We start from the raw sequence: 57,671 nt of genomic DNA on the forward strand, positions 1-57,671 counted from the left end.
TACCGGACCTTCAGAACAAACGCACTTATGACCACTTTGAGTCTGCGTTACACAACATAAGCAAGCTCCAAAGCCACATGCCATCTTATTCTCCAGCGAGGCCTCGCATTCGATATCATTATTCTGAGCAAATCGGGCAACAGCCTGCATCATAGGTGTTGGCCCACAGGTGTATATCTTATCAATATGTTCCTGTAATTTAGAGTGTTGTGTAACAAAACCCTTTTCACCAGCACTGCCATCTTCGGTAGTAATAAAAACTTCTCCAAATTGCTTAAAATCATCTATTTGCATCAAACCATCAGCAGATCTGGCACCTAGCAAGAACATAGGATTACAACCTTGTTGTTTTAATAGAGATCCCATATATAATAACGGAGCAATACCAACTCCACCTCCCACCAATAATAGACGCGATTGAGCACTTTGTGGCATTGTAAAAGAATTTCCTAATGGAAGAAGCATGTTTACTACATCTCCGGTCTTATATTCAGACATTTTCCGGGTTCCTTCGCCTACCTTCTGAACCAATAACCACAATTCGTTCTTCTGTTGATCGACGAAATTAACGGAAATAGGACGTCTAAGGAACACTCCGGGAGCATTATCTACCCGTACCTGAACAAACTGACCAGGTAACATCTCTGGAAGTTGCTCTTTATGTGTAAATTTCAATAAAAAATGGTTGCTTCCCAACGGTATATTCGCGGAAACAACCATATCTAGCGAGCATTTTTTCATATGTAATAATTTGACTGCAAAATTACGCAGTTATCTCTTAACTTACAAGAGATGTCAATAACTTCTACGACTTGTCCTGAAGCGAATTTGGGAGAAACTCTTCAAAAGTCATATCTGAGTAGTATACGGTTATCTTTTTAACAGTTTTCTCTTTCACTACAGTACATTTTTCCATCACTTTTTCTGATTCTTCCTGTTTCGCTTCTTTTTCCTGCACGTTTTTTTCAACAGTTTTTTGCTCATAAATAGCAGTATTACTGGATATTTCAGGCTTAATATCAAATAATGAACCCTGTCTAGAAGGCAATTCTTCGCGATACATTGCTCCCACCCCTAAAATAAGCCAATCTGGATTGATTGCAGGAAAGGCATTCAGAATTTTCTGAGCGACTTCTAAACTTGGTTTATTACGCCCATTCAAGATATGAGAGACAACCGATGGTTGCGTTCCAATCATAATTGCAAATCGAGTAGGAGATATTTGTTCCGTCTCCATCAATTTTGAAATGCGATCTTTCATAAGACAACAACATTAAGATTTACTACTAATAAAAGGGCTAAATGCGACATCTGATCTTTGATAATTGTAAAAACAAGCCTCTAATACTCGTTTTTGAACACTACAAATGTAAACAATAATATTCACAAATGCAATGCTATACAAATGTATAACGCTACCTTTTGTAAATACATTTGTAAATTACCCGAACAAAACAGAGTAAATATAAAACGACTAATAAATCAGCTGTTTAGGAAGGCATTAATTATATTTGAATATTAATTATATTGTTTATATAATTAGTCTTATATTGCTTATTATTATGATATTAGTGATATGAAAATGAACTTTATCAGTAACTTAAGCATTAAATAGGACAAATACTCCATTCTTATTAATTAAAAAATAGAGTAAATACATATAATATATTAGTATATAGTTTATTATAGTTCTTAAAATCATACTTGTTAATTGATTGTACATATCGTATTTTACAAATGGAAATACTCATTAAAATACCCAGATCAAGTATATCTTAATTCAGCTTGAATTGTTGCTTTACAATTGTATTGTGCATCTTTGTTTTCAAATGTAAAATACAAACGTGAAAATCAGCCATCAGTACATAAAAAATGAAGTCGCAAATTTTCTTGAAAATGATGAAAAATATTCTTCCATGACAGTTTTACTCATTTCGTTTAGATGGTCTAACTATTATGATTTCCCAATAACGCATCTATTATACTATATAACAATGTATTAGCTCTGTAATAAACACTTTTAAACCAATTGAGAGTGCAATATTTGCTCACTCATCAGGAATTTGTATTGTTTTATGCAACTCTGACGTAATTATGTCACATTCCAATTTGCATAGGAGATTATAAAACTCTACTTTTGCACTCTAAATTGATTTTATTGTGAGACGTACTAAAAAACCACTTCCCATTCTTGAAAATGTAACTATCTTGGATGTGGCCGCTGAAGGAAAAGCGATCGCCAAGAATAATGACATGGTCATCTTTGTCCCTTATGTTGCCCCCAGCGATATTGTGGATATTCAGTTAACCCGTAAAAAGAACAGCTACGCAGAAGGAAAAGCTGTAAATTTCCACTCCTACTCAACAGAAAGAGTAGAACCCGTATGCGAACATTTTGGAGTGTGTGGTGGTTGCAAATGGCAGCATCTGAATTATCAGGCCCAGCTGAAGTACAAACAACAACAAGTCACCGACAACCTTACCAGAATTGGTAAAATTGAATTACCTGATATTTCTCCAATTCTAGGATCAAAAGATATAACGCATTACCGAAATAAGCTGGAATTCACTTTTTCGAATAAACGCTGGATGACAGACGAAGAAATCAAATCCAACGCCCAGTTCGAAGATATGAATGCTTTGGGATTTCATATTCCAACTTATTTCGATAAAGTATTAGACATAAAAAAATGTTGGCTGCAAGACGATATTGCAAATCAAATTCGATTGGCGGTTAGAAGCTATGCCATAGAGCATCATCTTGCTTTTTTCGACCTGAGAAACCAGGCTGGTTTCCTTAGAAACATGATAATTCGCACCAGCACAACGGGAGAATTGATGCTCATAATGGTCTTCTTTAAAGAGGAGAAAGAAAAACGAGAAAATCTATTGGATCATCTCCTGTCATTGTTTCCCAACATCACATCTCTGGTTTATATCATTAATGAAAAAGTTAACGATACCATCACCGATCAGGATGTTATTTTATACCACGGTAGAGATCACATTTTCGAGCAAATGGAAGATTTGAAGTTCAAGATTGGAGCTAAATCGTTCTACCAGACTAATTCGAAACAGGCTTACGAGTTATACAAGATAGTCAGAGACTTTGCACAGCTGTCAGGAAATGAACTGGTGTATGACCTTTACACCGGAACCGGAACTATAGCCAATTTTGTATCTCACCAAGCAAAAAAAGTTGTTGGTATTGAATATGTACCAGAAGCTATCGAAGATGCCAAAGTAAATTCAGAGCTGAATAGCGTACAGAATACTTTGTTTTACGCCGGAGATATGAAAGACATCCTGAATAATGATTTTATCAATGAACATGGACATCCGGATGTAATTATTACAGATCCTCCACGCGCAGGAATGCACACCAATGTCGTTGATGCCATTATTTTTGCAGCTCCGAAGAGAATTGTATATGTCAGTTGCAATCCGGCTACTCAGGCGAGAGACTTAAGTCTGCTGGATGAACAATATAAGGTAACACGTGTGCAACCTGTAGATATGTTTCCGCATACTCATCATGTGGAAAATGTGGTTCTTTTAGAAAAGCGATAAAGACTGGATTCGGAAAATCAAAGCCCGATTATCCTGAAATGTACACTGGCTCAGAACACAATATATTGAAATAATTAGCATTTTTGAGATTAATCTCTGGCGAATTTCAAGGATTTTATCACCTGACTTAACTTACATACATATCACATAATATCAGCTTGTTACACTTGCGAACAAACTGACATTTTATTATGTGCGTACAAATTCGCAAAGTGAATAATCTGATTTAGAGCTTTGATTCGTTTAGGATAGAGTCTATAAGCAAGAATATTATTATAGGCTCTCAAAAACAATATTTACATCACTCGTTTTCGATTATCGAAACGATCAAATTATATTATCATGCATTTAGATTTGTTAGAAATAATAAGCGCTTTCGTTGTACTGTTTGCGATCATAGATGCACTTGGTTCGATTCCTATTGTACTGAGCATCAAACAAAAACAACGCATAAATCCTCTTACTGTGGTGGGAGCATCGTTTGGGGTGATGCTTGGCTTTTTATATGCCGGAGATATTGTGCTAAGCATGTTTGGTGTTGATATCAAGTCATTTGCAGTTGCAGGTTCTTTCGTTTTGTTTTTTATGGCGATGGAAATGACTTTAGGCGTTGAGATATTCAAAATGGATGGACCCGAGAAAGTTGCATCTATTGTGCCCCTTGCTTTCCCGTTAATTGCAGGTCCCGGGTCATTCACCTCCCTACTCTCACTTAGAGCTGAATATCAAACCATTAATATCATAATCGCACTTTCACTTAACATGATATTTGTATATTTGGTACTTGTGCTCACAGATAAGATAGAAAAATTTATCGGGAAAGGAGGAATCTATATTCTTCGAAAGTTTTTTGGCATCATTTTGTTGGCCATTGCGGTTAAACTATTTGCAACCAATATCGCCACTTTCTTTAATCATTAGATTATGGCACAAACTGGCTTTTCTTTCGGCCGCTTACTCAGAAGTTTTGGCTATGCAGCTAAAGGAATAGTAGCCTCATACTCAAAGAACCATGTCAATATCAAAATACACACTTTTGTTGCATTGACTGTAATCTTGCTGGGTATATTATTGACCATAAGTTCGATGGAATGGGCAATTTTGATCTTGTGCTGTGGAGTTGTGATTGCGGCTGAAATGTTCAATACCGCGATTGAAGCATTGGTAGATATGGTTTCTCCCAAATGGGATTCTAAGGCAGGACTTGTAAAAGATATTTCTGCGGGAGCAGTGTTGATATTAGCGATCACTTCTGTAGTAATCGGATTGATAATCTTTCTCCCTAAAATTATTGCTCTGTTGAATTAATTGATATTATCAAGCATTTGCTGAATTTCTGCATCTGTATCAAATAATTGTTGTTTACAGCGTTCAATGATCAACGATGCTTTTTTTACCAATGGTGACAATTCTTCTAAAGAGATGTCCTCTGATTCAAGTTTAGCCAATATTTCTTCAAGTTCTTTCAAAGAATCTGTATAGGATATTTTTTTTGCTGTAGCCATGTGTCGTAGAGATTATTGAATCAAAATTAGGGTTTGCTTTGAAAACAGAAAAACCGGCATTATAAACTGCAGGCTTTTCTGTTATATTATTTGAATACAATTACTTATCTGTTTTCGTATTGTTTGGCATAATACTTCTGATATTCACCACTTGTGATATTCTCCATCCAACTCTCATTTGCTAAATACCAGTCCACAGTTTTTTCAAGACCTTCTTCAAATTGCAGAGAAGGATGCCATCCGAGTTCTCTTTGCAGCTTAGACGAATCGATTGCATAACGTAAATCATGCCCTGCCCGGTCTGTAACAAAAGTAATCAGTTTAGCCGATTCTCCTTCCGGACGCCCCAGCTTTTTATCCATAATTTTACACAACAAATGAATTAAATCAATATTGGTCCATTCATTTATGCCTCCGATATTGTACGTCTCGCCGACCTTACCTTTATGGAAAATGGTATCAATCGCTGAGGCATGATCTTCTACAAATAACCAGTCTCTAATATTTTCACCTTTGCCATAAATTGGAATTGGCTTATTGTGTTTGATGTTGTTAATAGAAAGCGGAATTAGCTTTTCAGGGAACTGATGAGAGCCATAATTATTTGAACAATTTGAAACTACAACCGGAAGACCATACGTATGATGATAAGCCCGAACTAAATGATCAGAACTTGCTTTAGATGAGGAATATGGACTTCTTGGATCATACGAAGTAGTCTCTGCGAACATTCCTGTTTTTCCAAGAGAACCATATACTTCGTCTGTTGAAATGTGGTAAAAAAGACGACCTCCCATTTTTCCTTTCCATGATTCTTTTGCGGCGTGAATCAAGTTCACTGTTCCCAAAATATTTGTTCGGATAAAAGAAAACGGATCTGTAATTGATCTATCCACATGAGACTCAGCAGCAAGATGAATAACTCCTTGAAAATCATATTTATTAAACAAAGCCTGAATAGCTTCTGTATCTGTAATATCTGCTTTAACAAACGTATAATTAGGTCGTTGAGCGACATCTGTCAAATTCTCAAGATTCCCTGCATAAGTTAAAGCATCCAGATTAACAATATGATATTCAGGATATTTATTAACAAACAACCTTACAACATGAGATCCAATAAAGCCGGCACCGCCGGTAATTAAAATAGTTTTCATCTATCAAATTTATTAAAACAAGCCATATTTGTATTCCGCAAATAACCTGCTTACTGATTCATTACAAAAAACAACTGCAAAGATATAAAGATTGTATTAAAATGACTATTCCTGAATAATACACACCAATTATTGTTGTTCATTTAATAACCAAACAAAGATTGCGTTTTAGAGCCTCAGAAATTGGATTTTTGTTTGTAGTCACAAAAAAAGTAATTACTTTTGCATTTATATGAATAAGTGAGATTTGGTTCTAAATTCCAGATTTCACAAGCTCCTAAATACTCTAAATCTTACACAGCGTATGGACTTAATGGATGACAACAATGCTCAACTTCCGGTAAATGAAGTTAGCAAAGCCGAATCAATTGCTTTACAAGAAACCGAAAGTGGAATTGTAGATCAGGAACAAGAGAATGTTGACACAACAAACAACTTTACTGAAGCTTATGTTGCTCTTTCTCAAACGGAATTAGTAGAAAAGCTCAAAGAAGTTATGAATAAGTCTGTTGCTGAAATAGAAAAAGAAGAGATTGATGCAATCAGGCAATTATTCTACAAGAAGAATAAAGCCGAGATAGAAAATCAGAAAAAAGCTTTTATAGAGAATGGTGGTGAAGAATCGGCCTTCGAACCGGAGACAGATAACAACGAGATTGTTCTGAAAGAATTGCTTCAAAAATACAGAGAAGAAAAAGCCTCCCATTATGATGCAGTCGAAAAAGAAAGAGAAGAAAATCTTTCTAAGAAAGTGGCTATTCTTGACCAACTAAAAACGATTGCAGAATCAGGAGATTTGGGAGAATCTCTGTCTGTATTTCGGAAACTTCAGCAAGAATGGAAAGCAATAGGCCAGGTGCCACAAGCCAAAGTCAATGAATTGTGGAAAACCTACAATTTATACATGGAGCGTTTCTATGATTTGATAAAGATCAACAATGAAATGCGCGACTATGATTTCAAAAAGAATCTGGAACAGAAAACCGTGCTTTGTGATACGGCAGAAAAGCTTACTGAAGAAAAAGATGTGGTTGCTGCATCACGTTTGCTTCAAAAACTCCACGAAGAATGGAGAGAAATTGGCCCTGTTGCCCGCGAACTCAGAGAAGATTTGTGGAATCGTTTTAAGAATGCCTCCACTGTCATCAATAAGAAACATCAGGAATTTTTTGCTTCTCTGAAAGCGCAGGAAGAAGTAAATCTAACTGCAAAAACAGCTTTATGTGAACAAGTGGAAGCTATTGACCTTACCACATTAAAGACATATAAAGACTGGGAAGCAAAAACTACTGAAATAGTTGGACTTCAGCAGCAATGGAAAACCATTGGATTTGCACCAAGAAAAGAAAACATCAAAATATACGAACGCTTCCGTTCTGCTTGCGATCAATTTTTCCGCTCCAAGAGCGAATTTATGAAAGCGACCAAAGCAGAACTTGACACGAACTATGAAAAAAAGAAAGCGTTGTGTGAAAAAGCTGAGTCGCTGAAAGACAGTACAGACTGGAAAGCAACTACACAAATAATGGTTGACATTCAAAAAGAATGGAAAACCGTAGGGCCTGTACAAAAGAAATATTCTGACATGCTTTGGAAGCGTTTTGTTTCTGCCTGTGATTATTTCTTTGAACAGAAAGAAAAAGTATTTTCTTCCAAAAAATCAGAAGAACATACAAACCTTGCACTCAAGAAGGATTTAATCGATAGCATTGCTAATTTTGTCAAAGGGGAAGATATTCAGGAATCATTAAATGAGTTGAAAGCCCTTATTGCAAAATGGAGTACAATCGGACACGTTCCGTTCAAGGAGAAAGACAAGATTTTCAAAGCATTCAAAGATGCAGTGAACAAGCAAATGGATGCATTAAATATTGATGCAATAAACAGAAAATTAATATCTTTCAAGGATAATATCGAAAAAATTGCAGACGGAGAACATCCGAATCAGCTATATCGTGAACGTGAAAAATTATTGCGGATTTACGATAGTTTGAAAGCTGAAATTTCCACCTATGAAAACAATATGGGTTTCATTTCTGCCAAATCAAAAAAATCTGATCTTATAGTTCAGGAACTTGAACACAAAATCGAGCGACTGAAAGAAGAACGCAATTTAATTGAAAAGAAAATCAAACTGATAGACGAGAGTCTGTAATTAGAATCATTCATATTTTATATTTATCAAAAAAGCTAATTAGGGTTATTGCAAGTATTTGGGATATTTTCGATAGCCAAATAGCATGTATTGCTTAATTTATTTACATTAATTACTTCTTAAAATGGATTTTAGAGACGAAAGAAGGCAACGTCCCGAATATAACTCGGGAGATAATGCCAGCCGTGATGGTAACAAAAGAGAAGGACATTCGCGTCCACGTATTTCAAGAAACCCGGGTACCGGACCTGTATCATCTTCGAACTTTGACAGGCCCCGTTATGACAGACCCAGAGAAAACGACAATCAACAACAACGCCCGTACAACCGCAATTACAACAATCAGGAAGGTGGCTATCAACAGCGTCCTTCTTATAACCGTGACAATAATGGCGGTGGTGGTTACAACCGTAACTACAACCGACCAAACTCTGACCGTCCTTACAACAGAGATTATAACAACAACAATAATAATCGTTCTTATAATCAGAATAGCGACGGACAACAACAATCATACAATCGCTACAACAGAGACGGAAATTCATACCAACCTCGTCAACAGCAGTATAGAGATGGCAACGACCAACAACGCAGACCATCGTACAGAGAAGGAGGAGATAATTACCAACGGAACAACTACAGAGATGGAGGTCAACGTCCCTACTCCAATCGTCCCTTTAACAACCGTGGAGGTGGATACGGACAACGCCCGGGTGGATACAACAATCCCCGTCAAGGTAGTTTTTCTCATGGCAAAATGTATGAACAACCAGCTGTTGATCCGAACGAACCAATCCGCTTAAACAAATATCTTGCTAATGCAGGTATTTGCTCGCGTCGCGAAGCTGACGAATACATACAAGCCGGCGTTGTAAGCGTTAACGGTAAAGTTGTTCAGGAACTTGGAGTCAAAGTTCTGCCAACAGACAAAATCATGTTTCATGAACAGCCGGTGCAAACAGAACGTAAGATCTACATCCTGCTCAATAAGCCAAAAGATTTTGTAACAACTGTAGACGATCCAAAAGAACGTAATACAGTTCTTGATTTGGTGAGAAATGCATGCAAAGAAAGAATTTATCCGGTTGGCCGTTTGGACAGAAGTACAACGGGAGTTTTACTCCTTACCAATGACGGAGATTTAGCATCAAAGCTTACTCATCCGAAATATAATAAAAAGAAAATCTATCACGTATACCTTGATAAGCCACTGACAAAGGCTGACATGGAGCAAATTGTAAGTGGAATTGAGCTGGAAGACGGAGAAATCCACGCTGATGAAGTTCATTATGTTGCAGATGACGACAGACAACAAGTTGGAATAGAAATTCACTCCGGAAGAAACCGAATTGTTCGTCGTATATTCGATCATTTAGGTTACAGAGTAAAACGTCTGGATCGTGTATTCTTTGCAGGTTTGACAAAGAAAAACCTTCCCCGTGGCAAATGGCGCTTCCTCAGTCAGAGTGAGGTCAATATGCTGAAAATGGGTGCATTTGAATAAATAACAAACTTTTGAAAGATGAGAGCAAAAGTGAAATTTTTATCAATCCTTGCGTTATTTTCTTTCTTGTCATGTTCAACATTGAATCAGGTAAACCTGTATACAATAGATGACGACAAAAAACTTGGGAATCAAATGTTTGAGCAAATTCAAACAGATACCAAGGAATATCCTTTGATGGATGAAACTAAATACGCAAAAGCCTATGCTCAGGTACGCCAGATTATGAATACAATTCTTCAATCGGGGCAGGTTGAGCATGCAAAGGACTTTGAATGGAGCGTTAAATTAATTGATGCCGACGTGCTTAATGCTTTTGCTTGTCCCGGAGGAAAGATGTATGTATACAGGGGATTAATCCAATATTTGGATAATGAAGCTGAACTGGCCGGAGTAATGGCTCATGAGATTGGGCACGTTTCCGGACGACATTCTACCCGCCAAATGACTAAACAGTATGGAGTGGCTACATTAACGAGCATGATTTTAGGAAAGAATGCAAGTCAATTAGCAACAACAACAGCTCAAATTGCGGGTAGCATTGGAGGTTTAGCCTTCAGCAGAAGTGATGAATCTGAAGCTGATGCTTTTGCTGTAAGAGTTTTGACAGCAACTGATTATAATCCACTGGGCGTTGCAGGGTTCTTCAAAAAAATGGAAGCTGAAGGGAAGAGCAATAATACCCCAGCTATTTTAAGCACTCACCCTTCATCACCCGACAGGATCAGCAAGATTACTGCTGTATGGCAATCGTTGGGATCGAAAAAGGGAAATGATTATGCTGAGCGGTACAAGGTTCTCAAAAAGAATGTTGCAATAAAATAAGAAACGAAGCCGTCAGTAAAATGACGGCTTTTTTAATTTCTATTCCTAATCATTCAATGTTATTAGTTACACGTTTACAACACATTAAAGAGTGGCTAATTGAACTGGTTCCGAATAACAAGACTGCACTTACTTCTATATTTGAATCTCTTCAATATAGAAATTACAGGCTATACTTTAACGGACAGATCATTTCTCTGATAGGGACCTCAATGCAACAGGTCGCTATGAGCTGGCTCGTGTATCGTTTAACCGGTTCAATTATGCTTTTAGGAACGGTTGCATTCTTAACTCAAATACCAAGCCTGTTTGTGTCTCCTCTGATGGGAGTAGTCAACGACCGTTTTGACAGGAAAAAGCTACTGATACTAACGCAAGTATTATCAATGATTCAGGCTCTTATAATGGCCGCTTTAGTATTGACAAACAACGTCAGAATTATTCACATCCTCATACTTAGCGTTTTTCTTGGCCTGATAAATTCATTAGATGCTCCGGTTCGACAAGCTTTTTATACCAAACTGGTGCCCGCAAAAGTTCTGGGGAATGCTATCGCACTCAATTCTGCAACATTCAACTGTACTAAGCTTATTGGGCCAACTATTGGGGGAATTCTTATTGCTTTGGTGGGAGAAGGAATCTGCTTCCTGATTAACGGGATCAGTTTTATTGGTGTGATAATTGCCCTCATGCATATTCAGACCAAACATCGCCAGACTTCTGTTGCTGACGGAAATATCTGGAATGAATTAAAAGAGGGATTTAATTACAGCATTGGCTTCCTTCCTATACGTAGCATATTGATTTTCATTGTCGTATTAGCTTTACTCTCCTTCCCTTTTCCTATGATGCTGCCAGCATTCGTAAAATCAGAGTTACACGGACAAAGTGATTTGTATGGATATTTTATCGCGGCTACAGGGATCGGATCTCTTATTTCAACGCTATACCTTGCTGCAAGAAAAAGCGTTTTAGGTTTAGCTAAAATTGTCATGTTTGCCTGCGGGATTCAGGGCATTTCATTAATTGCGTTTTCATTAACACATACAGTTTGGCTCTCTTTGATTATTTGCTTTTTCATCGGCTTTTCCTATATCGCATGTTTGGCATCTTGTAACACATTGATTCAAAGTCTTACAGATGAAGACAAACGAGGCAGGGTAATGAGTTACTATACCATGGCATTTCTCGGGTTTACACCCATTGGATGTTTGTTACAAGGATACGCAGCAGAAAGAGCCGGACTTTCTACTATCTATCTGATTTGTGGAATCTTAGTCTTTCTTACGGCTGTAGTTTTCGGCTATTATCGCCCGGCTATCCGTAAAGCTTCGCGGCCAATATATGTAAAAAAAGGGATCATCACAGAAATTGCTTACGGTCTGCAATCTTCTAAAAATTAACAATATACAGCATGAATATACTACATTATCCTTCTTCGATATTAGAAGATGCCGTAAATGAATTTGCAAAATTGCCCGGTGTTGGAAGAAAAACAGCACTCCGTTTGGTACTGCATCTTCTCCGTCAGGATAAGGAAGATGTGGAGAATTTCGGTAATGTACTTATCCGGCTTAAGAATGAGATATTGTATTGTAAGATGTGCCACAATATCTCTGATTCGGAAGTATGCCTGATATGCGGCGATGAAACCCGTGATAGTCAGACTATTTGTGTTGTTGAAAACATAAAAGATGTAATGTCGGTAGAGAACACTCAACAATACAAAGGATTGTATCATGTTCTTGGAGGCATCATCTCGCCTATGGATGGAATAGGCCCCGGAGATTTAGAAATAGAGAGCTTGATTAGCAGAGTTAAGTCAGAACCAGTAAAAGAAATTATTCTGGCCCTAAGCCCAACAATGGAAGGAGACACAACCAACTATTACATATACAGAAAATTAAGCGAATGTAATGTGGTAATATCGACTTTAGCGAGAGGAGTTTCTATAGGGAATGAGCTGGAATATGCAGACGAAATTACGCTAGGGCGCTCGATTTTAAACCGAACGCCATTTGCGCAATAACTATTTGTTTCGTAGATCTTTATTAATACTGTCAATATAATCGAGTAACTCTTCACGTCCTTTGCCGTTAGATGACGACGTGATAAATACCGGAGGTAACTCATCCCATACTTCCTGTAACTTCGTTTTATAAGCGCTTATATTTTCATTCAATTTGCTACCTGATAGTTTATCTGCTTTTGTAAACACAATAGAAAAAGGCACCCCACTCTCACCCAACCAGTTGATAAATTCCAAATCGATTTGTTGAGCCTCATGACGGCAGTCAATCAAAACAAACAGATTAGTGAGCTGTTGACGTAATAAGATATAACTCTCGATCATCTTGCGCAGCTTGTCTCTTTGCCCCTTTCCAGCCTGCGCGAACCCGTATCCCGGCAAATCAACAAGGTGCCATTCGCTGTTGATTATAAAATGGTTAATCAAAAGCGTTTTACCGGGCTTGCTGGATGTCATAGCCAAACTTTTCCTGTTAGTAAGCGTGTTTATAAGCGATGATTTACCAACATTAGAACGGCCTATAAAAGCGTATTCCGGGAGTTTAGTATCCGGACATTTACTTACATCGACGTTACTTATCACAAAATCAGCAGAAGATATATTCACTTTTTGCTATTTTAATTTTACAACTAATTATACATGAAATCTCTCTGGGAATTTACCCTGTTTATCTTTGTAAAATGACATTATCTCCATCATATCACTATCTACATCACCTGTAGGAATAAACAGTTTACCAAAACCCATTTCCTTTTTATTATAGTCTATAAATGCCAACACTATTGGCACTTGTGCTTTTAATGCTATAAAATAAAAGCCTTTTTTCCATTCCGTGTTCAATTGTCTGGTACCTTCCGGAGTAATAACCAATCGGAAGATATCATGTTGGCTGAATATTTCGGCTAAAGAATCTGTCAAGGACATATTCTGCGAACGATCTACCGCAATTCCACCCAGAGTTCTCATTATATTTCCCAACGGAAAAGCAAACCACTCTTTCTTCATCAGGAAATGTGCTCTCAAATGCAATACATGACGAAAAATATTACCCCAGAAAAAATCCCAATTACTGGTATGTGGAGCAATACAAATAACACATTTTGCAGGTAAATCAATATCATTCACCAACTTCCATCCTTTGTATTTTAAAATACTCTCACTGATAAATTTCATTTTGACCTAATATAAAATGGCTACAAAGATAGTTAAAACATACCGCATTCACGAATTGACTCAGCTCGGTCAAATAAACGAAAATAATTATCTTTGTAGAGCTCAAACTGAATATGTAACCATGATAAAAAAGATTCTTCGCTACATCGGCATCGCTCTGCTGGCGGGCTTTTTGCTCAGCATTGTGTCTGTTGTAATATTGCGTTTTGTACCTGTTGCCATCACCCCTTTGATGGTCATCCGAAGTGTTGAACAAATATTTGATGGCAAACCTGTTAAGATGGATAAAAAATGGGTTCCAATCGATAAAATATCGCATAATATGATACAGGCTGTTGTCGCTTCAGAAGATAATCTCTTTATGGAACACTTCGGCTTCGACGAAAAAGCTATTGAAAACGCTCTCAAACACAATGCTAAAGGCAAAAAAATCAGAGGCGGCAGCACTATTTCTCAGCAAACAGCCAAAAATGTATTCCTCTTTCCAGATAGAACCTACGTTCGCAAAGCGTTTGAAGCCTACTTTACGCTGTTAATTGAGGCCATATGGTCTAAAGAGCGAATTATGGAAGTATATTTGAATGTAATTGAGACCGGGGACGGTATTTATGGGGTCGAAGCGGCTGCTGAGAATTATTTCCATTGTCATGCCTCAGAATTAAAGCGCTCTCAGGCTGTATTAATAGCTGTTTCATTGCCTAATCCACGTAAATTCGATCCGGCACACCCTTCTCCATATTTATTGAAGCGACAGGCCAAAATAATGCGCCTGATGAAGAAAATAGAGCAGGTTGAATTCGAAAAATAATATCAAAATGAACAACACCATAACGCCACTTGACTGGAATATAATTGAATACAACAAAGCCTGGCAAAAACAAGAAGCACTGTTTCAGCAGACTATTCAACAGAAGCTACAAAATGCAACGACTTCGAATTACCTTATCTTGTGCGAACACCCTCATGTTTTCACGCTCGGCAAAAACGGATCAGCCAACAACCTATTGATTGGCAACTTACAACTACGTTCCGTGCATGCTCAATATGTTGAGACTAACCGGGGAGGAGACATTACCTATCATGGCCCCGGACAAATAGTGGGGTATCCTATCTTTGATCTTACAAATTTTGATATGGGCCTTAAACAGTACATCTTCAACATGGAAGAAGCTGTCATTTCTACTTTGAAGCGAATTGGAATACAATCTGAAAGACTTGAAGGCGCAACAGGAGTGTGGCTAGATACGGCTTACCCGGATAAATGTCGTAAAATTTGTGCTATTGGTGTAAGAAGCAGTCATTTTGTAACCATGCACGGATTTGCGTTGAATGTAAACACTGATCTGAACTATTTCTCATACATCAATCCCTGTGGTTTTGTTGACAAAGGCGTGACATCCATCCAAAAAGAACTTGGATCACCTTATTCTTTGGAAGAGATAAAACAATTATTACGGGAAGAATTTAACCAAAGCTTTCTTGGCGAAAACGTGGAAATTTAGACTGCCATTTCAGGACACAGTCTCACTAAAGTTATGACCAGCTTAACCCGCATATTATCTTCTTTTACAATGTTTTGTTTGGCATTGATGACATATGCACAAGCTGGCGGGGTTGTATATTCATTTCTGAATTTACCGGCTTCTTCCCGACTTGCAGCCATGGGTGGAAGTAATGTATCCATCAGGGATAACGATATCAACTTAAGCTTTTCCAACCCGGCATTACTAACGCAAGAAACTGACAAATGCATTGGATTAAACTATACAGCCTATCCAGCTGGAATCCACATTGGATCTGCAATTTACGGCATTGCTTTGAATGACAACAGCTATATTGCTGCCGGAATACAATTTGTAAATTACGGACAGTTTCAGGAGGTCACAGAAGAGAATATGCAACTTGGCACTTTTTCCGCAAGTGATTACGCACTCAATTTGATGTATGCCCAAAAACTAACTGAAAAGTGGACTTTGGGGGCTATTGTGAAACCTATATACTCGTCATACGAAAGCTATTCCAGCTTTGGCATTGCCACTGACATCGGAATTAATTACAATAATGAAGAAAGTCTTTGGAGTGGAGGTCTTGTCATTAAAAACATAGGTACTGAATTGAAAAGCTATTATTCTTCGGATGGTGCGCAACACACAGAACGTTTACCTTTCGAGATTATGATGGGAGCCTCAAAACGTTTTGCACATGCACCTTTAAGAGTCTCAATAACAGCCACCAATCTTGAAAAATGGGATCTTTCTTATTCAAAACTGAACACATCGCTCTATGCTGTTGAAAATGCAAAAAGCAACTTTACTGGTATGCTTTTAAGGCATTTGATATTAGGCGTTGATTTCCTGCCATCTAACAATTTTTATCTTACAGTCTCCTATAATTTTCGCAGAGCGGCAGAGATGTCCATCAATAATGTTCGATCAATGTCGGGCTTTGCTGGTGGATTTGGCATGAAAATATCGAAATTTCAAGCTGGTTTTAGCGTTGCTCAATATCAAATCGGAGCTTTATCTTATAATTTTTCACTTACCACTTCACTCAATCAATTCGGTTTATAACGATCACAAACACAAATAATATGTCTGATAACATAAAAATAAACATTGCCATCGACGGACATTCTTCGTGCGGTAAAAGTACCATTGCCAAAGGGTTAGCAAAGAAAATCGGTTATACTTACATTGATAGCGGAGCGATGTACAGAGCTGTCGCACTTTATTGCCTACAAAACGGACTAATAAAAGATGGTGTAGTAGATGAACCAGCCCTAAAATCGAGCATAAAAACACTTATAATTGAGTTTAGACCCAATTCTATGGGAGGTGCAGACACCTACATGAATAACGTTAATGTAGAAAATGAGATCCGTTCTTTAGAAGCCGCAAGTGCTGCAAGTAAAGTCAGCACCATAAAATTCGTGCGCCAAACAATGGTATATTTACAACAGCAAATGGGCAAAAACAAAGGAGTTGTGATGGATGGCCGCGATATTGGTACTGTAGTATTCCCCGATGCAGAATTAAAAATATTCGTTACCGCGAAACCGGAAATAAGAGCAGAAAGACGTTATAAAGAGCTATTAAACAAAGGCCTGGATGTTGATTATGATGATGTGCTTGCCAATGTAATAGAACGGGACGAAAGAGACTCAAATCGAACGGAAAGCCCTTTACGTCAGGCTGAAGATTCGGTGGTACTTGACAATAGCGACCTTACCCCCGATCAACAATTTGAGTGGGCCGTATCTGCGTGCAAAACAGCTATTGAAAAGGTAAAAGCAAGTCGTTAATTGTAATATTTTGCATACAAAACATTAAATTTATCCGACTTTGTGAAATGCTCTAACCAACGGTTTGCCGATTTAGTCAATTCCGGCGTTCGTTTGTTAAGACCCCACCCTTGCAACTGAGGGAACCCGATTTCAACATTCGTATCAATACCCGGGAAGCGTTTCACAAAGTAATTTGCAATCTTTTCATCACAAACTCCATAGCGAATACTACCTTTGGCAATCAGAAGAATAAGTTCCTCTGCGTCATGCACTTTAAGCTCACTCACGTAAATAGTGTCACTAATTTCTTCTGCCAAATGTTGTATTCGCTGTGCATAAGAAGAACCACGTACAATACAAAGTTGTTTTTTACCCAAATCCAACTGGTTCTTTACATAAATAGTATCTTCATCTCCCGAGGATTTTCGCTGCACCAGTACCGATTTAGACAATAAAATGGGCGTAGAAATCGAGATATGTTGCAACACATCCGTTGTCCTCGGAATATTCTGCGCGATCAAATCCACTTTCCCTTTTTCCATCAATAGAATGGCTTCAGCAACATCCGGCACACGTACCCACTTAATTTTAACCTTCAAACAACTATCAACAAACATTTTGGCCAATTCATACTGAAAGCCGGCCATGGTGTCGCCTCGCATCATGCAATCAATCTGATTCATCCGAACTGCAATGCGTATTTCCCCACTTTTTTGTATCTTCTCAATATCACGAGGACCGGAAGGCAAAAGAGCCCAAAGAAGTATCACATTTATAAACAACAAGATAAATAAAATTACCCCAATTATTTTAGTACGTTTTTGCATGAGCATGAATTTTATTTGTTAATAGGAGCACCCTTAAAATAATGCTGTCTGCCCTGTCACTTCGTCTATTAAAGGAGGTTCTTCATCATCGTTTCCCGCAGCATTTTCCGGCAATACTGATTCTGCCTGCATTAAACGAGCAGGCGATGCTTGGGGTTCTTCACTTTCATCTGCCATCGCATCTTGTGAACCTATATCTTCGGTACCATTTTCTTCCCATTCACTTTCGTCGGTCTCAACCGGTTCGGGATAACGGGTCGGCTCCAACTCATTAACGGATGCAATTTCCCAGGTACAAATGCGTTTTCCTTTGGCTTTACAACTTTTGATGCCGATAAATTCGTCCACATCAAGAGTGATAGGGTCTCTTTCAGCGTCTTTACCTCCGAATATAATCTCGAACCGGGGATAAACTTCACTGGAGATATGCAACATGGTGGAAGCCGGGTTATCTCCCAGAAAATTCACTCTCTTTTGAGACGGCTCAAGGGTAAAGCGCTTCAGGTAAGGGAAATTTTGCTCTGCATCAAACAAAGCAACCGACCATATTTTATCAGCATCATACTTTTCAATAATCTTTGTATCAGCATCATAGTGATTTGTCAGGTCAAAATTTGTCGTATAATAATCTCCTGTCTTGGTAATCACCAAAATCTGATCATCGCTTTGAAACTCGCCAAGGAATTCACCTCTGTTGTCGTAATTGAGGCGCAAAACATCCCTATCAAACCAAACATTACGGCCTCCCAGCGTTGAACCTCCTTTATGCTTCAGGGTAATCCTCAGAATATCATTCTTGGTCAGGATATTACCCATAGACTGACGCCCTTTTATAGCAATATCGCTAAAGTCTTTTTCAAACAAAAGGTTTTTCAACCGAGGTTTCGGTTTCAGTGCAATACGTATTACTTCTGCTTCGCCATTGGGATTCACACTGAAATACACCACTTTTGAATTAGGTTTTCCCTGCGTCAGATCATACTCTTTATCCCTGGTAGTACCGGTAACGGCAAAGCGCTTCATGTAAAATGCACCTGTTCTACCGTCACGATAAACTGCATTGTAAATGGTACGTGTATCATTTCTCTTAAAGATAGCCAGATGAAGAATATTTTTACCAACAAACAGTTTGTCTGCCACTTTCACCACCTTATATTTTCCATCTTTAAAGAAGATAATAACATCGTCAATATCAGAACAATTACTTACAAACTCATCCTTTTTCAGACTTGTTCCGATAAAGCCCTCCTCATAGTTCACATACAGTTTTTCGTTGGCTTCTACTACTTTAGCGGCTTCAATTGTTTCAAAGCTTCTGATTTCACTGCAACGAGGGTATTTAGCACCATATTTTTCTTTTAACCGGACAAACCAGTCAATTGTAAAGTCAACGATATGCGCCAAATGAAAGTCAATTTCTTCAACTTGTTTCTTTATTGCAGCAATCTCTTCTTCCGCCTTTTCAGAACTGAATTTAAGGAAGCGCCTAGTTTTAATCTCGAACAAACGCAACATATCGTCACGTGTCACCTCGCGCAAAAACAACTCTTTGAATGGCTCTATCCTTTTGTCAATATGAGCAATAGCTTCATCTATCGACTTACTGTCTTCAAATTCTTTATCCTTATATATGCGTTGTTCAATGAATATTTTTTCCAGAGAGGCAAAATGAAGTGCCTCTAGTAATTCAGCACGTTGTATCTGCAATTCCAGTTGAAGCAATGACAATGTATGATCCGCGCTTGTCCGCAGCAATTCACTCACGGTAATAAATCGCGGTTTGTTGTCTTCGATCACGCAACAGTTGGGAGAAATACTCTTTTCACAATCCGTAAACGCATAAAGCGCATCAATGGTTTTATCCGACGAAACTCCGGCCTGTAAGTGAATCACAATCTCCACATGTTGAGCTGTATTGTCATCTACCTTACGAACCTTGATCTTCCCTTTGTCATTGGCCTTCAATATTGACTCTATCAGTTTGCTGGTATTTGTTCCAAAAGGAATTTCATTGATAACAAGAGTCTTATTATCAAGTTTACTGATTTTCGCCCGTACTTTTATCGCACCACCACGCTCTCCGTCGTTGTAGCGTGACACGTCCACATAGCCTCCGGTCTGAAAATCAGGATATAATGTAAACGGCTCATTTTTCAGGTATGCAACTGAAGCATCGAGCAGTTCATTAAAATTGTGTGGTAAAATTTTGGAATTCAAACCCACGGCGATACCTTCAACGCCCTGAGCCAGTAGTAATGGGAATTTTACAGGCAGAGCGATAGGTTCCTTATTACGACCGTCATAAGAAAGTTTCCATTGGGTTGTCTTGGGATTAAATACAACGTCGAGGGCAAATTTTGATAAGCGGGCTTCAATGTAACGGGGAGCTGCAGCACCGTCGCCGGTAAGAATATTCCCCCAGTTACCCTGACAATCAACGAGTAGGTCTTTCTGCCCCAACTGTACCAAAGCATCACCGATAGAAGCATCACCGTGAGGGTGAAATTGCATGGTATGACCTACAATGTTAGCCACCTTATTATAACGACCGTCATCTATCCGCTTCATAGAGTGAAGAATACGGCGTTGCACAGGTTTTAATCCATCATAAATATGAGGTACTGCACGCTCAAGAATTACGTACGAAGCATAGTCGAGAAACCAGTTTTGATACATTCCCGACAGATGATGCTTCACCTGTTCATTATGTACGTCGGGGATATGATAATCGGAATGCTTTGATTGTTCAGAAACTTCTTCTACTGCATCATCCTTTCCATCCAGCTCCATATCCTCGTTGATATTCTCTTCGTTGATGTCCATTATGTTTATCTGTATTTTATCCTTACACTTTAATTGCCAAACACTTAAACCAAAACTTTTAATACTTTCGGTACAATTTCCACCTCCAGATGTTCTCCCATCATGCCCGGTTCTCCATCATAGTGCACATAATCTTCTTTTGGACGTTCAACCAACAGCTTTTTGCACTTAAAAACCTCTACATACCGGGTTTTATCCAGCTGCTTGGTAAATAATCGCAAACTGATTTTTGGCGCAACATATATAGGAAATTCCGACATCACCACAACGTCCATAAAGCCGTCTGTTACTGATGCTTTCGGGGCAATCGAGGCATTATTACCCCATTGCGATGCATTTGCAAAAGTCACCAAAAAAGCGGTTCTCTCAATGGGAGGATTATTGTCAAAAGTAAGCTTATAAGTCTGTGATTTATAGTCGAAATATTGAAAAATTACTTCACCCATGTACACCACAGGACCACGTTTTCCAGCTTCTGCAAAACGATTGGCAATATAAGCGTCATAGCCGATGCCGGCAGTACAAAAGAATGGTTGATTATTGAGCAACCCTGCATCAATGTTATTCACACGCATTTTACTGATTCTCCTCAATGCGGCAGACGCCTGCAAAGGCAATTTCAGGTGTAAAGCCAACCCGTTACCTGAACCGCAGGGAACGATTCCTAATGCTGTATTGGAATTCATCACTGCACGTGCGATTTCATTTACCGTACCATCACCTCCAATAGCAACAACGGCGTCATATCCTTCAGCAACATATTCTTTTGCCCTCAAAAAACCATCATTGGCATATTCGGTGAAATGTATGTCCACTTCAAAAAGAGCTTCTGAAAAATACTTATGAATCAGATCCGGATACTTTGTTTTCCTACCTGTACCCGACTTGGGATTTATAATAAATGCGATTTTTTTCATTTGTTCAATTATAGCCAAACATCCATTTAATCAACCAATTACATCAAATAGTTTTTTTAGCATTATGCAAAGATAAAAAAAATTAAGCATCGTTCAAAAGAAGGTTTGCGATTGTTGAAAAGTATCTGGATTACCCCAAAAGAAGTAAGATTATTTTTATTTTTTTGCGGTGCTGAACCACGTGATAGCGTCAGCAATTGCAGGTTCGATAGGATGAATCACATAGCCTAATTCCTGTTCTGCTTTTTGCGAGCTATAATAGTGTGGTAACAAACTAAAAACAGCATCATTCTTAGTTACTATGGGCTTTTTACCCCGTATCAACGCCAGCTTTTCCAGGGCGGATGCAGCCGACAATGTTATAAATGCTGGCAGCACTGCCAGTGGTTTTGGACGATGACACAGAACCGCCACCTTGTTGAAAAACGCCCGATACGTAAGATTATGACCAGCCAAAATATAGCGTTCTCCGCTACGTCCCTTTTCGGCCGCCAAAATTGCCCCCCGACACACATCTTTCACATCAACAAAGCTGTTACCTCCCGACGGCGCGAATAGACCTTTGTTTTTTAATACCTCGTGCACTATTCGCGACGACGTCCCATGAGTATCGTATGCCCCGATCATAAAGCCGGGATTCACTATAACAATCTGTATATGAGCACTTTTATTTTGAAGTAAAAATTTTTCTGCTGCTAATTTTGTATCCGGATATGGGTTGCGAAGAGTTGCAAAATCATGCAAACTAATCTCGTTCGCAATTGCACTTTTCCCTTCAATCCCAATTGTATCTACCGAACTGATATGGACAAAACGCTGCACCCCCGCTTTACATGCGGCTTTAAACAAAGATTTGGTTCCCTCCACGTTCACCAGCTCCATTTGGCACCGGTCTTTTTCAAGTGAAGAAACAATTGCGGCTGCATGAAATATCCAATCGACATCTTTACAAGCCCTCTCAAGCGATAATGCATCATTCAGATCACCTTCAAAGCACTCTGCCTGTGGATAATCTAAAGCAGCCCGTGCTACTCTTCCCTGTCGGCTCAAATAGCGAACACAATGGCCATCGTCGCACAACATGCGCAACAGATTGCCACCCAGAAAACCGGTTGCTCCAGTTACTAGTACCCGCATATCAGGAATCGTGAACCAGACCGTCTTTCATTGTAATAATACGGTCTGAAAGTGCGGATAGTTCTTTGTCGTGAGTCACAATGACAATAGTGAGGTTGAACTGATTGCGGACGTCAAAAAAGAGACGATGCAGCTCTTCTCTGTTCTTTGAATCCAAGCTTCCCGATGGTTCATCGGCCAGAATTACCGACGGATGGTTCATCAGCGCTCTGGCTACGGCAACGCGCTGTTTTTCACCTCCGGAAAGCTCATTTGGCTTATGAGTAAGCCGATCGTTCAATCCTAGGAAATCGAGAAGTTCTTTTGCCTCATTCTCAGTTTTCCGGAAGTTCTTTTTGGCAATCAGCGCTGGAAGCATTACATTTTCCAATGCTGAAAACTCAGGCAAAAGCTGATGAAACTGAAAAACGAAGCCTATATGTTGATTTCGAAAAAGAGACAATTCCCTTTGTTTCAACGAAAAGACATCCGTTCCATCAATTACAACGGATCCGTCATCAGGCCGATCGAGCGTTCCTACAATCTGCAACAACGTAGTTTTTCCTGCTCCACTTGGCCCTACAATCGAAACAATTTCGCCTTTACTGACATGCAGGTCAACCCCTTTTAATACTTGCAGGGAACCAAAACTCTTTGTAATCTGATGCAACTGAATCATAATGCCTTATTTTCAGAAATCAATGTTTTATGTTTATAAATTTCATGCACACAGGATGGGAAACCGATACTTTTTCATTTACCGGAGATAACATACCCGTTTGGTTATTTCTTTTGAAAACAACAATATCATTGCCATCCTGATTGGCTACGAGTAAAAACTTGCCGGTTGGATCAATGACAAAATTACGTGGTCGATTTATGCCCTGAGTTGCCCACCCAAGAGTCTTTAATGTTCCTGAAGCGTTATCAAAAGCATAAATCACAATACTGTTGTGTCCGCGATTAGAAGCGTACAAGAAACGGCCATCCGGAGAAAAATGAATATCCGCAGCTGAAGTTTTCATGGTGAAGCCGGAAGGTAACATAGTGGTATGAGACACTACATTAGTGAAAACTTGTGCGGAATCCCTCTTTATAATTGTCACTTTATTTGCTAATTCATTAGCCACCGCCATCCATTTGCCGGAAGCATCAAAATCTATGTGACGCGGCCCCATTCCTTTGGGAAGATTTACTTCTGCAAACGGCATCAGTTTGCCTTCCTCAATAGAATAGACCAACACCTTATCAAGCCCTAAATCTGCCGAATAGATATATTTTCCTTTGGGATCAGGCAGAATGCAGTGTGCACGGATCACTTTGCCCCAATGTTTATCAACGGTTGCCAATGCTCCAATGCTACCGTCATTATTCAATGGATAAAATGTCACCAATCCACTTCCATAGCTTGCAGCACCAAGCCATTTTCCGGCTTCAAGTTCGGCGATATAACAGCTATAACTTCCTTCGCCACTTTGGCTGTTAATGAAGTTCAGCAACATTGATTTATCTATTGAGAAAGCCGATAAACAATAGGTTTTATCCTTTTCTCCAACCGTCCACAAGAATCGGTTGTCGGCAGAAACTGCTAAATAACTCGGGTTGTCAACACGTGCCGCTATTTCCGGAGTGGATAGTCTTCCGGAGACAGTATCCAACCAGCAACGATATACTCCTTCGCTCCCCTCGCCCGTATATGTTCCAATAAAAAATGGTAATGAATTATTTTTTTGAGCAGATACCAATGAGATGGAAGCACATAACAACAACAAGCTTACAGTCTTTTTGATCATCAGAGTTTTATATTTAGAAATACGAAACTGTTTTACCGTAAATATCCGACAGCAAATTGTTGGCAAGACGGCTAGCGCCAAAACGGAACAGTTTATTATTCAGCCATTCATCACCAAGAACCTCTTTTACAATGGTATAGTATTTCACAGCATCTTCAGTCGTGGAAATACCTCCTGCCGGTTTGAAACCTACCTTCTGTCCTGTCTTATTATAGAATTCTTTAATAGCTCCGCACATTACGTAAGCAGCTTCCAAGGTAGCCGCAGGAGACATCTTACCTGTCGACGTTTTGATAAAGTCAGCTCCGGCTGCCATTGCAATTAACGATGCTTTCTTAATATTTTCGGCAGACACCAAAGCTCCCGTTTCCAGAATAACTTTTAAGTGAGCATCACGACAAGTTGCTTTCAGTTCATCCAGTTCTTCGTACAATTCTTCATAATTGCCTTCCAGAAATTTACCAACCGAAATCACCACGTCAATTTCAGAAGCGCCATCGCTCACAGCCATAGCAGTTTCTGCAATCTTGACTTCAAGGAAAGTCTGAGAAGAAGGGAAACCAGCCGAAACAGCCGCTATACCCAATGGGAATTTCAACCTTTCTTTGACGGTCTTTGCAAACGATGGGTAAACGCAAATTGCAGCCACAGAAGGCATATCCGGAAATTCGCCGGGAAACGCATTTACTTTATCCACAAAGGCTTCTATAGAAGAAGTACTATCTGAGGTATTGAGTGATGTCAGATCTATCAGATTAAAGCAAGTCTTATACACTTCTGTTGTAGCATTTGCTGTAGCTTTTTCTGACAACAATTTCGATACTGATTCTTTTACCTGATCATCGTTCAAGTTGCAGGTATATTCTTTAAACAACGCGTTAAAATCTCTCATGAGTCAATAATTTGAGTATAAACTTGATAAGTTCAGGCATTTTGCCAATGACCTTATCCGGGTTAAAATTGAAGATAAATAAACGAGTCAAAAACAAGGGTATTTCAAAGAAAAATCAGATAAAAATTTTCGAGACTAAAAAACAAGAAAATGATTATCAAACATTTGCCTTAACTATACCCGTAATGGCTTCGTATACATGCAAAGGTATCACTTTTTTGGGATTTACCATATAAATACGACGAGCATTCATCGTTTTCAATTTGCCTAAAACAGGGTATAACATCAGTACATCCCATTTTTGTTCAAGACAAAAAAGATAACCGCAAGCATCAATATAATGAATTAAAATGGTTATTTTTGCAAGTAATTTGTATCGAATTATTCATTTCAACACCAATTTTATTAGCAAAGTGTAGCTTTTACTCCCGATAACAATATTATTATGATAAAAGATCTCTTCATTAAAAAGACGTTAGCACAGCTTGACGAACAAGCTGACAGTAAACACAATGAGCTTCGTCGTCATCTGGGTCCTGTCAATCTCACATTATTGGGAATTGGCTGCGTGATTGGAGCCGGAATATTTGTGCTTACCGGTACAGCAGCTGCATTACACGCAGGACCTGCTATTGCCTTATCATTCATCATCTCAGCTTTCGGATGTCTTTTGGCTGGTTTGTGTTATGCCGAATTTGCTTCAATGATTCCCGTTTCCGGCAGTGCATATACCTATGGTTATGCCACCATGGGTGAATTTATCGCCTGGATTATCGGATGGGATTTGATTTTAGAATATCTTTTCGGCTCCGCAACAGTTGCAGTTGGCTGGTCCGGCTATGTAAGCAGTCTTTTAGCCGATGTAGGACTTCATCTTCCCAGTGCGATATGCCAAAGCCCGTTTGTTTTTGATGCAGAAGGATGGCACACCACCGGAGCTATCATAAACTTTCCTGCCGTGTTCATTGTAGCATTAATGACCACCCTATTGGTTATAGGCATCAAAGAATCGGCAAAGTTCAACAACATCATTGTAATGATCAAGGTAATTGTCATTCTGCTCTTTATCGGATTTGGCATAGCATATATAGACACGCACAACTGGACTCCGTTTATTCCTGCAAGCACAGGTCCGGGCGAATTTGGATGGTCTGGTATTTTAACCGGAGCCGGAGTGGTTTTTTTCGCTTATATCGGCTTCGATGCCGTATCGACCACATCACAGGAAGCAATCAACCCGAAACGAGATATGCCTATCGGCATTTTAGCGTCTCTCATAGTGTGTACCATTCTCTACATCGCCGTCAGCCTCACATTGACCGGGATTGTCAACTACAAAGATTTAAATGTACCGGCTCCTATTGCTCTTGCGATAGATACGGCAGGACAAGGTCTTGCATGGCTTCGTCCAATCATCAAAATCGGTGCTATTGCAGGTTTGAGTTCGGTTGTTTTGGTCTTGCTGCTGGGGCAATCAAGAGTATTCTTCTCGATGGCAAGCGACGGGTTACTGTGGAAAAGCTTTGCCAAAGTTCACCCCAAATTCAAAACTCCTTATATAACAACTATTGTCACAGGCTGTTTTGCCGCTTTTTTTGCAGGACTTTTTCCTATTGGGTTGTTAGGAGAACTGGTCTCAATAGGCACGCTCCTTGCTTTTGTAATTGTATGTATCGGGATTATCATACTGCGCAAAACAGAACCGGATGCCCCCCGCGCATTCAAAACTCCATGGGTACCTGTCATTCCAATTTTGGGCGCATTAGTTTGTTTTGTTCAAATGGCATCCTTACCAAAAGACACCTGGTATCGTTTGTTCGGATGGATGGCGATAGGATTTATCATCTATTTCACATACAGCCGTAAACACAGCAAAACAAGGCAATACCGTCAAGAATAAGCGTACAATAGAAATAACAAGGGAGGACTTGAAGCTAAATTATCAAGTCCTCCCTTGTTATTTTACCGGGTCTATTTTATTGAATAACCAATATTTTCGTCATCCCCGACTGACTTCCATCCGGAGAGACTGCCAAAACAAGGTATACACCTGTACTTACTCGTTTACCACCTGCACGTTTTCCGTTCCAGGTAGCTATTCCTCCATTCGAAGTAGTCTCATAAACAAGATTACCCGCAACATCTGTTATTTTAACAACAGATCCGGTAATCAATCCGGTAATCGTAATCAAACCTTCATACGTTTCTCTTACAGGATTCGGATATGCATACATCGTATCAAATACAGAACTACCTTTATTGGCGTCCGTCTGATATGATATCAATCCCTGATCTGTGCCTATAAACAATTCTCCGGTTGCTTGATTTAATTCTAACGAAATTATATTATCAGACAAAAGCGGACTATTGGCAGCCGTAAAATGAGCAATAGTCGCCGTTCCATCTTCCGAAACTAAATAAAGACCCGACGTCACAGTTCCAATCCATTTGCGGTTTGCACCATCAACTACAATAGAAGTTACCTGCTCTGTACCCAGCAGATAATCGGCATTATTTGTCCCGTCATTCCTTGGAATCTTAATGCGGGAAATAGTAAAATTGGGAGAAAAAGCTTTATCAGGATTGGAAATCACAATGGGCCCCTTGCCTGTTCCAATCCATATCTTATTGTTTTTATCCTGTACAAGACACCTGTAGTAATCCGAAGCAAAAGCGTTGCCATCCTGATCAAAGAAAGAGGTATAAAATGCTTTCTTATCATCTGAAGTATCATCCAACGTGCCATTATCGTCGAAAACAAAAACGCCCTGGTTGATTCGGGCAATATTACCCCATTTCCGGTTTGAATTCAGGTTATCAACCAATATTCCCTGCACATTTGTTTTGTTCGAAATAAGCTCAAACGGATATGATTTTACGATCCCCGCTGGTGTCAGATATTTAATGCTATTGCTCACAAGAGAATTAGTAAACCAAAGATTCCCGGCTTTATCAAAAGCAAGGCCGTCCAAACGCTGATAATACAATTCCAGGCTTTGTCCCGGGAAAATTGATTCTATACCATTGTTCTTACTATTGTACCATTTATAAAACTTATTATCCTTGAATTCATACAATCCCATTCCGTAGGAAGATGTAAAGAAATGGGTATTGTCTTTTGGATCTACTGCTATCGAAATAAAATCATACACCGGCAAGGTCGGCACATTTGTTTGAGCCGCAATCGAAGTTCCTGAAATATAGCTCCATTCGTTATTTTCGAACATCATTACTGATGCCGGATGCTTATATTGTGATGCCCATCCACCACCAGGGACAACAAACAATTTATCTCCCGCAAATGTCATTTTCCATGCATTATTATCAAAAGGCCCGGCCGGTTTGAATTTATTAGCAGCCACGCCTGCCGCATCCGCTTCCACAATACCGTCCGAATCTCCATTTACATACCAATATTTTTTTAAGGTCGGATCATACGTAATCATTTGAGGGGCAAGATTTTCCAGTGTGGATAAAGTAAGATTCTCATCGTACACGTAAATAGTTGATGTCGCATCCGAAATAAAATAAAGCTTTGTACCCTCTGTCTGCATTCGAGCAATACCGGAAAAAGAACCTACAGCGTCCCAGACAGCCCCATCTACGGACTTGTATACAACCCCGTTTTGCAGCAACCATAATGCATTTGAAAACGCTATCAGATTATTGTTGGTACCCGTAGGAATTGTTGATACATTACTCCAGGCCTGATAATTTGCAAGATTATGATCGACAGCATTGGCCTGCATTAGTCCGGAAGCTGTGAGTGCATAGATCTTGCCGCCAAATACAGCAGTGGCCAACACAGAGACATTACTTCCATTTGAACCTATGACATAATTATCTGCAATCTCCTTTTTCACTAAATTGACTACCAAAATTCCAAATTTACACGAAAGATATGCATAATCCCCATTGAAAGATATGCTATTCAGTGTTTTATCGATAGAAGTCAGTTTATCATGGAATTCGGGAATATTGGCAATGCCATATTCGGAATACAGATCAATATTGGCATCCGAATAAACAATCAGAAGTTGGTTATGCGATTTATCATACGCTATCGCATTGATCCCATTATCGCTAAGACCTGTAATTTTGGAATACTCTTCAATACTTTGATCTGCTTTATTAACAGAAAAGAGGGCACCGGAACTAATGGCAAAAACTTTTTGTGGAGTCAATGCCAGTTGATTGGTCGCATTATACGCAAAGTAAGCACACCACTTCCCCATCTCTGTTTGAGAATTGGCTATAACATTACTTACCAGCACAATACATAAGAGTGCAATAATTTTAAAGGTATCTCCGGATAATTTTTTCATTTACAAACGCAGTTTAGTTATACCGGCACAAACTCCCACAAATATATAAATTTATTCCACTGATTATGAGCAAAAAACAACAAAAAAAGCGTCGCAACTCAAATTATTAGAGTCGCGACGCCTATTCAGTTATCTTTCAGTATAAATTAATATACATTCATCATTTTAGCAACTTCGGTATTAATCATTGCTGCAAATTCTTCGGGCGTCATTGTTCCCTTATCACCTTCGCCTTGCTTACGAACGGCAACTACTCCAGTTTCCATTTCCTTTTCGCCAACAACTAATAAATAAGGGATACGTTTCAACTCGTTATCACGGATTTTACGTCCTATTTTTTCATTACGGTCATCTACCGTCACGCGAACATCCTGCAAGAAGAGTTCTTTAGCAACTTTACGGGCATAATCGTTGAATTTTTCACTGATTGGCAATACTACCACCTGATCAGGAGTCAACCACAATGGGAATTTACCAGCTGTATGTTCTATTAATACTGCAACAAAACGTTCCATTGAGCCGAACGGTGCACGGTGTATCATCACAGGACGATGCTTTTGGTTATCTTCGCCGGTATATTCCAGTTCAAAACGTTCAGGCAGGTTGTAATCCACCTGAATGGTTCCTAACTGCCAACGACGACCGATAGCATCTTTCACCATAAAGTCAAGTTTTGGGCCATAGAACGCAGCTTCACCAAGTTCCACTTTAGCCTTCAACCCTTTTTCTTCGCAAGCCTCAATAATAGCACGTTCCGCTTTGTCCCAATTTTCGTCCGAACCAATATATTTTTCTCTGTTGTTCGGATCGCGCAAAGATATCTGAGCCTCAAAGTTTTTGAAATCCAAAGCATTGAAAATGATAAAAATAATATCCATTACTTTCAAAAATTCGTCTTTCAACTGATCGGGACGGCAGAAAAGGTGAGCATCATCCTGAGTAAAACTCCGTACACGGGTAAGACCATGCAATTCACCACTTTGCTCGTAGCGATATACGGTACCGAATTCAGCAAAACGCAAAGGAAGATCTTTATAAGAACGCGGTTTGAACTTGTAAACTTCACAGTGGTGAGGGCAGTTCATCGGCTTCAACAGATACTCTTCTCCTTCTTCCGGAGTATGTATGGGTTGGAATGAATCTTTTCCATATTTTGCGTAGTGACCAGAAGTAACATACAGCTGTTTGTTTCCAATATGCGGAGTAATAACCTGTTGGTAATCGAAACGACGTTGGATTTGTTTCAGGAAGTCTTCCAGACGAAGACGCAAAGCTGTACCGCGTGGTAACCAAAGAGGCAACCCTTTTCCTACTGTTTCTGAGAACATGAATAATTCCAGTTCCTTACCGATTTTACGGTGATCGCGTTTTTTAGCTTCTTCCAAAAGAACCAGATATTCATCCAGCATTTTCTTTTTCGGGAAAGTAATACCGTAGATACGAGTCAACTGTTTACGTTTTTCGTCTCCACGCCAGTATGCACCTGCAACACTCAGCAACTTAATAGCTTTAATTTCGCCGGTATTTGGCAAGTGCGGACCACGGCACAAATCGGTAAAATCACCCTGAGAATACAACGTGATAGTACCATCAGCTAGGTCGCTGATAAGTTCTGTTTTATACTCGTCTCCTTTGTCATTGAAAAGTTGAAGGGCATCACCTTTAGAGATATCTTTACGAACGATAGCCTCTTTTTTAGCTGCCAATTCAATCATTTTTGCCTCAATAGCAGGAAGATCATTTTCTTTAATAACTGTTTCACCCGGATCGACATCATAGTAGAAACCGTTTTCGATAGCCGGACCTATTCCGAACTTAATGCCCGGATAAAGAGCCTGCAAAGCTTCTGCCATCAAGTGAGCTGAAGAGTGCCAGAAAGCGTGTTTACCCTCTTCATCATCCCACTTATGCAATTTAATAGAAGCATCCGCTTCAATAGGACGGGTGAGATCCCAAATTTGTTCGTTTACACTAATGGCCAACACCTCTTGAGCCAAACGAGAGCTGATACTTTCAGCTAATTGTTGTCCGGTAATGCCTTTTTCAAACTGGCGAACCGAACCGTCGGGAAATGTGATATTAATCATGTTTTTTGAACCTTACAAATGGTTTTTATTTAATGATGCAAAGATACTTTTTTATTATTTGCAGAGCAAAGAACAATGCTCAAAGAATACAGATAATCAGCCTAATTTCTGATAAAATTGATCTTCAGAAAGCAAATATCATTTCATCCTTGCTATTTAGCTACTTTATCACAAAAAAAGCCGTTCATTACGAACGGCTTTTTATCAATTTGAGCCTCTTGTCGGATTCGAACCAACGACCCCGAGATTACAAATCACGTGCTCTGGCCAACTGAGCTAAAGAGGCAGGTGGGTAAGCTAACTACATCGCACCGCTACAACCAAATACCCTTGCTGCGATCAAGCCCTGGGGGATTCAAAGGGAGCTGGTCGTATAGGACTTACCCGCTGCAAAGGTACAAATTTTTGCCAGTTTGCCAAACAAGAGACGCCTTTTTTCTATATTTTGTATTGCAAAAACAAGTAGTTATTTCAGAATCAACCCTTTAAAATTAACATTCCAGCAGGCATCTGAAATTTTTAAATACTATCATTCAGAGTAGCCATTTTGCTCTACATCCTGCTTTTTCAGCGGATTAGCAAATGCTTCCTGATAGTTCTTCCGGTTTTTACAAACATCATACGCAAGGAATAAAGCATGACGGAAAGACGATTCAGAAGCAATATTTTGCCCTGCAATTTCGTAAGCAGTGCCATGCGCCGGCGATGTGCGAATAACAGGCAGACCCGCTGTAAAATTCACTCCGTTTTCCATTGCAAGGGTTTTGAAAGGAGCAAGTCCCTGATCGTGATACATAGCAAGAACTGCATCGTAGTTCCTGAATGCCCCCGAGCCATACAATCCATCGGCAGAAAGAGGACCCACACACACTATACCTCTATCAGCACATCTTTTCAGAGCCGGTATTATCACATCCTGTTCTTCTGTTCCAATTACGCCATTATCGCCCGAATGGGGATTAAGTCCCAAAACAGCGATACGGGGACGTGTAATGCCAAAATCTTCTTTCAGGCTTTGATTCAACACCCGGAGCTTTTCGATGATCAGATCCTGTGTTATTGCAGCCGGCACTTTTGAAATAGGAATATGTCCTGTCACAACAGCCACACGAGCAATCTCACTAACAAGCAACATCAGAGCTTTACCCTGATTGATAAATGTTTTTTCGAGGTATTCAGTATGTCCCGGAAAAGAGAATTGAGCCGATTGTATGTTACTTTTATTGATGGGAGCAGTGACAATAGCATCAATTTTTCCGGCTGCCAAGTCGCGTGTAGCTGCTTCCAAAGCAGCAAATGCGGCCTGACCTGCCATTTCTGTTGAACGCCCAAGTTCCACTTTTATATCTTCCGAACAACAATTTATGATATACACTTTACGTCCTACGGCATCTTTTACATCGTTGATAGTCGTCAGACCAAGGTGTTCAATATTTAACGTTTTACGGTAATAGGACGCTACTTTCGGCGAACCATAAATTACCGGTGTACAAAATTCGAAAACATGGTTTTCAAGTAAGGTCTTAAGAATAACTTCATAGCCGATACCATTAATATCGCCATGTGTTATCCCGATAATCATCTTTTTTTCTTCCATTGTATATCAGTTCAAAGTTTCAAGTTCAAAAAATCGGCAATGCCTTAAATCTCATTTTCCGGAGACTGTTTACTGCTGGATAACATTCCACATGCAGCAAGAATATCTTCTCCCCTGGATCGACGTATCGTTGTAGTAATACCATTTTCAGTCAAATAATCACGCAAGAACACCATCCGTTCATTATCAGCACCTTTTAAGTCCACATTTGGGATAGCATGAAAACGTATCAGGTTTACCCTACAAGGAATTCCCTTCAGGATACGAACCAATTCACGCGCATGACGCATTGAATCATTCAGATGGTCAAAGACAATATATTCAAAAGAAACACGGCGCTGATGCCTGAAATCATATTTTTTGACTATCTCCAGCACCTTTTCAATTGGATAGGCTTTCTGAGCCGGCATCAATTCGAGTCGTTCCTTGTCAAAAGGCGAATGTAAACTAATGGCCAGATGACACTGCGAATGTTCCAAAAACTGCTTCATTCCGGGAATCAGGCCAATGGTTGAAACCGTAATCCGGCGGGGGCTCCATGCATATCCCCAGGGCGCAGTCAGTATTTCAAGGGCTTTCAACACCTCCAACGTATTATCAAAGGGTTCTCCCATTCCCATAAAAACGAGATTGGTCAATTGATCGCTCTCCGGAATAGAGAATATCTGATTCACAATTTCATTGGCAGTAAGATTGCCCGAAAAACCTTGCTTTCCCGTTTGACAAAAGAGACAATTCATTTTACAACCAACCTGTGAAGAAACACACAAAGTTGCCCGGTCATCATCCGGAATAAAAACACTCTCTATAAAATTACCGTTTGACGTCTCAAAAAGATACTTTTTTGTACCATCCTGAGAAATTGACACTTCAGCAGGTTCTTTTCTCCCAACTTCGTATTTAAGAGAAAGCGCATCACGCTTTGCCACAGACAAATTTGTCATTTGCTGAATATCCGTCACCTTCTTCACATACAACCAATCGGCCATTTGCTTCGAAGTAAAAGCGGGCATGCCATTAACAGAAGCTACCTCTTTCAATTGTTCCAGGGTTTTCCCCAGTAGTGTTTCTTTTACCATTCCTTGTGTTTATTCTTGCAAAGATAGTAAACAAAGCGGAGAATGAAAAAAGGCCATCTCCTAAGAGACGGCCTTCTAGTTGAAAAAGTAATTGTTGTTATTCTTTGTTCAATGCTTCATATTCAGCGTTCATTTGCAAACGATAGTAAATACGTTTCAAATCGCCTTTCAATTCTGCATCTTTAGGATTCATTTCATAGGCTTTTTTGAAATACGGCAATGATTCTTTGAACAAACCTTGAGCTTCGTCCTGTTTTTTCTTTACCACTACCATATCTTTAATATCATTAGATTCCTGCAAAATAGCAGCAGCTTTATTGTAATACATACGTGCAATAGCATTTTCTGCTTCTGCATAGTCCGGTTTCAACTGGATAGCTTTTTCAAAAGCAGCTTTAGCTCCTTCGTAGTCCTTGCTTTCTTCTTTCAAACGACCACTTACAAAGTGATACTGAGCTACGTTAGGTTCTTTAGCAATAGCCTGGTTCAGATACTCCAAAGCTTCTTTGTTTTTACCTGAGTAGATAAAATTATTGATAAGATTTTGCAGGAAGAAAGGTTCAGCAGGATATTTATCAAAACCTTCTTTCAAAATCGTCATATATTTTACTGTATCTTTCTTTGCAAAATATTGTTGATAAAGAAGTTCATAAACATTCTTTGTTTCATAATTATCACTCATCAGGCTTTCCAGACGTTTGATAGAACCTAAAGTGTCACCGGCATTGATAGACGCAATCGCAGCGTAATATTTCACCATCTTGTAGGTAGAATCTTTCTTCAGTTCATTTGCTTTGAAAGCAGGAAAATCAGGGATTGCAAGGTATGTATCAAAAGCTTTTACCACACCGGCAAAATCTTTCTTATCAAACAAATTACTCCCGTAACGAATCAACTGACCATCAGTATAATATGTTTGCAAAAAGGATTTGATATCTTTTGAGAACTGAGGTTTAACTTTACCTTTTTCGTTCGGCTTTTGATCAAAGTCATATGCTTTCTGGAAATAGCTAAATGCTTTCACAATGCTGGAACCTGCAATCTCCTGATCAAACGGCTGTTTCAACAATTCTTTCTTGTACTCTTTAGAGTTCATTTCGTTGTAAACATAACCGGCAGTGTACCATGTTTCTGCAAGATCTTTTGTTGTAGGATCAGCCAAAGCAGCTTCGATAGCAGCTACTGCTGATTTAAAGTCCGGAGTATCGGCTGTGGCGTCACGCTTTGCTTTGGTAACGTTAGCCTTCTGTGCAAATGCGCTGCAGGTAAAACCGGCAATAAGCATTACAGATAAAAATAGTTTTTTCATAACAAGGTTTTTTGAGAGTTTAACTTATTTGAGATTTTTTCAATTTGACTCTTCCTGAGTGCTTTGGTTTATTTCCTCATTTAATTCAATAGGTTCTGCCGGAATTTCTTCGTCTGGTTCTGACTGAACTTTACAAACAGATGCAATTTCGTCGTTCCGTTTGTCAAGATTAATCAGGCGAACACCCTGTGTTGCACGACCCATTACGCGAATATCGGCCATCTTCACGCGAATTGTAATTCCCGATTTATTGATAATCATCAAATCATTATCATCCGTAACATTCTTGATTGTCACCAATTTACCGGTTTTTTCGCTAATGTTCATTGTTTTTACACCCTTACCGCCACGGTTAGTGACACGATAAACAGCTTCTACATTACCATTTTCGTCCACTTCGTCCAACAAGGTACGTTTACCATATCCTTTTTCGGAGACAACTAAAACAGTTTCATTTGCAGGGTCTTTAATACAAACCATTCCAACAACGGCATCATCATCGTCATCCAGAGCCATTCCCCGAACGCCGGTTGCTGTTCGACCCATCTCGCGAACTTTCGTTTCATTAAAACGAATAGCACGACCATTACGATTAGCCATAACAACTTCTGACTTGCCATCTGTCAAACGAACCTGGATTACTTCATCGTCTTCACGAATAGTGATAGCATTAACACCATTCGAACGTGGACGAGAATAAGCTTCCAGACTGGTTTTCTTAATAACGCCCTGTTTAGTACAGAATACAAGATAGTGCGATTGTGTAAATTCCGGATCGTCAAGTTGCTTGATGCGTATAAAGGCATTTACTTTATCATCAGACTCTATATTGAGAAGATTCTGAATAGCACGCCCCTTAGAGTTTTTAGTACCTTCCGGTATTTCATATACTTTCAACCAGTAGCAACGTCCTTTTTGTGTAAAGAAAAGCATATAATTATGCATGGACGCCGGATAGATTGATTCGATAAAATCTTCATCTCGGGAATCGCTGCCTTTTGAGCCTACCCCACCACGGTTTTGAGCTCTAAACTCGCTTAACGGAGTCCGTTTGATGTAACCCAAATGAGAAATTGTGATGATCATTTCATCATCAGAATAAAAATCTTCAGGATTGAACTCTTCAGAAGCATAAACAATTTGAGTACGACGCTCGTCTCCGTATTTGTTTTTGATTTCTGTTAGTTCATCCACGATAATTCTCATCCGGTGCTCTTTATTTTCAAGAATATCCTTCAGGTCAGCAATTAATGCCTGAATATCTTTGTATTCGGCATGTAATTTATCCTGCTCAAGACCTGTAAGTTGTCTTAAACGCATTTCAACAATGGCACGCGATTGTATTTCACTTAAAGAGAAACGTTCCATCAAACTTGTGCGAGCTTCGTCGGGTGTTTTCGACCCACGGATAATTGCAATTACTTCGTCGATATTATCGCTTGCAATAATCAAGCCCTCAAGAATATGTGCACGTTTTTCAGCTTCGGCAAGTTCAAATTGTGTACGACGCACAACCACTTCGTGACGATGCTCTACAAAATATGTTATCAATTGCTTTAATGAAAGCGTGCGCGGACGGCCATGTACCAGTGCAATATTATTGACACTGAAAGAAGATTGTAATGCCGAATATTTGAACAATTTGTTGAGAACAACATTGGAATTGGCATCGCGTTTAATATCTACCACGATACGCATACCTTCACGGTCGCTTTCGTCATTAATATTGGAGATACCCTCTATCTTTTTATCTTCCACCATGTCGGCAATAGCTTTAATAAGCTCGGCCTTGTTCACCATGTATGGAATTTCTGTGACCACGATCTTTTCACGCCCATTTGCTTCGGCTTCGATTTCCACTTTCGAACGGATCACTATACGTCCACGACCGGTTTCGAACGCTTCTCGCACACCGGCATAACCGTAAATGATACCTCCGGTTGGAAAATCGGGAGCTTTTACATATTTAATAAGCTCGTCAATAGTAATCTCATTATTATCAATATATGCAATAGTAGCATCGATGATTTCCGATAAATTATGAGGTGGCATATTGGTAGCCATACCAACGGCAATACCCGAAGCTCCATTAACTAAAAGGTTAGGTATACGTGTTGGTAATACAGTCGGTTCCTGAAGAGATTCGTCGAAGTTTGGTTGAAAATTAACCGTATTCTTATCAATATCGACAAGCATTTCTTCAGCAATCTTTTGCAAACGACACTCAGTATAACGCATAGCTGCTGGTGAGTCACCGTCTACAGATCCAAAGTTACCCTGACCGTCAACCATCATATAACGCATGGACCATGACTGAGCAAGACGAACCATAGCAAAGTAGACAGAAGAGTCGCCATGCGGGTGGTACTTACCCAAAACTTCACCGACAATTCTCGCTGATTTTTTATATGGCTTGTTGGCATTCACACCCAACTCGTTCATGGCATACAAAATACGGCGGTGAACCGGCTTAAAGCCATCTCTAACATCGGGTAAGGCACGCGAAACAATCACAGACATCGAATAATCGATGTATGATGATTTCATTTCCTCCTCGATATTAACTTTTATAATTCTATCGTTATCAATCATTTAAAATGCAAAATTTGATTTTATTCACTCTGCTTCAAAAAGCGCACTAAGTTACACTTTTTTGTACGTACCGCCAAACCTTTAGGATTTATTTATTAACAATCTAATCGTTTTGAAACCCTTATTTTGCCTCATTTTAATTCTCTCCAGATGGCACAATTGCGTAAGCTTAACTCCGGTCTGATATCAGGCGGGAAAATACCATACAACGAAGAACCGGAACCAGACATTGATGCATAAAGAGCTCCTTGCTTGTAAAGAAGAGCTTTCAAATCGTTCAATTCCGGATGCTTAGCAAAAACAGATTGTTCAAAATCATTTACCACAACATCTTTCCATTCTTCAACAGGCAAAACAATCAATGTTTTAAGAGACTCCTCCGGTTTATGAGGCTTCACGTTAGAATAGGCTTCTGCTGTTGGCACTGCAACATCCGGTTTAATGACAACAAAATGATTTTGTCCCAGATTTACATCGACCGGCTCAAGAATATCTCCTATGCCGGTAGCAAAAACCGGACGGTTATAAATAAAAAAAGGACAGTCAGCTCCCAATCGAACTGCATAACTTGCCAGTTCATCCTCCGAGACATGCAGTTCGTAAAATTTATTCAACAACGATAACATGAAAGCACCGTCAGCAGAACCACCACCCAATCCTGCTCCAAATGGAATGTTTTTCTGCAGAGAAACAGACAACTCTCCGATCTCATAATCCTCACGCAACAAACGAAGCGCTTTCATGACCAGATTTTTCTCCGGGTCTCCGTCAATTGCAATACCTGAAATCGTCAGACTAGTTGCATCCGAAGGCACTATTTCCAGTGCATCTTTCCATCCTATCGGGTAAAAAATTGTTTCAATATTATGGTAGCCATCCGGTCGTTTTTCTACGATATTCAGACCGAGGTTTATTTTGGCATTCGGGAAAGTAATCATGAGTATTTTGTATAAATAGTGTACAAAAATAACCAACAGTTCTATGCCTGCAAAATAAAATTTTCACCAAGTCGAAAGTTATCAACACCCGTTCAAAACTATTTACGCCAAACTATATTCCCTGACTAAGATTTTTCGTAATTTTGAACCCCAATTTTGAAACTAAAGAATGGAAACTAACACAAAGAATTCTAGAAGAAAAGCTCATTCCAATAACTTTATCCCGACTGCAAATGAATACGGAAAACTCCCGCCACAGGCTGTCGAGCTGGAAGAAGACGTGTTGGGAGCCATTATGCTTGAAAAGGATGCCTACTCTATTGTAAGCGATATTTTGCGTCCGGAATGTTTTTACAAAGACACACATGTTAAAATATTTACCGCAATAGTCGACCTTGCCATTAAGCAGGAACCGATAGACATGCACACCGTTACCGAGCAATTGCGAAAGAACGGTCAACTGGACGAAGTAGGCGGAGCGTACTACATCACTATGCTGACGGCGAAAGTGGCTTCAGCAGCACACATCGAATTTCACGCCCGCATTATTGCACAAAAATATCTTGCCCGTGAATTAATTCGCGTTTCAAGCGAAATCCAAAGCAAAGCTTTTGACGAACGCACCGACGTAGACGACCTGATGCAGGAAGCCGAAGGGATGCTTTTCAAAGTGTCACAACAGAATGTCAAGAAAGATGTTGTCCAAATCAATCCTGTTATTGATGAAGCAATCAAACGTATTCAGGCCGCAGCAAATCGTCCTGAAGGATTAAGTGGCGTGCAAACAGGTTTCCATGCCCTCGATAAAGTGACTTCCGGATGGCAACGCTCCGACCTTATCATCATTGCTGCACGTCCTGCTATGGGTAAAACGGCGTTCGTCCTTTCGATGACAAAAAATATGGCTGTTGACTACAACACTCCGGTAGCAATGTTTTCGTTGGAAATGTCCAACGTTCAGCTGGTAAACCGTTTACTAATGAACGTTTGTGAAATTGAAGGTGAAAAGATAAAGAACGGCCAGTTGGCTCCTTACGAATGGGAACAACTTGACTACCGTCTTAAAAAGCTAATCGATGCTCCGATTTATCTGGACGATACGCCAAGCTTATCTGTATTCGAACTCCGAACAAAGGCTCGTCGATTGGTAAAAGAGCACAACGTCAAAATTCTGCTCATTGACTACTTGCAGCTTATGAATGCAAGTGGAATGAACTTCGGTAGCCGCGAGCAGGAAGTAAGTATGATTTCGCGTTCATTAAAAGGACTTGCCAAAGAGCTGGACATTCCGATCATTGCGCTTTCGCAGTTGAATCGTAGTGTGGAAGGACGTGCCGGAAATGAAGGTAAGCGTCCTCAGTTGTCCGACTTGCGTGAATCGGGAGCTATTGAACAGGATGCGGATATGGTTTGTTTCATCCACCGTCCCGAATATTACAAGATAACGGAAGATGCCCAGGGAAATTCACTGTTGGGTATTGCTGAAATTATCATTGCCAAACACCGTAATGGTGCAACCGACGACGTACAACTCCGGTTCAAAGGACAGTACGCCAAGTTTATGAATCGTGACGACGAAGAACAGGACGAATATAAAGGATTCGTATCAAAAATCAGCAACGAAGATTCATTCAATCAACAAGCAGCACCTGCTATGCCTGATTTCCCGACACCACCTCCATTTTTAAGCGGGTCAGGCAACGATGTTCCTTTCTGATAATCTATTCATTCCATAAAAAAAGCATTGTCCATTACAGGACAATGCTCACTTCCTTAAAGGCGAAGGTTCGTTGCGTTCCCTTCTCTGTTTGCAACACCAAATGCCCACTTGGCAGAACATCCTCAATACTGGCCTTAAAGATTTCATCATTTGCCCGATATTCATGCAAGCCGTCGTGACGGTAAAGTGCAGTCTTATAATCTTCATCAAAGCAATTCAATTCCTCCCGCAACAGCTGAATATAGAGCATATAGATACGCTTTACAATCCGCTTCAAAAGATCTTCTCTATCGTATGTTTTACCCGTTATTTGCCTTAGAGAAACAGGATTAGGAGCATTACTCACAAAAGATTCCTGATTAACGTTCAGTCCAATTCCAATCACACAATATTGAATATTGGAACCGCACAAGTCATTCTCAATCAGGATTCCCGCAATTTTTTTATTCCGCCAGTAAATATCATTAGGCCATTTAATAAAAACGTCGTCGATTTCTTCTTTCAATACACCAGCGACAGCCAGCGATACCATTTTAGACAGTACAAATTGTTGGTTAGCTTCAATACTACTCGGAAACAGCAACATACTGAACAATAAATTTTCACCATCTTCCGATTCCCATACATTGCCCACTTGTCCCCGACCTTTGGTCTGATAATCGGCGCTCACTACCATACCTTCCGACAATTGTTCCCGGCTAGAAACGAGCAACTCCCGAAGATAGTTGTTAGTTGAAACAGTTTCCCGAAGGCGAATAATATTGAACATTTGCAATTCTTTTTATCTCAATTAATTTCAGTTATAACAAGTAAACATGAACATTGCTCATTTTACCGAACACAAATATAGAAATTATTACTCCGCATTATCACGTAAAAGATTATAACAAAATTAGAAATGAAGTTAAATGAAGATTTATACGATTTTCAACCATTAAACACAACTTGCTTATTCAGTAAACTTTTGAGCTTGTAAAACTTCAAGGAAGCCTTCAAACGCAATTATTATTCGGTTTTAGAAACATAAGACAGATACAACATACCATTATGTAAAAAATGGACGCAAGAACATACAAAATTGTAGGCTTCTTATTTATTCACACTGCCCAATACAAACAAATATCATTGATATTAAGCACAATATATCGTCTGGCACAACAATTGCATCTGATTTAAAGTACTGAAACGAAATTATTCTAGTTATGTCTCTTCAAAATGCTTTAATTTTCATTCGGAATGTAAACAAACACGCTCCTTTGCGGAAAGCGTGCTACAAATGTCGTTCTAAGGCAGATCTTCTTGAACTGCTTCACAACGAAGGTATCGGTTTTACCGAAATTGAATTTGAAGAAGCTGTTACCATGTCGTTATTCAAATGTCAGACCTATGACGAAGCTGACGAGGTAAAACAAACAGAATTATGGTTCCATTTATTTGCTTAAACTATTATGACAACAGAAATGATGAGTGAAGCTGCATTATTGCCTGAAGATAAAATCGAGTTCTACGAACTTGAAAAAGTTCGGTTTGTCGTTAAAGACGGAACCGGACTTGATATTGCATACGCTTACGAAGATTTGGTATTTTCCGACCATGCATTGTTCATCATCCAATTTGACGGACAATCAACGAATAGCTGGAATTGTTGGTTCAATCACGAATGCAATGCTCCCGACAGGCTTGCTCTGTTGCGATCATTGGCAACATCGGCTAATCTAAACAATGTACAGCTTACATACAAAGGCACTTATGAAATCACCCAACCTGAAGGCAAAGAAGAAATTATTGTAAAATTCACCGAAATATAAAGCTTCTTCATTGAAAAAAAACCAGCGAAAACGCACAATTTTCAATGATCACAGCTTCTTGGTATTCAAATATTTTTTCACCTCACTTGCAACAAGTTGTGCTGCATATCCGTTCCAGTGCGAATCATCGGAATGATACAGTAAAGAACCTTTACTGCGTTCATAATTGTAAAGAGGAAGCACATTTAGAGTCGTTATGCCCTCGTTCTTAAGAAGAGAATCAAGCCGGAATAAAAAATCCGGCTGCGTTGGGAATGGCACCAGATCGTAATAAACTGTTTCTTTGTTTGGCATTGGCAAGAACAAGAATTCGATTTGTTGAGAGTCGCAATATTTCTTGTAAGAAACCAACGCTTTGGTTACAGATTTCAGCCGTGCATCAGCTTTTGCCACCGACTTTTTCCCCTGCAAAAACAACATGTGATGATCTACCGGTGAGACCAGTCCTCTCCCCTGCTGCTTATTAATACGAGCCTGTGCCCAACGGATATTATAAAAACGAGTCAGCCGATCGTAAAAAGCATCAAAACCAGTCAATCCATATAATTTTCGCTTCACATTATACGAAGCGGTATTGAGATCAAAAGGCCGACTCATCTCTCCGGTTACTGGCTTCGGCACATTACGTTCCACCATCGAAAAGATAAGTAATTTTGGTTTATGCATGATACCGTTTTGAATCAGATAAATCATATCGTCAAGCGTGGAAGGTGCCATACTATATATCCGTAATTTTCCTCCGGTCAGGTTCATTAAGCGTGCTGTCAAGGTCTCATCCTGACTCAAGCCGGTACCTGCCACAAATGAATCGCCAATAATCAGCACATCCGGGTTTGCTATAAAATGATCATTTCGGAACCCCCACTCGTCTGTTTTCCACACTACTTTTTTATTCACAGCTTCTCCCGTATGGTGTCCCAAATCTCCCTGTTCGGTCATATCGAGCGTTGTATTCGGATAAAACGGTCCCACGCGTGGAATCTGGCTCGAATAGAGCAAGCTCTCCCAAAGTCGGTAAGTAAAGAAATTTGGAGGCAAAACAAAGGCCTCTGTGATCCAGAAAAGCAGTATAGGAGAAGTAAACAGTAGAAACTTCTTCAGGAAACGTTTCATTTGCGGCTGCATCATATACTCTTAAAATTGAAAATAAATAAAATGTTGGCCGCTACCTCTGAATAATATAATCACGATAAAGATGGCATAATAAAGACTCCAGCGCCATGCCTTATGCCAATCGCCGGCAACGCCACCCAAAGCGTACGGATACTCTCTTCCTCGCCATTCGACGGCAAAAAAGAAAAGCACAAAAACAATTGTCAACCAGGGCCATACCTGAGGTAAAGAAAATAACGATTTACTGAAAATTCCACTCAAATAAGAAAATGCATGACCCATATCCTCGGCACGAAAGAATATCCAGGCAAAAACCGCCAGTGCGAAAGTTAAAAGCATTTCTCCGGCTTCACGCAATGATGGCAATATTTTCCCTTTTGCCACAACATCAATATGGTTACGATTCATTTTGAACACTACCAAAGGCATCATAAATAATGCATTCAGTGCGCCCCAGACGATAAACGTCCAGTTGGCTCCATGCCAAAATCCGCTCACTACAAAAATGATGAAGGTATTTCGGATTTTCGCCCACATTCCACCCCTGCTGCCTCCCAACGGAATATAGAGATAATCGCGAAACCACGAGGAAAGGGATATATGCCAGCGACGCCAGAATTCGGCAATGTCGCGCGAAAAATAGGGATAGGCAAAATTTCGAAGCAGTTCAAAACCAAGCAAACGGGCTGTTCCCAACGCGATATCGGTATATCCCGAAAAATCGCCGTAAATCTGTATCGCAAAAAAGACGGCACCTACTACCAATGTACTTCCCGAGTACGCTTCGGAATGGGTGAAAATCTGATTGGCATATTGCGCACAATTATCGGCAATCACCATTTTCTTGAACAGTCCCCAAAGAATTTGTTTCAACCCATCCACTGCCCGATCGTAATTGAATTCGCGTGGTCGCGACACCTGAGGCAAAAGGTGGGTAGCCCGCTCAATTGGTCCTGCAATTAATAATGGAAAGAACGAAACAAAAAGCGAATAGTCAACAAAGTTACGGGTAGGCTTTATCTTGTCGTTGTAAATATCAAAAATATAGGACAGTCCGTGAAACGTGTAAAACGATATCCCGACAGGAAGAATAATATTGAGAGAAGAGATTTCAGTAGCAAAACCTGCCGTTTTCAATAAATCCGACAGTGATTCGGCAAAAAAATTATAGTATTTAAAAAAGCCGAGCAATCCCAGATTAATCGCGACACCCGACCACAACCAAATTTTCCGTCCTTTCCTTGGTTCTGTTTTATGAATCTGCAAGCCGGTAATGTAACAAAGAAAGGTAGATAGCGCCAACAGAGAAAGAAATCTGATATCCCAACAACTATAAAAATAGTAGCTGGCTATCATCAGAAGCCAGTTTTGTCCTTTCAGTGATTTTCGGGCAGGAAACCAGTAAAGCAAAAATACAATGCAAAAAAAGAACGCGAAGTCTATCGAGTTAAATAGCATATCAAACTATAAAAAAAGCACTGATAATAACAGAAAAAGCATCACCCACAGCGAGCGATGCTTTTATATTGAAAAGTATAATATTAGTCTAAAACGGTAACCCAGCCATGAGTATCAGGCTCATCACCATACTGAATGGCTCGCAAATGTTCATACAATTTCCTTGAAATCGGTCCCGGAGTACCATCTTTAGAGATGACATACGATTTATTTTGATCTACATCATCGATACGGGAAATAGGGCTGATAACAGCAGCTGTACCACATTGACCGGCTTCTTCAAAAGTTCCCAGTTCTTCTTCCGGGATTTGACGACGTTCAACTGTCATACCCATGTCTTTTGCCAGTTGCATCAGACTTTTATTGGTAATAGACGGAAGTATAGATGTCGATTCCGGAGTAACGTATGTATTTTGCTTGATTCCGAAGAAATTGGCAGGGCCGCATTCATCAACATATTTCTTTTCTTTTGCGTCAAGATAAAGAACAGACGAATAACCCATTGAGTGAGCTTTTTCACCAGCGACAAGACTGGCTGCGTAATTACCACCAACCTTAAACGTACCGGTTCCAAGTGGAGCTGCACGGTCAAATTGACGAAGAATAACTACCGGAGTTGTTTGGAAACCACCTTTAAAATATGGTCCAACGGGAGTTACAAATATCATGAACAAATATTCATTGGAAGGCTTCACACCAACCTGAGCGCTCGTACCAATCAATAAAGGACGAATATAAAGAGACGCTCCGCTTTCATAAGGAGGTACAAAACGCTCATTCAATTTTACCACTCGTTTCACTGCCTCTTCGAATTTCTCAATTGGCAACTTCGCCATCATGATACCATCTGATGTAGCTTGCAGACGTTTCGCGTTTTCCTCAATACGGAAAATACGAATTTTACCATCTTTACCGCGAAATGCTTTCAAACCCTCAAAGGCCTCTTGTCCGTAGTGCAGACAAGTTGCTGCCATGTGCAACGTAATAGTAGAGTCGGTTGTTTCTTCAATTTCTCCCCATTGGCCATCTTTGTAAGTACAACGAACATTATAATCCGTTGGCATATAACCAAATGAAAGTTCCGACCAGTTAATTGAATCCATAATTATATTTGTACTGAAAATTTTTTCACAAAGGTATCATTTATTTAGTGTAGAACAATGAAAATCTGAATTAATTGACAAAAAAAGAGCTCTCAAACAGAACAATGCAATTTTTATCTTTCAACTGAAAATAATCCCAGGTTCCTTGTGATGCATCCGATGAAAAAAATTACTTTTGCATACAAAACAGGACAATCTGTTTCAAAACGCACTAATTTTATTCTCAACTCTTTAACTGAGACGAAGCATTATTGTTTTTCACAAAAGAGGCAACAAAACGGCTTCCATAACCCTCTTTCAAAATATTGAACTATGCGCCAATACTCAATCATCGGTTTGGTTCTTTTCTTTTTTTCTCTTTCTGTTAATGCACAAACCATAGCTGAAGGCCAAAGCCTGCTCAATAGCCAGAGATATTCCGAAGCCTCACGGGTTTTCGGAAATATTCTCAAAAAACGCCCCAATGATGGTGCGGCAAACTATGGATATGGCCAGTGTCAAAACAAACTGGGAAATAAAGAGGAGGCTATCACATCCTTACAAATCGCTGTTAATAAAAAAATAACAGCTGCCTATCCTTTGTTGTGCGAATTGTGTTTTGAACAATATCATTTTGAAGAAGCAGTTTCTAATATTGAAGCATACCTTGCTTTACCCAAAACGACACAGGCAGAAGCTGCAAAGCTTAACAAACTACTTGAAAAAGCCAAAATCGGAGCGCAGTTATTACAACACGTAGAATCCATTACTATTGTCGACAGCATGCAGGTTGCCAAAAATGAATTCTACAAATACTACTCAATGGGAAAAGATCTTGGCACTATAATACCTTCAAAGCAAATTCGCAAAACTGCTCCCGATGGCGCCCTGGCTTATAAATCACAACGCGGCGATCGAGTTGTTTTTGCAGACAGCTTGAAGCACAAGCTCGGTCTATACGGCACTTTTCAAATGATTGACTCCTGGAGCGAGCCAATACCTCTGAGCGACCAGGTAAACGGAACTGGCAGTGTTATTAATTATCCGTTTGTTTCATCCGACGGAGTTACGCTCTATTTTGCAGCGCAAGGCGCTAATTCGCTGGGAGGATACGATCTGTTCATCACCCGCTTCAACTCAAAAGACAACAATTATTACGCTCCACAAAACTTAGGATTTCCATTCAATTCTACTGCAAATGACTATTTGATGGTTGTTGATGAGATTAATAATCTTGGCTGGTTTGCCACGGACCGTTCGCAACCGGAAGGGAAAGTAATGATTTACAAGTATCTAACCAATCCGGAGAAAAAGCTGATACAGAGTTCCGACACTAATTACCTGCGACTTGCAGCTCAATTGAAAAGTTACAAAAAAGGCAAAGCAACTAAAACGAACACCCGCACTACAATAGAACAGGATGCTCCTGCTACCGTCAAGCCCTCTATGGGATTCAGGGTCAATGACACTATTAGCTACACATCAATCGACCAGTTTAAAAGTGCTAAAGCCCGTGAAATATATTTACAGGCAGATTCGCTGGAAAAAGCACAAACGAGACTGCAAGGTGAGTTGAACCAACAGCGTTCGGCCTATGGCGCCACCGAATCAGCTGAAGAAAGAAGTAAAATTCAGCCTGAAATATTACGCCTTGAAAGAGAAGTAAACGGACTGATAAACAAACCTCAAAACCTTTACTTACAAGCCCGGCAAACAGAGCTTGAAGCACTTAGCGAAAAACGATAACTCCAGAAATGGAATTTACCAATAAAGTCATATCTTATATTACAACCCATCAACTTTGCAAAGAAGGTGCAAAGCTGGTTGTGGGTGTTAGCGGCGGAGCCGATTCCGTCGCGTTGCTTCACGTTTTGCATAATACCGGTTATAAATGTATCGTTGCTCACTGTAATTTCCATTTACGTGGAGTTGAATCTGATGCTGACGAAACTTTTGTAAGAGATTTAGCCGACAAATGGCATATTCCTTTTTTTTCAACATCATTCGATACTAAGACATTCGCCAAAGAAAACGGAATTTCAATTGAAATGGCAGCACGCGATCTCAGGTATGAATGGTTTGCAACATTAAAAAAAGAGCAAAACGCAGATGCAATTGCTATTGCCCACCACCTTGATGACTCAATTGAAACTTTCTTCATCAACCTTTCGAGAGGCACCGGATTGCGTGGACTATTGGGAATTCAACCTAAGCAAGGCTACGTTATACGACCGTTCCTATCCGTTTCCAGAGATGAAATAAATAATTACATATCTGCCAATAACTTACGGTCACGAATGGACCTTTCGAATTTTGACCAATTAATCATTCGCAACAAGATCCGACATTCATTGATTCCGGTGTTTGAATCTTTCAATCCATCTTTCAGGCAAATAATGGCGGAGAATTTCTCACGGTTAGGAGAACTGAATGAAGTGGCAAATGATCTTATTGAGTCGTTTAGAAAAGATGCTGTGATTGATCATGAAGACTATTTTTCAATCTCCATAAGCAAATTGCATAATCAATCCAATGCCCACTATTTTCTATTTGAACTGCTTAAACCGTATAATTTTAATGACGCAACAGTAAACGACATACTGCATCATCTTGATGGAGAATCTGGTAAATCATTCTTTTCTTCAACACACAGAATAATTAAGGACAGGAATCATCTGCTAGTAACGTCTTCTATAGCTGCCGATAATTCAAGTTATTTGATACCAGAAGGAACATCAAGCATAGACAAACCGATCAACCTTTATTTATCACAACCGATCAGTATTGAACCTGCCAGCATTGTAAAAAACAGCAATATTGCCTGTATTGATTTTGAAAAGCTTACTTTTCCGCTTAAAATAAGACGCCCGAAAGAGGGAGACTTCTTTTATCCCCTGGGAATGACTGGCAAAAAAAAAATAAGCGATTTTTTTATCGACAAAAAACTCAATCTGCTTGAAAAAGAAAATTGTTGGCTTCTAACATCTGAAGATCAGATTGTTTGGGTTATTGGATATCGTATCGACGATCGTTTTAAAATCGACGATAATTCAAAAAAAATGATAAAAATCAGTTTATCAAAAGATATTGTGTGATTTATAAAAAATATATATCTTTGCATCGCAAAACTTCACGAGCTACTTCGTCTTTTGTACCTATCATACACTATAATCCCATTTCAATTTACAAAAATACTTCCGGACTCTTAACGATTCCGATATTAGAATTGCTTGTGTGCTCAGCACAAAATTACCACAAACAAAAATATGTATAACATTCTAGAACTAAGAGAAAAAGATCTTGCTGACCTGAAAGCTATTGCCAACGACATGCAGATTAAACGCTTCGAATCGTTGTCAAAAGATGAACTGGTCTACAGGATTCTTGATGAACAAGCTATTACCAAAGCCGCAGAAAAAAAAGGTGAGGTAAAAGATGGTGATGATGCAAAAAAACGAAGAACACGTATGAAAAGCAACAACAAACCAGTTGCCGGAAGTAGCGGGGAATCACAAAAAACTGCATCTCCTGCACAACCAACTCCCTCCCCTAAAAAAGAAATTTCTGTTGCTACATCTTCATCCTCTCCAAAGCAAGAGATTTCAAAGGAAACAACAACTCCTCAAAATCAAAAACCGAAACAACAGCAAAAGCCGAAAAATCAACAACCTAAGCAGGATACGCCTAAGCCAGCACCTGTTTCTGCAAAACAACCGGTAAAAGACACTTCGGAGATTGTCGCTGAAAGCACGCCCGAAGAGCCAGAATTTTCTCCGATAGTGGAAGTTGCTTTGCCTCAAGAGCCTCAGGCTGTTGAAGCCCCTGTTGTCACTAATAAAAATCAGCAAAACAGGCAACAACGCCCACAAAATAGCAACAATAATTCTAATCAGAATTATCAGAATCAAAACAATCAGAACAACCAGAAAAAACAAAGCGAACCGACCGAAAAGCCTTACGAATTTGAGGGTATTCTTACCGGATCCGGGGTATTTGAACCAATGCAGGATGGCTATGGTTTTCTGCGTTCTCCTGATTATAACTATTTCACTTCACCTGACGACATCTATGTTTCTCAGTCGCAAATAAAGCTTTTTGGTCTTAAAAAAGGAGATACAGTCGAAGGCGCAATTCGCCCTCCAAAAGAAGGTGAAAAGTACTTCCCGCTTATAAAGGTTACGAAAATCAACGGACGTACTCCCGAATTTGTGCGCGATCGTTTGGCATTCGACCACCTTACTCCTCTTTTCCCGGATGAAAAATTCAAACTGACAACCAGCAAAAATGATCCTCTTTCGGTTCGTGTTGTCGATTTATTTTCACCTATCGGTAAAGGCCAACGTGGATTGATTGTAGCTCAGCCGAAAACCGGTAAAACTATATTACTAAAGGACATTGCAAACGCAATATCAGCGAACCATCCTGAAGTTTACATGATTGTACTTCTCATCGACGAACGTCCTGAAGAAGTAACCGACATGGAACGCAGCGTAAATGCCGAAGTGATTGCTTCTACATTCGACGAACCGGCAGAACGCCATGTAAAAGTAGCCGACATTGTTCTTGAAAAAGCAAAACGTTTGGTAGAATGTGGCCACGATGTTGTAATCTTACTGGACTCTATAACCCGTTTGGCACGTGCTTATAACACCGTAGCGCCAGCTTCCGGAAAAGTTTTGTCCGGTGGTGTTGACGCAAATGCGCTTCACAAACCGAAACGTTTCTTTGGAGCTGCCCGTAATATTGAAAACGGAGGCAGCCTTACTATTATTGCTACGGCTCTTACAGAAACCGGTTCGAAAATGGACGATGTGATCTTTGAAGAATTCAAAGGAACTGGTAATATGGAATTACAGCTCGATCGTAAGTTGTCGAACAAACGTATTTTCCCTGCTGTAGACATTATGTCTTCAAGCACCCGGCGCGACGATTTGCTTCACGATGCTGAGACGCTCAACAGAATGTGGATTTTGCGGAAATATCTTTCCGACATGAACCCTGTTGAAGCAATGGAATTTTTGAAAGAACGTCTCGAACGTACAGAAACTAATGAAGAATTTCTGGCGACAATGAACGGATAATTCAAAATTATACAATGTATAAATAACAGAGCATCAAGACTCAAGCTTGTCTTATGCTCTGTTGTTGTTTAAAAGCCGTCCCATGCCACTACCTTACAACGATTACACAACACGACTCCGGGAAATATTAGGTGTTCGTGTTCAGAAAATTTCTATTAATGCCGGCTTTACATGTCCAAACCGCGACGGAAAAGTAGGGACTGGGGGTTGCACATACTGCAACAATCAAACTTTTAATCCTGAATATTGTATGCAGGATAAAAGTGTAACTCAACAAATAACTGAAGGCATTTTGTTTTTCAGGAAAAAGCACGAAGAGCAAAAGTTTCTGGCATATTTTCAGGCCTATACCAATACCTATGGTGAACTCTGCCATTTAATCCGTCTATACGAAGAAGCGTTAGCTTATCCTGATGTGATCGGCCTTGTAATTGGCACCAGACCTGACTGCGTTAATGAAGAACTTCTCGATTATTTTCAAAAGCTATCCCGCAAATGCTACGTAATGATTGAATACGGGGTGGAGTCTACCTGCGATAAAACGCTCAATTTTATCAATCGCGGTCACTCCTTCGAAAGTGCGCAAAATGCCATTCGCGCAACTGCGGAACGAGGCATATATACTGCCGCGCACCTTATACTGGGACTTCCCGGCGAAGACCGGACTACCTTACTTTCACATGCCCTGCACTTATCAAAACTACCGCTTACCGCTATTAAACTGCATCAGCTCCAGCTAATAAAAGGGACAACAATGGCTCAACAATACATAAAACATCCGGAATGGTTTCGTCTGTTTTCTGTTGATGAGTATATTGATTTGTGTATTGATTTTCTGGAATTGCTTCATCCTGATATATCTATCGAACGGTTCACTTCCCTGTCTCCCTCCCGTTTACTTTTAGCTCCAGATTGGAAAGTAAAGAATTACGAATTTGTTGTTAAATTGCAACGCCGAATGAAAGAAAGAGATACCCAGCAGGGAAAATTGTACCATGCTCTTATATAATTTCCCGAAAACAAAATTTTCACTAAATTTGTTCCGCCAAAAATTAATAACCATTTAATTCATTCTGAATGTACCGTTCCCTGTGCTTGCTTTTTATGTATGCACTGTTAGTCGTGTCATGTAGTCATTCTACACATGAACAGAAGCTTCTACTTTCCCGGGCTGACAGTCTTATGCAAATAAAGCCTGACAGTGCTCTCTATCTATTAAAAAAAATCACCAACTATAAACAACTTGCAAATGGAGACAAAGCATGGTTTGCTGTACTTTGGAATAAAGCTCTTTTAAAAAATGACATAGAAGTTTCGTCTGACACTTTAATCCGTTACGCAACAAATCATTATGGAAAAGATGACCCTATAAATGCCGGATATGCATGGTATTTATTATCAAGGTGCGAAAAAAGCAAGGGAAATGCACAAGGAGAAGCCGATGCCTTATTCAAAGCTCAGGAATATGCCATTTACAGTAAAAACCTTAAACTTCAGGCTTGCGTGTGGGATGCAAAATCATTAATGTATAAGAGTCAGCACAAACTGGACAGCATGTATCACTATGCAAATCTGGCTTATTTGGCGTTTCAAAAACAAAAAGATACTCGTAATGCGGTTGTTTGTTTATTAAATATGGGAATAAACAGCTCTATGTCAAAACGGCTGGATAGAGCGTTAGCTTATTATCTAAAAGCAGAGGAACTTGCGAAACACACCAATGAACCTCTTTTATTATCTTCTGCATATACCCAACTATGCTATACTTACTATCAAATGGGCAACTACCCAAGAGCTCTTCAATATTCACGCTTATCCACAAAAACATCAGACTACTATGATTATAACAAATGGATAAACATGGCTTCAATTTATATTAAAACAGGGGCATTAGACTCTGCGCATTACTATTTATCCAAGGGTTCACCTTCTGTGGATAGAATCAAATTCTACTATGAATTATGGGAAACCCTGCATGAAAAGCGCGGAGATTTCAAAAGTGCCCTTATTTACGAAAAGAAATACGCATTTATCCTTGATTCTCTGAATCAAAAATCTCTCTCTGAGAGTTTTGCCGGATTAGAAAAAAAGTACAACTATCAAAAATACCAAACTGAAAATCAGTCTCTCACTATCAACAATCAAAGAAAAAATATTCTGATTCTCGTTTTACTTCTTCTTTTGAGCAGTGTCGCCATGTTATTCTTCATCTTCAAAAATCGTCAACATCGCAAATTATTGACTCAACAACGGCTTTTAACATCTAAAGAAGAAGCTCTTGTAAAAAAAGAACAGGAAAAAAACACCATTCTCGCAAAACAGTTTGACATACAACAAAATGCCCTGAAAGCGATTAGCCTGTTGAAGCAAAATGCATCTACTTTCATTAAGGCAGATGATGTCTTCAAAGATACCAAAACAAAAAAAGAATTTGTTACCCAACAAAACGAAGCCCTCTCTGCTCTTTATAAAAACACTATCGAGAATGTAGACCTGCTTTACAATAATATCTCAAAACGGTTAGCCGCTTCATTTCCAGATTTGCTCGAGAGCGATATTTTAATCTGTTGCCTGCTGCTGGCCGGATTCGATAATATCTCTATAGCATCACTTTTAGATATTCTCCCAAAATCATATAACATGCGGAGAACCATCTTACGCAAGAAGCTCAATATTCCACACGAAGTTAATTTAACCGAATTTCTTGCCAATTTTTAAGCCTGTTTTTCCCTTGCAAAAATGGCCTATTTTATCAATAGGTATCTGTAAAAGACAAATATCCCATGTATATCATTAAAATACTGTACATTATGAATTATGTAATAATTCTTAAATAGGTATGCGATTTTTGTCGTTTTTTAATGAAATATCAACGAATAACCAATAATTTTACAGAAACAATAATCATTAATTTGTTTATGAAAACAATACAGACATTACGTTTTGTTCTTCTCACCCTAACCTTCGGATGTTTCAAAGGCGCGGTCGTTTTTGGTGGTGGAGATGATGATCCTACTAATCCTCCGATAAAACCCTGAGGATATTTAATTACATTCAATAATCATAGAGAAATTTAAAGAGTTTTTTTCAAGACATTATTCCCAATAATCTTTGCTCTTATCAGAGTTTTGGTTATTAGATTTTGGTTAGTGTAGGCGGGATCGACGAGACGTCGCTCCTGCTACCTTCCAAAAACCAGGCAACGCGTTCATGAAAGCAGAATGTGAACAGACAATTAATGCAAACTGACGATCGTTTTGCCTAAAATGAAAAGAGGTAAAAATCAGAAATGTCATCCTGATTCTTAGCTTCTTTTTGTTTATGTATACAGTGACGGGAATCTTATTAATTTATGCTGAATTATAAAAGATAATTGGCATCTTCTCAAGCACATCTCATAAATATGACTGAAAATATTGGGAAAAGTCAGCTTTTCCATGCAACTGATGAAAGCTGCATATTTAGAATTATTGTGGAGAGTGAATACGGACATATTGTCTATAACTCGTCCATAGAAAATATTCTAAATGAAATTCATCTTGATTTTGACACTTCACTATGGAGTAAAGGGATACACCTGCTTAAACTACTGAATAATAACAAATTGATTTATCAAACACTAATCTACAAAAATATCAACCAAGACACTCTTTGCATCAAAATACCAATAAAAAAAACAGAATAAAAAATGACCTGATGGATAACTCCACCAGGCCATTTAAGCATAAACAGTGTCTATTAATAAAAAAGAACCGTCACCTTAATCGGATTTTGTAGTTCCTGATTCCATTTTTTTACATAATCAAAGAAGTTTTTTGACTGTTTAAAACCACCTTCCTCCTGCTCCCAAGCCGAGGTAATATGGTATGTAAAGTCCCTTCCTTCAAGCAAGAGTAATAAATTATCTTTGTCCTGAGTTGACTCTTTTAATGTTGCAAGAGGAACAGACACTGCCAATCCTACAGTTTGAGGTTTAGTTCTCGGATTGTCTGTCACAGGATACTGCAGACCAGTTCCCCATATAGCCACAGCTCCTTTTGCGTCTGTCATTTTCTCCGAAGCATCAAAAAATGTTTGAACACCTGTACACAACGTTGTTGGTAGATTTTGCATAACCTGCACCTCTATATCCCGGTGATCCGCATAAATAATATAGCGTTGTTTAAGGTCAATAGATTTGCCCTGATACTGCCATCCATCGGCTTCCATTTCAATTATTGAACGCACAGGACCACTCACGACAACACGGCCTGTACGATTGCTCACAGGAGAAATATGAGTCGCTTTTGCACCATCCCATCCTTTCAGGGTTCCACAACCGGCTGTAGCTTTTACCCACAGTATATCATCTCCATAGCCTTCAGCAATTTGCTTGTCGGTAGGATACCATTTTGTATCCATCAATTCAAGACGATGCTTTTTCTTTCCATACAAATCAACAGTCTGTTTTTCGTCAAAATATAGTCTATAGGCCATATATTCCGACTCAAAAGCAGGTCCATGATGGTGCAAACTTTGATATAGATTCCCTGTCGTTGATGATTCTTCAATAGTTGGAACTATCGTTTTGGTCTGTTTATCTTTTCTCCACATTTGAGCATGTGTTTTCTCTTTAAATTGCTTATAAAGAGAACTATCTGCGGCAACTTTCACCGATACTGTTATTTTTTGCTTTGGTTGCAAATTGACCAGAAAGGCCAATTCATCAGCAGAGCCATCACGGTTCAGGTCATCTAACTGAGACGGTACTTGCTTTTTATTCACAACAACTGCAGCAGATACAACTTTTGCTCCGCTTTTCGCACTTAATTTACTGACAGGCACAACTACAGGAACATTGTTTTGCGCCCATACTGATGGATTTTCTATAGTCACACGAACTATAGATACTGCATGGATACTTACGGCACACATTAAAGCACCAAGCAGCAGAATCGAATTTTTCTTCATTACTAAATTTTATTGATTGGAATCTTTAGGATTTCTTTTGCGGTTTATTTCGTCCCGAAGACGGGCAGCTTCTTCATACTGTTCGTTGGCAATAGCATGTTGCAAGCGTTTTTCGAGCTCTTCAAGCGATGGCTCCTCATAAACTGCCTGATCAGCCTCTTCTGCTACTTCCGCTTCTTTTTCTTCTTCATCCAACGATATGGAATATTGATCGAACAAATCCTGCTCGATGAATATGGGACACGATGCTCTTATTGCCAAAGCAACGGCATCGGATGTTCTGGCGTCAACAACAAGAGTCTTTTCATTACTCAGAAGAAGAAGCTCCGAATGAAATATACCTTTTTCAAAATGGTGAATATTTACCTCCACCAATTCAATCTTAAATCCGGATAACGCATTCAACATCAAGTCATGAGTCATTGGACGTGGGGTTTTTATATTTTGCAATTGCAATGCTATAGATTCCGCCTCTGCATGTCCTATAATCACTGTAATACGACGTTTGCGGCTCTCATCTCCCAAGACCAACGCATAAGTATTGTATTGCGTTTTACTGCTTATAAGACCTTGAATAGTTAATTTAACGCGTGAACTCATAATTGAATTATTAAGTTTAAGCAAACATACTATTTTTTTCGTTGAGTTCTTATCCCAGACTAACGATTTTATCGTTTTGACAAAAAAAATCAGCAGTTTTCCTGGAAAAGCTGCTGATTTTTGCACGAATTTTCTGAGTTATTATTTTTCGTTTCTTTTTTGTACGTTATAATAAATCTTCATTTGGTTGGCAAGAATCTTGGTAAAACCTTTTACATCATCAGCTGACCATGCACGATTTACTTCGCCATATTCTCCAAAATCCGTTTTCATAAGGTCAAACGAGCTTTCAACACCTATCAATGTATAACTGTAAGGACGCAGCTGTATTTTGACAGTGCCGGTTACATTTTGCTGGGTGCT

The 57,671-nt window shown here is 39.4% G+C and carries 48 protein-coding genes and 1 tRNA gene (2 of these 49 cut by a window edge); 21 read left to right on the forward strand and 28 right to left on the reverse strand.

Annotated features, from left to right (window positions below; genetic code table 11):
* Positions 1 to 741, reverse strand: partial view of a dihydroorotate dehydrogenase electron transfer subunit gene (locus tag PJIAN_RS12270; RefSeq protein WP_068705463.1) — the 5' portion only. The gene continues 33 nt to the left of window position 1, outside the view; 741 of the gene's 774 nt are visible here — the first part of the coding sequence; it begins with the start codon at positions 739 to 741; its stop codon lies beyond the left edge, outside the window.
* Positions 742 to 805: 64 nt separating this feature from the next.
* Positions 806 to 1,261, reverse strand: a complete 456-nt coding sequence (locus PJIAN_RS12275) for a helix-turn-helix domain-containing protein (protein ID WP_068705465.1) — start codon at positions 1,259 to 1,261, stop codon at positions 806 to 808.
* 899 nt (positions 1,262 to 2,160) lie between these two features.
* Between PJIAN_RS12275 and rlmD the strand changes: the two genes are divergently transcribed.
* From rlmD to PJIAN_RS12290, 3 genes are all read left to right on the forward strand, one after another.
* Positions 2,161 to 3,570: a 23S rRNA (uracil(1939)-C(5))-methyltransferase RlmD gene (gene rlmD, locus PJIAN_RS12280; RefSeq protein WP_068705467.1), complete on the forward strand. Its 1,410-nt coding sequence runs from the start codon at positions 2,161 to 2,163 to the stop codon at positions 3,568 to 3,570.
* A gap of 336 nt (positions 3,571 to 3,906) precedes the next feature.
* On the forward strand, positions 3,907 to 4,491 hold the full coding sequence (locus tag PJIAN_RS12285; protein ID WP_439951412.1) for a MarC family protein: 585 nt from the start codon (positions 3,907 to 3,909) through the stop codon (positions 4,489 to 4,491).
* Between the two features lie 3 nt (positions 4,492 to 4,494).
* Positions 4,495 to 4,878: a diacylglycerol kinase family protein gene (locus tag PJIAN_RS12290; RefSeq protein ID WP_068705470.1), complete on the forward strand. Its 384-nt coding sequence runs from the start codon at positions 4,495 to 4,497 to the stop codon at positions 4,876 to 4,878.
* On the opposite strand, the gene xseB is transcribed toward PJIAN_RS12290, so the two are convergent.
* Complete coding sequence (gene xseB, locus PJIAN_RS12295; protein WP_068705472.1) at positions 4,875 to 5,075, reverse strand: exodeoxyribonuclease VII small subunit; 201 nt, start codon at positions 5,073 to 5,075, stop codon at positions 4,875 to 4,877. The two genes, PJIAN_RS12290 and xseB, sit on opposite strands and share 4 nt — an antisense overlap.
* Positions 5,076 to 5,179: 104 nt before the next feature.
* Positions 5,180 to 6,232: a dTDP-glucose 4,6-dehydratase gene (rfbB, locus tag PJIAN_RS12300; protein WP_068705474.1), complete on the reverse strand. Its 1,053-nt coding sequence runs from the start codon at positions 6,230 to 6,232 to the stop codon at positions 5,180 to 5,182.
* Positions 6,233 to 6,545: 313 nt separating this feature from the next.
* On the opposite strand from rfbB, the gene PJIAN_RS12305 reads away from it, so the two are divergent.
* The 5 genes from PJIAN_RS12305 to recR all read left to right on the forward strand — a co-directional run bounded on the left by PJIAN_RS12305 (position 6,546) and on the right by recR (position 12,745).
* Positions 6,546 to 8,387, forward strand: coding sequence for a DUF349 domain-containing protein (locus PJIAN_RS12305; protein ID WP_068705476.1), 1,842 nt, complete (start codon positions 6,546 to 6,548; stop codon positions 8,385 to 8,387).
* A 124-nt stretch (positions 8,388 to 8,511) separates the two neighbouring features.
* Positions 8,512 to 9,891 (forward strand): pseudouridine synthase, encoded by a 1,380-nt coding sequence (locus tag PJIAN_RS12310; protein WP_068705478.1) that lies wholly within the window; start codon positions 8,512 to 8,514, stop codon positions 9,889 to 9,891.
* 18 nt (positions 9,892 to 9,909) lie between these two features.
* Complete coding sequence (locus tag PJIAN_RS12315) at positions 9,910 to 10,716, forward strand: M48 family metallopeptidase (RefSeq protein WP_068705480.1); 807 nt, start codon at positions 9,910 to 9,912, stop codon at positions 10,714 to 10,716.
* Positions 10,717 to 10,772: 56 nt separating this feature from the next.
* Positions 10,773 to 12,119 (forward strand): MFS transporter, encoded by a 1,347-nt coding sequence (locus tag PJIAN_RS12320; protein ID WP_068705482.1) that lies wholly within the window; start codon positions 10,773 to 10,775, stop codon positions 12,117 to 12,119.
* Between the two features lie 11 nt (positions 12,120 to 12,130).
* Positions 12,131 to 12,745, forward strand: a complete 615-nt coding sequence (gene recR, locus PJIAN_RS12325) for a recombination mediator RecR (protein WP_068705484.1) — start codon at positions 12,131 to 12,133, stop codon at positions 12,743 to 12,745.
* Here the strand turns inward: recR and yihA are convergent, their stop codons facing one another.
* The gene (gene yihA, locus PJIAN_RS12330) at positions 12,746 to 13,351 is read right to left on the reverse strand and encodes a ribosome biogenesis GTP-binding protein YihA/YsxC (RefSeq protein ID WP_068705486.1); all 606 of its coding nucleotides are present in this window, start codon (positions 13,349 to 13,351) and stop codon (positions 12,746 to 12,748) included. It lies immediately after the preceding gene.
* Between the two features lie 27 nt (positions 13,352 to 13,378).
* Positions 13,379 to 13,918, reverse strand: coding sequence for a 1-acyl-sn-glycerol-3-phosphate acyltransferase (locus tag PJIAN_RS12335; RefSeq protein WP_068705488.1), 540 nt, complete (start codon positions 13,916 to 13,918; stop codon positions 13,379 to 13,381).
* Positions 13,919 to 14,039: 121 nt separating this feature from the next.
* On the opposite strand from PJIAN_RS12335, the gene mtgA reads away from it, so the two are divergent.
* From mtgA to cmk, 4 genes are read left to right on the forward strand one after another with little or no spacing between them, the layout of a single operon-like run.
* Positions 14,040 to 14,726, forward strand: coding sequence for a monofunctional biosynthetic peptidoglycan transglycosylase (mtgA, locus tag PJIAN_RS12340; protein WP_068706453.1), 687 nt, complete (start codon positions 14,040 to 14,042; stop codon positions 14,724 to 14,726).
* A 7-nt stretch (positions 14,727 to 14,733) separates the two neighbouring features.
* Complete coding sequence (gene lipB / locus PJIAN_RS12345; RefSeq protein ID WP_068705490.1) at positions 14,734 to 15,420, forward strand: lipoyl(octanoyl) transferase LipB; 687 nt, start codon at positions 14,734 to 14,736, stop codon at positions 15,418 to 15,420.
* Positions 15,421 to 15,453: 33 nt separating this feature from the next.
* Positions 15,454 to 16,488, forward strand: coding sequence for a type IX secretion system protein PorQ (porQ, locus tag PJIAN_RS12350; RefSeq protein ID WP_153802563.1), 1,035 nt, complete (start codon positions 15,454 to 15,456; stop codon positions 16,486 to 16,488).
* A gap of 20 nt (positions 16,489 to 16,508) precedes the next feature.
* Complete coding sequence (cmk, locus tag PJIAN_RS12355) at positions 16,509 to 17,219, forward strand: (d)CMP kinase (RefSeq protein ID WP_068705494.1); 711 nt, start codon at positions 16,509 to 16,511, stop codon at positions 17,217 to 17,219.
* On the opposite strand, the gene PJIAN_RS12360 is transcribed toward cmk, so the two are convergent.
* From PJIAN_RS12360 to deoC, 7 genes are all read right to left on the reverse strand, one after another.
* Positions 17,216 to 18,028: a transporter substrate-binding domain-containing protein gene (locus tag PJIAN_RS12360; RefSeq protein WP_172795613.1), complete on the reverse strand. Its 813-nt coding sequence runs from the start codon at positions 18,026 to 18,028 to the stop codon at positions 17,216 to 17,218. The genes cmk and PJIAN_RS12360 overlap by 4 nt on opposite strands.
* A gap of 33 nt (positions 18,029 to 18,061) precedes the next feature.
* Entirely contained in the window at positions 18,062 to 20,818 is a 2,757-nt protein-coding gene (locus tag PJIAN_RS12365; protein ID WP_236714417.1) for a DNA gyrase/topoisomerase IV subunit A, read from the reverse strand.
* A 77-nt stretch (positions 20,819 to 20,895) separates the two neighbouring features.
* The gene (locus tag PJIAN_RS12370) at positions 20,896 to 21,768 is read right to left on the reverse strand and encodes a diacylglycerol/lipid kinase family protein (protein ID WP_068705500.1); all 873 of its coding nucleotides are present in this window, start codon (positions 21,766 to 21,768) and stop codon (positions 20,896 to 20,898) included.
* Positions 21,769 to 21,924: 156 nt separating this feature from the next.
* Positions 21,925 to 22,905 carry an NAD-dependent epimerase/dehydratase family protein gene (locus tag PJIAN_RS12375; RefSeq protein ID WP_068705502.1) on the reverse strand — a complete coding sequence of 327 codons (981 nt, stop codon included), beginning with the start codon at positions 22,903 to 22,905 and terminating at the stop codon, positions 21,925 to 21,927.
* Between the two features lies 1 nt (position 22,906).
* Positions 22,907 to 23,563: an ABC transporter ATP-binding protein gene (locus PJIAN_RS12380; RefSeq protein WP_068705504.1), complete on the reverse strand. Its 657-nt coding sequence runs from the start codon at positions 23,561 to 23,563 to the stop codon at positions 22,907 to 22,909.
* A gap of 19 nt (positions 23,564 to 23,582) precedes the next feature.
* Positions 23,583 to 24,677, reverse strand: a complete 1,095-nt coding sequence (locus PJIAN_RS12385; protein WP_068705506.1) for a lactonase family protein — start codon at positions 24,675 to 24,677, stop codon at positions 23,583 to 23,585.
* A 13-nt stretch (positions 24,678 to 24,690) separates the two neighbouring features.
* Positions 24,691 to 25,569: a deoxyribose-phosphate aldolase gene (gene deoC, locus PJIAN_RS12390; protein WP_068705507.1), complete on the reverse strand. Its 879-nt coding sequence runs from the start codon at positions 25,567 to 25,569 to the stop codon at positions 24,691 to 24,693.
* Between the two features lie 445 nt (positions 25,570 to 26,014).
* On the opposite strand from deoC, the gene PJIAN_RS12400 reads away from it, so the two are divergent.
* Positions 26,015 to 27,469 (forward strand): amino acid permease, encoded by a 1,455-nt coding sequence (locus tag PJIAN_RS12400; RefSeq protein WP_068705511.1) that lies wholly within the window; start codon positions 26,015 to 26,017, stop codon positions 27,467 to 27,469.
* Between the two features lie 76 nt (positions 27,470 to 27,545).
* Here PJIAN_RS12400 and porZ read toward each other — a convergent pair whose 3' ends face one another.
* From porZ to ispE, 8 genes are all read right to left on the reverse strand, one after another.
* A complete protein-coding gene (porZ, locus tag PJIAN_RS12405) occupies positions 27,546 to 29,894 on the reverse strand; it encodes a type IX secretion system anionic LPS delivery protein PorZ (RefSeq protein ID WP_068705514.1) in 2,349 nt (782 codons plus the stop codon).
* A gap of 146 nt (positions 29,895 to 30,040) precedes the next feature.
* Entirely contained in the window at positions 30,041 to 31,981 is a 1,941-nt protein-coding gene (thrS, locus tag PJIAN_RS12410; RefSeq protein ID WP_068705516.1) for a threonine--tRNA ligase, read from the reverse strand.
* Between the two features lie 212 nt (positions 31,982 to 32,193).
* Positions 32,194 to 32,267 (reverse strand) — tRNA-Thr (locus tag PJIAN_RS12415).
* Between the two features lie 243 nt (positions 32,268 to 32,510).
* Positions 32,511 to 33,578 (reverse strand): 4-hydroxythreonine-4-phosphate dehydrogenase PdxA, encoded by a 1,068-nt coding sequence (pdxA, locus tag PJIAN_RS12420; RefSeq protein ID WP_068705518.1) that lies wholly within the window; start codon positions 33,576 to 33,578, stop codon positions 32,511 to 32,513.
* Positions 33,579 to 33,622: 44 nt separating this feature from the next.
* Positions 33,623 to 34,657, reverse strand: coding sequence for a dual-specificity RNA methyltransferase RlmN (gene rlmN, locus PJIAN_RS12425; RefSeq protein ID WP_068705520.1), 1,035 nt, complete (start codon positions 34,655 to 34,657; stop codon positions 33,623 to 33,625).
* 97 nt (positions 34,658 to 34,754) lie between these two features.
* Positions 34,755 to 35,966 (reverse strand): tetratricopeptide repeat protein, encoded by a 1,212-nt coding sequence (locus PJIAN_RS12430; protein WP_153802564.1) that lies wholly within the window; start codon positions 35,964 to 35,966, stop codon positions 34,755 to 34,757.
* Between the two features lie 39 nt (positions 35,967 to 36,005).
* On the reverse strand, positions 36,006 to 38,558 hold the full coding sequence (gene gyrA / locus PJIAN_RS12435) for a DNA gyrase subunit A (protein ID WP_068705524.1): 2,553 nt from the start codon (positions 38,556 to 38,558) through the stop codon (positions 36,006 to 36,008).
* 131 nt (positions 38,559 to 38,689) lie between these two features.
* Entirely contained in the window at positions 38,690 to 39,496 is an 807-nt protein-coding gene (gene ispE / locus PJIAN_RS12440; RefSeq protein ID WP_068705526.1) for a 4-(cytidine 5'-diphospho)-2-C-methyl-D-erythritol kinase, read from the reverse strand.
* A 169-nt stretch (positions 39,497 to 39,665) separates the two neighbouring features.
* Between ispE and dnaB the strand changes: the two genes are divergently transcribed.
* Complete coding sequence (dnaB, locus tag PJIAN_RS12445) at positions 39,666 to 41,213, forward strand: replicative DNA helicase (RefSeq protein WP_068705528.1); 1,548 nt, start codon at positions 39,666 to 39,668, stop codon at positions 41,211 to 41,213.
* A 34-nt stretch (positions 41,214 to 41,247) separates the two neighbouring features.
* Here dnaB and PJIAN_RS12450 read toward each other — a convergent pair whose 3' ends face one another.
* The gene (locus tag PJIAN_RS12450) at positions 41,248 to 41,985 is read right to left on the reverse strand and encodes a biotin--[acetyl-CoA-carboxylase] ligase (RefSeq protein ID WP_068705531.1); all 738 of its coding nucleotides are present in this window, start codon (positions 41,983 to 41,985) and stop codon (positions 41,248 to 41,250) included.
* Positions 41,986 to 42,418: 433 nt separating this feature from the next.
* Here PJIAN_RS12450 and PJIAN_RS12455 point away from each other — a divergent pair, with 433 nt between their 5' ends.
* Both PJIAN_RS12455 and PJIAN_RS12460 read left to right on the forward strand, forming a co-directional pair.
* Positions 42,419 to 42,658, forward strand: coding sequence for a hypothetical protein (locus PJIAN_RS12455; RefSeq protein ID WP_068705533.1), 240 nt, complete (start codon positions 42,419 to 42,421; stop codon positions 42,656 to 42,658).
* Positions 42,659 to 42,664: 6 nt separating this feature from the next.
* Complete coding sequence (locus PJIAN_RS12460) at positions 42,665 to 43,024, forward strand: hypothetical protein (RefSeq protein ID WP_068705535.1); 360 nt, start codon at positions 42,665 to 42,667, stop codon at positions 43,022 to 43,024.
* A 48-nt stretch (positions 43,025 to 43,072) separates the two neighbouring features.
* On the opposite strand, the gene PJIAN_RS12465 is transcribed toward PJIAN_RS12460, so the two are convergent.
* The 3 genes from PJIAN_RS12465 to PJIAN_RS12475 all read right to left on the reverse strand — a co-directional run bounded on the left by PJIAN_RS12465 (position 43,073) and on the right by PJIAN_RS12475 (position 46,698).
* Positions 43,073 to 44,152, reverse strand: coding sequence for an alginate O-acetyltransferase AlgX-related protein (locus PJIAN_RS12465; protein ID WP_068705537.1), 1,080 nt, complete (start codon positions 44,150 to 44,152; stop codon positions 43,073 to 43,075).
* 6 nt (positions 44,153 to 44,158) lie between these two features.
* On the reverse strand, positions 44,159 to 45,595 hold the full coding sequence (locus PJIAN_RS12470) for an MBOAT family O-acyltransferase (protein ID WP_068705539.1): 1,437 nt from the start codon (positions 45,593 to 45,595) through the stop codon (positions 44,159 to 44,161).
* 83 nt (positions 45,596 to 45,678) lie between these two features.
* Positions 45,679 to 46,698: a branched-chain amino acid aminotransferase gene (locus PJIAN_RS12475; RefSeq protein WP_068705541.1), complete on the reverse strand. Its 1,020-nt coding sequence runs from the start codon at positions 46,696 to 46,698 to the stop codon at positions 45,679 to 45,681.
* Between the two features lie 312 nt (positions 46,699 to 47,010).
* On the opposite strand from PJIAN_RS12475, the gene PJIAN_RS12480 reads away from it, so the two are divergent.
* The 5 genes from PJIAN_RS12480 (at position 47,011) to PJIAN_RS12500 (ending at position 54,476) form a co-directional block, all read left to right on the forward strand.
* Positions 47,011 to 48,423, forward strand: coding sequence for a tetratricopeptide repeat protein (locus PJIAN_RS12480; protein WP_068705543.1), 1,413 nt, complete (start codon positions 47,011 to 47,013; stop codon positions 48,421 to 48,423).
* Between the two features lie 8 nt (positions 48,424 to 48,431).
* On the forward strand, positions 48,432 to 49,772 hold the full coding sequence (tilS, locus tag PJIAN_RS12485) for a tRNA lysidine(34) synthetase TilS (protein WP_068705545.1): 1,341 nt from the start codon (positions 48,432 to 48,434) through the stop codon (positions 49,770 to 49,772).
* Positions 49,773 to 49,943: 171 nt separating this feature from the next.
* Entirely contained in the window at positions 49,944 to 51,758 is a 1,815-nt protein-coding gene (gene rho, locus PJIAN_RS12490; RefSeq protein ID WP_068706455.1) for a transcription termination factor Rho, read from the forward strand.
* Between the two features lie 82 nt (positions 51,759 to 51,840).
* Positions 51,841 to 52,767 carry a tRNA modification radical SAM protein MnmL/YtqA gene (gene mnmL, locus PJIAN_RS12495; RefSeq protein WP_068705547.1) on the forward strand — a complete coding sequence of 309 codons (927 nt, stop codon included), beginning with the start codon at positions 51,841 to 51,843 and terminating at the stop codon, positions 52,765 to 52,767.
* Positions 52,768 to 52,835: 68 nt separating this feature from the next.
* Complete coding sequence (locus PJIAN_RS12500; protein ID WP_153802565.1) at positions 52,836 to 54,476, forward strand: tetratricopeptide repeat protein; 1,641 nt, start codon at positions 52,836 to 52,838, stop codon at positions 54,474 to 54,476.
* A gap of 1,020 nt (positions 54,477 to 55,496) precedes the next feature.
* On the opposite strand, the gene PJIAN_RS12510 is transcribed toward PJIAN_RS12500, so the two are convergent.
* The 3 genes in view from PJIAN_RS12510 to PJIAN_RS12520 are tightly spaced (at most 15 nt apart) and all read right to left on the reverse strand, a layout consistent with a single transcriptional unit that may run on beyond the window.
* Positions 55,497 to 56,708, reverse strand: coding sequence for a DUF4861 domain-containing protein (locus tag PJIAN_RS12510; RefSeq protein WP_068705553.1), 1,212 nt, complete (start codon positions 56,706 to 56,708; stop codon positions 55,497 to 55,499).
* Positions 56,709 to 56,717: 9 nt separating this feature from the next.
* Positions 56,718 to 57,434 (reverse strand): bifunctional nuclease family protein, encoded by a 717-nt coding sequence (locus tag PJIAN_RS12515; protein ID WP_153802566.1) that lies wholly within the window; start codon positions 57,432 to 57,434, stop codon positions 56,718 to 56,720.
* A gap of 15 nt (positions 57,435 to 57,449) precedes the next feature.
* Positions 57,450 to 57,671 carry the 3' portion of an argininosuccinate synthase gene (locus tag PJIAN_RS12520; RefSeq protein WP_068705557.1) on the reverse strand. It continues 978 nt past the right edge of the window, so the window shows 222 of its 1,200 coding nt (coding positions 979-1,200); the start codon falls outside the window, past its right edge — the gene reads right to left on this strand; the stop codon is at positions 57,450 to 57,452.

The organism is Paludibacter jiangxiensis, from assembly GCF_001618385.1.
GTDB lineage: Bacteria > Bacteroidota > Bacteroidia > Bacteroidales > Paludibacteraceae > Microbacter > Microbacter jiangxiensis.

Coding starts and splice junctions, on each gene's coding strand:
- PJIAN_RS12370 (WP_068705500.1), bottom strand. CDS start 21,768: ATGAAAAAAATCGCATTTATTATAAATCCCAAGTCGGGTACAGGTAGG.
- PJIAN_RS12475 (WP_068705541.1), bottom strand. CDS start 46,698: ATGGATTCAATTAACTGGTCGGAACTTTCATTTGGTTATATGCCAACG.
- rho (WP_068706455.1), top strand. CDS start 49,944: ATGTATAACATTCTAGAACTAAGAGAAAAAGATCTTGCTGACCTGAAA.
- PJIAN_RS12365 (WP_236714417.1), bottom strand. CDS start 20,818: ATGGAGCTGGATGGAAAGGATGATGCAGTAGAAGAAGTTTCTGAACAA.
- PJIAN_RS12510 (WP_068705553.1), bottom strand. CDS start 56,708: ATGAAGAAAAATTCGATTCTGCTGCTTGGTGCTTTAATGTGTGCCGTA.
- pdxA (WP_068705518.1), bottom strand. CDS start 33,578: ATGGAAGAAAAAAAGATGATTATCGGGATAACACATGGCGATATTAAT.
- mnmL (WP_068705547.1), top strand. CDS start 51,841: ATGCCACTACCTTACAACGATTACACAACACGACTCCGGGAAATATTA.
- tilS (WP_068705545.1), top strand. CDS start 48,432: ATGGAATTTACCAATAAAGTCATATCTTATATTACAACCCATCAACTT.
- PJIAN_RS12315 (WP_068705480.1), top strand. CDS start 9,910: ATGAGAGCAAAAGTGAAATTTTTATCAATCCTTGCGTTATTTTCTTTC.
- PJIAN_RS12500 (WP_153802565.1), top strand. CDS start 52,836: ATGTACCGTTCCCTGTGCTTGCTTTTTATGTATGCACTGTTAGTCGTG.
- PJIAN_RS12360 (WP_172795613.1), bottom strand. CDS start 18,028: ATGCAAAAACGTACTAAAATAATTGGGGTAATTTTATTTATCTTGTTG.
- ispE (WP_068705526.1), bottom strand. CDS start 39,496: ATGATTACTTTCCCGAATGCCAAAATAAACCTCGGTCTGAATATCGTA.
- porZ (WP_068705514.1), bottom strand. CDS start 29,894: ATGAAAAAATTATCCGGAGATACCTTTAAAATTATTGCACTCTTATGT.
- PJIAN_RS12305 (WP_068705476.1), top strand. CDS start 6,546: ATGGATGACAACAATGCTCAACTTCCGGTAAATGAAGTTAGCAAAGCC.
- thrS (WP_068705516.1), bottom strand. CDS start 31,981: ATGATTAATATCACATTTCCCGACGGTTCGGTTCGCCAGTTTGAAAAA.
- rlmN (WP_068705520.1), bottom strand. CDS start 34,657: ATGGTAAAAGAAACACTACTGGGGAAAACCCTGGAACAATTGAAAGAG.
- PJIAN_RS12455 (WP_068705533.1), top strand. CDS start 42,419: ATGTCTCTTCAAAATGCTTTAATTTTCATTCGGAATGTAAACAAACAC.
- porQ (WP_153802563.1), top strand. CDS start 15,454: ATGACCAGCTTAACCCGCATATTATCTTCTTTTACAATGTTTTGTTTG.
- PJIAN_RS12465 (WP_068705537.1), bottom strand. CDS start 44,152: ATGATGCAGCCGCAAATGAAACGTTTCCTGAAGAAGTTTCTACTGTTT.
- PJIAN_RS12480 (WP_068705543.1), top strand. CDS start 47,011: ATGCGCCAATACTCAATCATCGGTTTGGTTCTTTTCTTTTTTTCTCTT.
- rfbB (WP_068705474.1), bottom strand. CDS start 6,232: ATGAAAACTATTTTAATTACCGGCGGTGCCGGCTTTATTGGATCTCAT.
- cmk (WP_068705494.1), top strand. CDS start 16,509: ATGTCTGATAACATAAAAATAAACATTGCCATCGACGGACATTCTTCG.
- PJIAN_RS12380 (WP_068705504.1), bottom strand. CDS start 23,563: ATGATTCAGTTGCATCAGATTACAAAGAGTTTTGGTTCCCTGCAAGTA.
- recR (WP_068705484.1), top strand. CDS start 12,131: ATGAATATACTACATTATCCTTCTTCGATATTAGAAGATGCCGTAAAT.
- gyrA (WP_068705524.1), bottom strand. CDS start 38,558: ATGATTGATAACGATAGAATTATAAAAGTTAATATCGAGGAGGAAATG.
- xseB (WP_068705472.1), bottom strand. CDS start 5,075: ATGGCTACAGCAAAAAAAATATCCTATACAGATTCTTTGAAAGAACTT.
- PJIAN_RS12310 (WP_068705478.1), top strand. CDS start 8,512: ATGGATTTTAGAGACGAAAGAAGGCAACGTCCCGAATATAACTCGGGA.
- PJIAN_RS12430 (WP_153802564.1), bottom strand. CDS start 35,966: ATGAAAAAACTATTTTTATCTGTAATGCTTATTGCCGGTTTTACCTGC.
- PJIAN_RS12400 (WP_068705511.1), top strand. CDS start 26,015: ATGATAAAAGATCTCTTCATTAAAAAGACGTTAGCACAGCTTGACGAA.
- PJIAN_RS12375 (WP_068705502.1), bottom strand. CDS start 22,905: ATGCGGGTACTAGTAACTGGAGCAACCGGTTTTCTGGGTGGCAATCTG.
- PJIAN_RS12335 (WP_068705488.1), bottom strand. CDS start 13,918: ATGAAATTTATCAGTGAGAGTATTTTAAAATACAAAGGATGGAAGTTG.
- PJIAN_RS12275 (WP_068705465.1), bottom strand. CDS start 1,261: ATGAAAGATCGCATTTCAAAATTGATGGAGACGGAACAAATATCTCCT.
- lipB (WP_068705490.1), top strand. CDS start 14,734: ATGAACAACACCATAACGCCACTTGACTGGAATATAATTGAATACAAC.
- dnaB (WP_068705528.1), top strand. CDS start 39,666: ATGGAAACTAACACAAAGAATTCTAGAAGAAAAGCTCATTCCAATAAC.
- PJIAN_RS12460 (WP_068705535.1), top strand. CDS start 42,665: ATGACAACAGAAATGATGAGTGAAGCTGCATTATTGCCTGAAGATAAA.
- deoC (WP_068705507.1), bottom strand. CDS start 25,569: ATGAGAGATTTTAACGCGTTGTTTAAAGAATATACCTGCAACTTGAAC.
- PJIAN_RS12450 (WP_068705531.1), bottom strand. CDS start 41,985: ATGTTCAATATTATTCGCCTTCGGGAAACTGTTTCAACTAACAACTAT.
- PJIAN_RS12470 (WP_068705539.1), bottom strand. CDS start 45,595: ATGCTATTTAACTCGATAGACTTCGCGTTCTTTTTTTGCATTGTATTT.
- mtgA (WP_068706453.1), top strand. CDS start 14,040: ATGATAAAAAAGATTCTTCGCTACATCGGCATCGCTCTGCTGGCGGGC.
- PJIAN_RS12385 (WP_068705506.1), bottom strand. CDS start 24,677: ATGATCAAAAAGACTGTAAGCTTGTTGTTGTTATGTGCTTCCATCTCA.
- PJIAN_RS12320 (WP_068705482.1), top strand. CDS start 10,773: ATGTTATTAGTTACACGTTTACAACACATTAAAGAGTGGCTAATTGAA.
- PJIAN_RS12290 (WP_068705470.1), top strand. CDS start 4,495: ATGGCACAAACTGGCTTTTCTTTCGGCCGCTTACTCAGAAGTTTTGGC.